We start from the raw sequence: 57,671 nt of genomic DNA on the forward strand, positions 1-57,671 counted from the left end.
TTTTGATTTCTTGTTGAACTTTTGCAGTTGCCAGACCGCAAGATGTTTTAACAAATCAAAAGGGGTTTTAATAACTGGCTTAAAGCTGAAAGCTTTCCGGAACCCCCAGCCTAGCTGGGGTTTTCCATAGACAAAAAAGAGGCCGGATTATCCGGCCTCCTGGGAGAAATGAGGTAAATGATTAGGCGTAACCGTAGCTCATCAAACGCTGGTAACGACGGTTTTTTAAATCATCGGTGCTTAACACATCGAGATCGGCTAAATCTTCCAGCAGCTGCGCTTTTAGCGACGCCGCCATCGCTTCCGGATTACGGTGCGCGCCGCCCAGCGGCTCCGGAATGATGGAATCGATTAGCTTCAGCTCTTTCAGACGCGGCGCGATGATGCCCATCGCTTCAGCAGCCAATGGCGCTTTGTCGGCGCTCTTCCACAAAATAGAGGCGCAACCTTCCGGGGAGATAACGGAATAGGTGCTGTATTGCAGCATATTCACTTTATCACCCACGCCAATCGCCAATGCGCCGCCGGAGCCGCCTTCGCCAATCACGGTGCAGATGACCGGTACGTTCAGACGAGACATCTCACGCAGGTTGCGGGCGATAGCTTCAGACTGACCACGCTCTTCCGCGCCCACGCCAGGGTAAGCGCCCGGGGTGTCGATGAAGGTGATAATCGGCATGTTGAAGCGTTCAGCCATTTCCATCAGGCGCAGCGCTTTGCGGTAGCCTTCCGGCGCTGGCATGCCAAAGTTACGACGAATTTTTTCTTTGGTTTCACGACCTTTCTGATGACCAATGATCATCACCGGTCGCCCTTCCAGACGCGCGATACCGCCGACGATGGCTTTGTCATCAGCATAGGCGCGATCGCCCGCCAGCTCATCAAACTCATCAAACGCCAGACGGACATAATCCAAGGTGTACGGACGCTGCGGATGGCGCGCCAGTTGGGCTACCTGCCATGCGCCGAGATCGGCGAAGATTTTGCGCGTCAGTTCTACGCTTTTTTCGCGCAGGCGATGGACTTCTTCATCGATATTAATATCCAGTTTCTCATCCTGGCGGCTTACCGCAGTCAGAGAATCGATTTTCGCTTCCAGCTCTGCTATCGGCTGTTCAAAATCAAGGAAATTCAGACTCATAGTATTCCTGTATTAGTCAAACTCCAGTTCCACCTGCTCCGAACCAATGAGGCCACGCAGATCGTTAAGTAAACGATCGCTCGGAGAGACACGCCACGTTGCGCCAAAACGCAGCCGCGCACGCGCATCCGCCCTCTGATAGTAGAGATGTACTGGAATGGTCCCCGAGCGGTGGGGTTCCAGAGACTGACGGAGTCGGTTTAAAAGCTGGTCATCAATTTGCCTGTCCGTCAGCGAGATAGCAAGCCCGCGAGCGTATTTTTCGCGAGCTTCGTCAATATCCATCACTTCGCGGGCGGTCATTTTAAGCCCCCCGCTGAAGTCATCAAAGCTGACCTGTCCGCTGACGATAAGTATGCGGTCTTTTTCCAGCAACTGCTGGTATTTATCCAGCGCGTCGGTAAATAACATCACTTCCAGACGCCCGGAACGGTCATCCAGCGTACAGATGCCGATACGATTGCCGCGCTTGGTGACCATAACCCTTGCGGCAATCACGAGCCCCGCAGCCGTGGTGACTTTACCACGTTCTGTCGGATGCATGTCTTTGAGCCTTACCCCGCCGACATAGCGCTCAATTTCTTTTAAATACTGATTGATAGGGTGGCCCGTCAGGTACAGCCCCAACGTTTCACGTTCCCCATCTAACACCACCTGCTCCGGCCACGGCTGGCAGCTGGCATAGGATTGTTCGATTTGCTCCGGCTCTTCCGCCAGTACGCCGAACATATCCGCCTGACCGATAGCTTCCGCTTTGGCGTGCTGGTCGGCGGCTTTCAGCGCATCGCCCAATGAGTTCATCAGCGCGGCGCGGTGCGGCCCCAGGCGGTCGAACGCCCCGGACATGATCAGCTTTTCCAGCACCCGGCGGTTGAGCTTTTTGGTGTCGGTCCGCGCGCACAGATCAAACAGTTCGCGGAAATAGCCGCCCTGATTACGCGCGTCGATGATCGCTTCGATCGGCCCTTCGCCGACGCCTTTGATCGCGCCGATGCCGTAGACGATCTCGCCCTCATCATTAACGTGGAAATGGTACAATCCGGAGTTAATATCCGGCGGCAGAATTTTCAGTCCCATCCGCCAGCACTCGTCTACCAGGCCGACGACCTTCTCGGTGTTGTCCATATCGGCAGTCATCACCGCCGCCATAAATTCAGCCGGATAGTGCGCCTTTAGCCATAGCGTCTGATAAGAAACCAGCGCATAAGCGGCGGAGTGCGATTTGTTAAACCCGTAACCGGCGAATTTCTCCACCAGGTCAAAGATTTTCATCGCCAGTTCGCCGTCGATACCGTTCTTTTTCGCGCCCTCTTCAAAAACGGAACGCTGTTTGGCCATCTCCTCCGGCTTTTTCTTACCCATCGCACGACGCAGCATATCCGCGCCACCGAGAGTATACCCGGAAAGTACCTGGGCAATCTGCATCACCTGTTCCTGATACAGAATGATGCCGTAGGTCGGCTCCAGTACCGGCTTCAGGCTTTCATGCTGCCACTGAACGTCCGGGTAAGAGAGTTCTTCACGACCGTGCTTACGATCGATAAAGTTATCTACCATCCCTGACTGCAACGGGCCGGGACGGAACAGGGCCACCAGCGCGATCATATCTTCAAAGCAGTCAGGTTGCAGACGCTTGATCAGGTCTTTCATACCGCGCGATTCAAGCTGGAAGACCGCCGTGGTTTCCGAGCGTTGCAGCATGTCGAAGCTTTTTTTATCGTCCAGCGGAATGGCGGCGATATCCAGCGGTGGCTCGCCATTCTTCGCCCGCCGCTTGTTGATCATCTCCAGCGCCCAGTTGATGATAGTCAGCGTACGCAAACCGAGGAAGTCGAACTTCACCAGCCCGGCATATTCCACGTCGCTTTTATCAAACTGGGTAACCGGATGCTTGCCCTCTTCATCGCAGTACAGCGGCGCAAAGTCGGTAATTTTGGTCGGCGCGATGACCACGCCGCCAGCGTGCTTACCGGCGTTACGCGTGACGCCTTCGAGCTTACGCGCCATATCGATCAGCGCTCTGACCTCTTCATCCGCCTCGTAAATTTCCGGTAGTTGCGGTTCCGCTTCAAAGGCTTTTGCCAGCGTCATGCCCGGATCGGGCGGCACCAGCTTCGAGATACGATCGACAAAACCGTACGGATGCCCCAGCACGCGGCCCACATCGCGGATAACGGCTTTCGCCGCCATCGTACCGAAGGTGATAATCTGCGATACCGCATCACGCCCGTACATGTCTGCGACGTGCTCAATCACCTGGTCGCGTTTCTCCATACAGAAGTCAACGTCGAAGTCAGGCATCGAGACACGTTCCGGGTTCAGGAAACGTTCGAACAGCAGGTCAAATTCCAGCGGATCAAGGTCGGTAATTTTCAGCGCGTAGGCCACCAGCGAACCGGCCCCGGAACCACGTCCCGGCCCTACCGGCACGCCGTTATCTTTTGACCACTGGATAAACTCCATCACGATGAGGAAGTAGCCAGGGAACCCCATCTGGTTGATAACCTGTAGTTCAATATCCAGACGCTCGTCATATTCCGGGCGACGCTTTTTGCGCTCTTCTTCGTCCGGAAACAGGAAAGCCAGACGCTCTTCCAGCCCCTCTTTCGATTTTTTGACCAGATAATCTTCGGTGGTCATATCGCCGGTCGGGAACTGCGGCAGGAAATATTCACCCAGACGCACCGTTACGTTGCAGCGTTTGGCAATCTCCACCGTATTTTCCAGCGCCTCCGGAATATCGGAGAACAGCTCGCACATTTCTTCTTCACTGCGCATATACTGCTGCGGTGAATAATTGCGTGGACGTTTAGGATCGTCGAGCGTGAAACCGTCGTGAATCGCGACACGAATCTCATGGGCGTCAAAATCATCGCTTTCAAGGAAACGGACATCGTTTGTCGCGACAACCGGCAAACCACGTGCCTCAGCCAGCTCAACCGCAGCATGGAGATAGGTCTCTTCATCCTGTCTGCCGGTACGGATCAGTTCCAGGAAGTAGCGATCGGGAAAATGCGCTTCATAGAAAGCAACGCACTCCTCCACCAGCGCCTGGTTGCCGCGTAGCAGACAGCGGCCTACGTCGCCCATGCGCCCGCCGGAAAGCAGGATCAAACCTTCTTTAAGCTCTACCAGCCAGTCGCGCTCGATAATCGGGCCTGCCGCGCCGTAGCCGCGCTGATACGCTTTCGAGATCAGCAACGTCAGGTTCTGGTATCCCGTATTATTCGCCGCCAGTACCGTCAGATGAGTCAGCTCATCTCCCAGCAGTTCGTTGTGAACGTTAAAGTCCGCCCCGACGATGGGTTTAATGCCCGCGCCATGACCCGCTCCGTAGAACTTCACCAGACCGCAGAGGTTGGTAAAATCGGTGATCGCCAGCGCAGGCATACCTAATGAGGCCGCCTTTTTCACCAGCGGCCCGGTCTTCGCCAGCCCATCGATCATAGAGTAGTCGCTGTGCACCCGCAGGTGAACGAAACGTGGTTCAGACATCTTCAGATTTCTCGATACAAGAATCAGGACACAAGTCCCAGAGCGCGTTTAACAGGCGCAAAACTGCGTCGGTGGTGCGCCGTCGCGCCATACTGGGCCAACTTTTCCAGATGAAAAGCGGTTGGATAGCCTTTGTGCTGCGCAAAGCCATACTGAGGAAAAACGATATCCAGCGCCGCCATTTCTGCGTCGCGGGTGACTTTCGCCAGAATAGACGCCGCGCTAATCTCCGCCACGCGGCTGTCGCCTTTCACCACGGCCATTGACGGCACAGGCAGCTCCGGACAGCGATTGCCGTCGATCAGCACATATTCTGGCGCAATATGCAGACCAGCGACAGCGCGCTGCATGGCGAGCATGGTGGCGTGCAAAATATTCAGCTCATCAATTTCATGCGCTTCCGCGCGTCCCAGACTCCAGCTTAACGCCTTTTCTTTAATCTCGTCATACAATGACAGACGACGCTTTTCAGACAATTTTTTGGAATCATTCAGACCGACGATCGGACGCGCCGGATCGAGGATCACGGCGGCGGTCACTACGGCGCCCACCAGCGGGCCACGGCCCACTTCATCCACACCCGCCACTAAATGGGTGTGTGGATAAACAAATTCGATCATTGTGCTAACTCCAGGACGGCATCTGCCGCCTGCTCATCGGCATTACAGCGGATCTGCTGATGCAATTCACGGAAGGTGTCGTGCATCGCATGGCTGGTTTTACCGTTCGCCAGTAGCGGCAACAGCGCTTCGGCGAGTTTTTGCGGTTCGCACTCTTCCTGCAACAGCTCTTTGACTAATTCTCTTCCCGCCAGCAGGTTAGGCAAAGACACATACTCCGTTTTCACCAGACGTTTCGCCAGCCAGAAAGTGAAGGGCTTCATACGATACCCCACTACCATCGGGCATTTTGCCAGCATACACTCCAGTGCCGCCGTGCCTGAGGCCAGCAACGCCGCGTCGCTGGCGATCATCGCCTCGCGCGCCATGCCGTCCAGCAAATGAACGGCGAGATCCGGCGCAACCTCCGCTTTAATTTTTTCAAACTGCTCGCGGCGTTTCGCGTTCACCAGCGGCACTACCACTTCCAGATCGGGATAGCGCTGTCGCAGCAATTGTGCGGTTTTCAGGAAGTCGGCGCTGAGCATTTCCACTTCCGCGCCACGGCTGCCTGGCAGTAGCGCCAGACAATGGGCGTCATGCGGGATACCCAGCACGTCGCGCGCCGCATTTTTATCCGGGTCCAGCGGCATGGCATCCGCCATGGTGTGACCGATAAAGCGGCACGGGACGTTAAATTTATCGTAAAACGCTTTTTCGAAAGGCAGAAAAGCCAACACCATATGGGTGGATCTGCCTATTTTGAAAACGCGTTTCTGTCGCCAGGCCCAAACGGACGGGCTGACATAATGAATGGTCTTAATCCCTTGTTTTTTCAGATTACCTTCGAGGGTAATATTGAAATCAGGGGCATCAATCCCGACAAAGACATCGGGCTTGAGTTCGGTAAAACGGCGGGTCAGATCGGCGCGGATATGCAACAAACGGCGTAAACGTCCGAGCACTTCAACAATGCCCATGACCGCCAGCTCTTCCATCTCGTACCAGGCTTCACACCCTTCGGCCTGCATACGCGGCCCCGCAACGCCCACAAAACGGGCGTTGGGTACGCGCGCTTTCAGCGCACGAATTAAGCCTGCGCCAAGAATATCGCCGGACGTTTCACCGGCGACCAGGGCAATCGTTAAAGGACGCTGTGCCGCCATTAACGAATCGGACCGCGCGTTGAACGCTCAAAGAACTCGGTAAACGCCTTCACTTCCGGATGCTTTTCAGCAAGTTCAGCGATTTCCAGCTTCGCTTCGTCGAGCGTTTTACCACTGCGGTACAACAGTTTGTAGGCATTACGAATCGCCACCAGCCCTTCACGGCTAAAGCCGCGACGCTTCAGCCCTTCGATATTTACCCCGAACGGCGTCGCATGGTTACCCTGCGCAATCACATACGGAGGGACATCCTGCGCCACGCCGGAGCAGCCGCCGACCATCACATGCGCACCGATAATGCAGAATTGATGAACTGCCGTCATACCGCCGATGATCGCAAAATCATCGACTGATACGTGCCCCGCCAGCGTGGCGTTGTTGGCGAGGATACAGCGATTACCTACCGTACAATCATGTGCGACATGCGCATTGATCATCAGCAGGTTATCGCTACCCACCTTCGTCAACCCACCGCCCTGCACTGTACCACGATGAATGGTGACGCTTTCGCGGATGCGGTTACGATCGCCAATTTCCACACGGGTTGGCTCACCCGCATATTTCAGATCCTGGTTCACTTCACCGATGGAGGCAAACTGATAAATCTCGTTGTCGCGGCCGATTTTGGTTTGACCATTTACGACCACATGAGACTTCAGTACGGTTCCCTCACCAATTTCGACCTGCGGCCCAACAATACAAAAGGGACCAATGTGGGCATTAGCGCCAATTACAGCGCCGTCTTCCACAATGGCGGTAGGATGAATAAAGACGGATTTATCAATCACGAATCAGGCCTCCCGGCTACGAGCACACATCATGGTTGCTTCGCACACAACTTTACCGTCGACCAGCGCAACCCCTTTAAAGCGGGTCAGGCCACGGCGCGTTTTCTCGAAAGTGACTTCCATGATCATCTGATCGCCTGGCACCACCGGACGCTTAAAGCGCGCTTCATCAATACCCGCGAAATAATACAGTTCGCCAGGTTCCAGTTTACCAACGCTTTTAAACGCCAGAATACCGGTTGCCTGCGCCATCGCTTCCAGAATCAGCACGCCTGGCAAAATCGGTTTGCCCGGGAAATGCCCCTGGAAAAACGGCTCGTTGACGGAGACATTTTTCACCGCACGCAGAAAACGACCTTCTTCAAAGTCCAGCACGCGATCGACCAGTAAAAACGGAAAACGGTGCGGCAGAAGCTCTAAAATCTCTTCAATCTGCAGAGTATGAGTGTTAGTAGTCAAAATACTCTTCCTGTCCAAATATACAAAAAGGCAATAATAACACGGCCTGCCGCAATCGTATGAATGTGACAGGCCGGAAAAGAATGGCAACTACAAGGCGGAACGTTAGTCTTGTTGATTAACCTTGCGCTCAATCGCTTTGAGACGCTTGCTCATATCATCAATGTTCATCACCAGTGCAGCAGTTTTACGCCATACTTTGTTGGGTTGCAGCGGAATGCCTGAGGAGTAGACGCCCGGTTCCGTGATGGGACGCATCACCATACCCATGCCAGTTACCGTGACTTTGTCGCATATTTCCATATGCCCATTGATCACGCTGGCGCCGCCAATCATGCAGTAACGGCCAATCTTCAGGCTACCCGCCATAATGACGCCACCGGCAACTGCCGTATTGTCGCCAATCACGACGTTATGTGCAATCTGGCACTGATTATCAATAATCACGCCATTGCCAATAACAGTATCATCCAACGCGCCACGGTCAATGGTGGTACAAGCGCCGATCTCGACACGATCGCCAATAATGACCCGGCCCAGTTGTGGGATCTTCACCCAGTTGCCACGATCGTTAGCGTAGCCAAAACCGTCCGCGCCGATCACCGTACTGGACTGGATCAGGCAATTCTCACCGATCTGAATGTCGTGGTAAATCGTTACGTTCGCCCACAAGCGTGAACCCGCCCCGATTTTGCTATTTTTTCCGACGAAACAGCCTGCGCCGATAACCACGTTATCGCCCAGTTGTACGCCAGATTCAATCACCGCATTCGCGCCGACTGAAACATTGCTACCCAGCGTTGCCGTCGCATCAATCACGGCGCTTGGCGCGATATTCTGCGCGGGTTGCGGCGTAGTATCTAAAATTTGCGCCATGCGCGCGTAGGTCAGGTAGGGATTTTTAACTACCAGCGCCGCGCTCTTGGCAAAAGGAAGATCGTCCTGCGTCATGACAACCGCAGAAGCCTGGCATAAACCTAAGTGTTCACGGTACTTAGGATTTACCATAAACGTAATGTGGCCTGTTGTTGCAGATTGCATGGACGCAACGCCGGTGATGACGATATCGCCATCACCGTGTAATTCTGCATCCAACTGTTCTGCTAAGTCAGCCAGTCGAATTGAAGGCATTACTTATTTAACCTGTTTCAGTACGTCAGCGGTGATGTCTTTCACATCGCTGCTGTTGTAAGCAACGGTGTTTGCGTCTACCACCAGATCGATACTCTGGTCGTTAGCCACTTTTTTCACCGCAGTCTGGATACGAGTCACCAGTTTGTTGCGTTCTTCGTTGGAACGACGAGCGCGATCTTTCTCAAAAGCCTGCGCTTTTTGTGCGAAAGTCTGGCGCTGAGACATCACGTCTTTTTCCAGCTTAGTACGATCGCTACCTGCTTTCATGGATTGCAGACGCTGCATTTTAGATTGCAGATCGGTTTCCATTTTTTGCAGTTCAGCCGCACGGCCTTTAAATTCGTTTTCCAGTGTATTGGATACACCCGTCTTCTGCGCAACCTGTTGGAACAGATTACCCATGTTGACGATTGCAATTTTGTCAGCAGCCTGTGCGGACGTAACCATCGCCAAACCAAGACCTGCAGCTAATAACCACTTTTTCACAATAAACTCCTTACCATCCCATTTGCACCCGAAGGTACAGCTCTTTGCGTGGCCTGGCGATCCCTGGGGGCATCGCCAAAAGTCATCGCTACACTACCAATGCATTCCTTTGCAGTGAACAATTACCAGGTTTTACCAATGTTAAACTGGAACTGCTCGGCTTTGTCTCCATCGTACTTTTTAAACGGCTGGGCGTAGGAGAAGACCAACGGCCCCAATGGGGACATCCATTGTAATGCGATACCCGCGGACATACGGATGTTGCCTGGATCGCTGTAATCCGGTACATCTGACGGCGCAGATGACGGATCCCAGTTCGTATCCCAAACGGTACCCATATCCCAGAAGAAGGAGGTACGAACCGAGTTGGCATACTTTTCGCTGATGAACGGCGTCGGGGTAATAAATTCCAGGCTGGCGACAGCCATGGCATTACCACCTACCGCATCATCTGATTTACAGCCTGATTCCTGAGTACAGTCTTCGTAATCATCATCATCGTCCCAACTAGTGTGGGCGCCATTTTTATAGACCGCTTTCGGGCCGATAGTATTCGACTGGAAACCACGCACGGTACTGGAACCACCGGCATAGAAGTTCTCATAGAACGGCATTTCCTTGCCGCCTAAACCATCGCCGTAACCCCAACGAGTACGCCCCAGAACCACCCACTTGTGGTCGTTATCAATAGGCACATAGGTCGCGGTATCCAGCGACACTTTGTAGTATTCGTTGTCGGAACCTGGAATCGTCACCTTACCCGTCAGGTTGACTCGCGAGCCGTCCGTCGGGAAATAACCACGGTCAAGCTTGTTATAGGTCCAGCCGTAGTTAAAGGTGAAGTCGTCAGCGGCAAAATCGCTGGCATCAGGGTCGCCCATCGATTCAAGATAACGATCCATCGCGATCTGCGGCTGCATGTTGGACAGTTTGTTATGGACATAGCCCAGACCAGCACGCAACGTGTTGTACTCGTTGATGGGGAAGCCAAGCGTCACATCCGTACCGTAACTCTTGTTGGTATAGTCGGACAGGTCGGCATCATCCGCTTCAAAGTCGTTATAGAAGATACGACCACCGAGGCTCACGCCGTCAACGGTAAAGTATGGGTTAGTAACGGACAGTTCGCTGTAGGTCTGGTAGTCATTTTTGGTACCGTTAATCCCCACGGAATAACCGGTACCTAACCAGTTGTCCTGCTGAACGCCGGCCTGGAAGCTCACGCCGCTTTCTGTACCGTAACCGATACCGAAGTTGAAGCTACCGGTGTTACGCTCTTTCACCTTGTACACCACATCAACCTGATCCGGGCTCCCCGGAACGCGCTGCGTGTCGGTGTCGACGGTTTCAAAGAAGCCGAGACGGTTCAGACGCTCTTTCCCCTGGTCAACCAGGTCGCTGCCCAGCCACGCCCCTTCCATCTGGCGCATTTCACGGCGCAGAACGGAATCTTTTGAGGTATCGTTGCCTTCAAAGCGGATCTTACGCACGTAGAAACGGTTGCCCGCATCGACGTTCACGCGCAGTTTTACGGTTTTGTCAGCATCGTTAATTTCAGGCTGTGACTGCACGCGCGGATAGGCGTAACCATAGCGACCCAGAAGCTTTTTGATGTCATCTTCCATTTTGGTCACTTTGGTGCCGTTATAGAGCTCGCCCGGTTCAATTTTCGTCAGTTTCTCAATTTCAGCGGAATGTCCGGCCAGGTTACCGCTCACCTGAACCCCGGAAAGCTTGTACTGATCGCCTTCGGTGATATTGACGGTGATGTAGATCCCTTTCTTATCCGGCGTCAGACTCACTTGCGTGGAGTCAATATTGAAACGCGCGTAGCCGCGATCCAGATAGTAGCTGCGCAAGGTTTCAAGGTCGCCCGCCAGCTTCTGTTTCTGGTATTTACGATCGCCGACGACGTTCCACCACGGCACTTCGTCACGCAACTGGAAATGAGAAATGAGTTCTTCGGTGCTAAAGGCATGGTTACCGACGATGTTGATCTGTTGGATCTTCGCCGATACGCCCTCCTGGAACACCAGTTTAAGATCAACACGGTTGCGCGGTAGCGGCGTGACGACCGCCTTAACGCTGGCGCTGTATTTACCTACGCTATAGTAAAAGTCTTCCAGACCTTTTTCGATATCAGACAGCGTGGTGCGATCCAGAGACTCGCCAACACGTACGCCAGACGCTTCGAGGTTTTGCTTGAGCATGTCATCTTTCACCGACTTGTTCCCGGAGAAAGTGATGCTGGCAATGGTCGGACGTTCTTTTACCTGAACCAGAAGGGTATTACCATCGCGCAGGACGCGGACGTCCTCAAAGTTGCCGGTGGCGAACAGAGCGCGAATGGTGTTACTGATATCTTCATCATTAACCGTGTCGCCTGTGCGCACCGGCATACTGAGGAGAGCCGCACCAACGGCGACTCGCTGCAGGCCTTCGAAATGAATGTCCTTCACTACGAACCCTTCAGCACCGTATACGGTGGCGCTGCTGAACAGCAGCGACGCTATGAGCAACTTTTTCATCGCCATCGTTATTATGCGTTCTTCCTAACTAACTCTCTTACAACCGAGAGAAATCATTGAAAAGTGCAAGCCCCATTAACAACACCAGCAAAATCGAGCCAATGCGATAACTAAAGTCTTGAACCCGCTCGGATACCGGCCCGCCCTTAAGCTTTTCAATCGCCAGGAACAGCAGATGACCCCCGTCAAGAACGGGCAGCGGAAACAGGTTAATTATCCCTAAGTTCACGCTGATTAGCGCAAGGAACATCAGGTAATAAATCACCCCGAACTCCGCTGACATCCCAGCCCCCTGAGCGATAGAAATCGGCCCACTGAGGTTGTTCAGTTTCACATCACCGGTTATCAATTTACCCAGCATATTGACCGTCAGCTTCATCAACTGCCACGTCTTATCCGTGGCTTCGAGGATGGCGCTAAAAGGCCCATACTGGCGTATAGTCTTGTACTCTTCCGGCAGAGGAATAATTTTAGGCACCACGCCTGCAAACCCTTCCGCCTTTCCGTTAACCGATTTCGTATCCGGCGTTAACGTCAACGACAAGGCGCTCCCCTGCCTTTCAATCTCTAACGCTAACGGCTTACCGGGATTATCACGTACAAACGTCACGAATTTCATCCACTGCGTTAACGGCTGACCATCGACTTTAACGATCCTGTCGCCTGCTTGCAAACCCGCTTTACTGGCTGCGGAATTCGCCTGCACTTCTGACAGTACCGGTTCAATCTGTGGCCCGCGGGGCCGAATCCCTAAAGAAGATACAGGATCTTGCTTATCAGGCTCAAATGCCCAGTGACGTAAATCAAGCGTTTTGTCCTGCCGCTGGTCGCTGCCAAACGGCGCGACGCTCACCGTCGTCTGCTGATCGCCAATTTTGGACACCAGTTGTAAACGCACGGCATCCCAATCAGGGGTTTCGATACCATCAACGGCTTTAAGTTCCGTACCAGGCGCAATTTGCGCCTGCGCAGCAATCGAGTTGGGCGTTATTTCGCCAATGACCGGACGAACGCCAGGGACGCCGATGATAAAGACCAGCCAGTAAGCAAAGATAGCAAAAATGAAGTTCGCAACCGGACCTGCGGCAATAATTGCGGCGCGCTGGCCCACCGTTTTGTTATTGAAGGCGTGACGACGCAATTCCGGCGCTACCGGTTCGGCGCGCTCATCCAGCATTTTGACGTAGCCGCCCAGCGGGATCAGGGCGATGACATACTCGGTGCCGTACCGATCGGTACGACGCCAGAGCGCTTTGCCAAAACCGATGGAAAAGCGCTCAACTCGCACACCGCAGCGCCGGGCAACCCAGAAATGACCAAATTCATGCACAGTGATCAGCACGCCCAGTGCGATGATGAATGCAGCCAGATTCCAGAGAATACTCAGCATAAAACCTTCCGTTAGAGCGTCCTGAACACCAGTAACAACAGGCAAGCAAAGACCGGTACGGCAGCCGTCAGACTGTCAATTCGGTCCAGAATGCCGCCATGGCCTGGGATCAAGTGGCCGCTATCCTTAATTCCTGCTTCGCGCTTAAACATACTCTCGGTGAGGTCGCCCAGTACAGAAGCCAGAGCCGCCACCACAGAGCAAATCAGCAAGATAACAGGCGCAACATTCAGATTCGCCCACATACCGTAACCCCATGAGATCACGGCAGCCGTAGCAAGCCCGCCGATAAACCCTTGCCAGGTTTTACCCGGGGAAACCTTCGGCGCCAGCTTATGTTTGCCAAACAATTTACCAAACATATACGCGCCAGAGTCCGCTCCCCAGACCAGGATCATGACATAGAGTAACCATATTGCGCCACTGTAATGATTCTCGTCATAGTGCCAGGCGCGCAGCGCCAGCATGCCCCAGAAAAATGGCACAATAGTTAACAAACCGAAAATGAGACGCAATGTTTTTGAGTTGCGCCAGATTGCCGCCGAACCGGGATAAAATAGCACCAGCAGTAGCGCGACAACCCACCATCCTAACGATGCCCAAAGCGACATCTCAACCAGCGGTTGACGAATGTTGTGATGATACTCAGGCAACAAAAATAACATCAGCGCCAATAACAGACCACACAGCACCGCCAGCCAAACCCGCTGTGAACGCGCGGCGAAACCGCTTAACTGCCCCCATTCCCACGCGGCCAGCATACAGACAACCAGCGTAATAATGGCGAACCCCACCGGCGGCAATAAAAAAAGCGCAGCGATGACCGCGGGTATTAACACAAAAGCAGAAATCAGGCGATACTTCAGCAAAAGCGACCCCCATCAGGCTTTGTCATCACCAGGCTCGGTACCGCCGAAACGACGCTCTCGATTAGCAAAGGCATGCAGCGCACCTTCAAAGTCTTGTTCATCGAAATCGGGCCAGAGAACATCCGTAAAGTAAAGTTCGGCATAGGCAATTTGCCAAAGCAAAAAGTTACTAATGCGATGCTCTCCCCCAGTCCTAATTACTAAATCCACAGGCGCCAGCTCATGCATACAGATTTGCTGGCCTAGTCTCTCTTCATCAATCTGATCGGGGCGCAGCACTCCAGCCTGCACCAGCTCCGCCAGTTGTCGGACTCCCTGGACAATATCCCAACGTCCGCCGTAATTCGCAGCGATATTCAACGTTAGCCCCGTATTATGGGCGGTAAGCGCTTCTGATTTGCGAATACGTTCTTGTAAACGTGAGTTAAATCGGCTGATATCGCCGATAATACGCAGGCGAACGTTATGGCGGTGCAGGCTTTTGACTTCGCTATCCAGCGCCCACACAAACAGCTCCATTAACGCGCTCACTTCCTGCGCTGGTCGGTTCCAGTTTTCACTACTAAAGGCATACAGCGTTAACGCATCAATACCGTTATTGGCAGCAAAAGAGACCGCTCGCCGGACGGACTTCGCCCCGGCTTTATGCCCAAAGGCCCGGATCTTCCCTTGCTTTTTCGCCCAGCGGCCATTGCCATCCATAATTATGGCAACATGACGGCAGCCATGTGCTGGCAAATTTTCGCTTACTGGTTGAGTTGCAGACAACATAACGCGTTTTTTGTCCCTGAAAGGATTTAGCGGTACTCAGGAATACTGAAGCCTTTATACACATTCTCTTCGGTTCGCTTCGCGAATGACTGCGCGTCATCGCCCCTGTCGTGCGCTGTCTGCGCACGCCGGGAACGTATCCGCCTGCCGTCCCGATGCGTCCTGAATGATTTTGTGTATCCACAAAAAAGCCGTGTAAAACCACGGCTAACCTGACCGAAAAAAGCCAAAAACCTGCGATCAGGTGGCGCAGACTATATCACCGAAGCCCAACGCTAACAAATAGCACGATCTTCTGTCGCGGGATAATCGTCAGCGTGAGAGCCGTATCACTTGTTTTCTGGCTACTTCACGCGCGATGGCGTCAACCTGCAATACGTCATCAACGCTTGCCGGTTCGTGTAAATCCATCCTCTCCAGCACCGCTAAATTGAGCCCGGCGATATCGGTAAAACGAATCTGTTGCGCCAGAAACGCGGCAACGGTGATTTCGTTTGCCGCATTGAGCGCCGTCGTTGCCGCCTGACCTTGCTCAAACGCCTCCATCGCCAGCTTCAGGCAAGGATAACGCTGATAATCTGGCGCGCTAAACGTCAGCGCGCTGAGTTTGCAAAAATCGAGCGGCTGCGCGCCGGACGTGACGCGATTCGGCCATGCCATCGTATGCGCAATAGGCGTACGCATGTCAGGTTCTCCAAGCTGCGCCAGGACGCTGCCGTCCTGATAACGCACCATCGAATGAATGACCGATTGCGGATGGATCAACACTTCCATCTGACGTGCGCTGGCATTAAATAACCAACGCGCTTCAATGTATTCCAGACCTTTATTCATCATGGTGGCGGAGTCGACGGAGATTTTTCGCCCCATCGACCAGTTCGGATGACGACATGCCTGATCCGGCGTCATCGCTGCCAGATCGCACATGGGCGTTTCACGAAACGGGCCACCAGACCCGGTAAGCAAAATCGACGTTACGCCATTTTGCTCAAGGTCAGCGTATCCCAGATTATGCTGAATAGATTGCGGCAAACTCTGAAAAATCGCGTTATGTTCGCTATCGACGGGTAAAAGCCGGGCGTTGCTGCGTTTCACTTCGTCCATAAACAGCCGCCCGCAGGTCACCAGCGATTCTTTATTCGCCAGCAGAATCGTCTTCCCTGCGCGGATCGCCGCCAAGGTCGGCAGTAAACCAGCCGCGCCCACAATGGCCGCCATCACATGCCCAACCTCATCAAGCGCCGCCATCTCACAGGCAGCCTGCTGACCGCTCAGAACCTCGGTGCGGCTGCCATGCTGCTGAAGCATTATTTTGAGCTGTTCTGCGCTCGACGTATCGTCCATCACGGCATAACGCGGCGAGAACTCCAGGCACTGCTCCGCCATGCGGGCGACATTTTTACCCGCCACCAGCGCGATAACGCGAAAGCTATCAGGATTATGGTGCACCACGTCCAGTGTGCTGCAACCAATAGAGCCGGTCGAGCCCAGAATGGTTAATTGCTTCATGAAACGTCCAGAAGTGTTGAAACGGAATAAAAAGCAAAACGCCGCACAGGAGACCTGATAATGTCTTCTGCGCGGCGCTTTGTACACCACTCATCCGCCAGGTTTAGCGGTGGAATGAGTTTATATCTGCGTACAGATCAATCAGAACTGCATCAGTTCTGCTTCTTTATCTGCCAACGCCGCATCCACTTTCTTAATTGCCGCGTCGGTCATTTTCTGTACTTCTTCCTGAGAGCGACGATCGTCATCTTCACTGATCGCTTTATCTTTCAGCAGAGCTTTTACTTTATCGTTCGCATCACGGCGGACGTTACGTACGGCGACACGCGCCTGCTCCGCTTCTCCACGGACAATTTTCGTCAGATCTTTACGACGTTCTTCGGTCAGCGGCGGCAGCGGAACGCGAATATCGGTGCCCGCAGAGCTTGGATTCAAACCGAGGTCTGACGCCATGATCGCTTTTTCAACGGCTGGCCCCATAGAACGGTCAAACACGTTAATTTTTAAGGTACGGGAGTCTTCTACCGTTACGCTTGCCAACTGGCGCAGCGGGGTCGGAGTGCCATAGTATTCTACGACAATACCATCCAGCAGGCTGGGAGAAGCACGACCCGTGCGCACTTTGCTGATTTGGGTTTTGAACGCTTCAACGCATTTTTCCATGCGTACTTCAGCATCTTTTCTGATATCGCTAATCACGTTACGAATCCTTGAAAACTAGTCTCAGTCAGACCAGACGGTCACACAATATAAAGATGTGCTAAGTATAGTCTCGTTTAATTTCTGCCAGGTAATAAGACCCGTCAATAGAACAGAATCTTACCCGTATTTGGCGCTCACGGGAATTATTCCGTGATTAACGTCCCTTCTTTTTCGCCCATCACCACACGACGCAGCGCGCCCGGTTTGTTCATGTTGAAAACACGAATCGGCAGTTTGTGGTCACGAGCCAGCGTGAACGCCGCCAGATCCATCACTTTCAGCTCTTTATCCAGCACTTCGCTGTAGGTCAGCTGATCGTACATGGTCGCGGAAGGATCTTTTGCCGGATCGGCAGTGAATACACCATCCACTTTGGTCGCTTTCAGTACGACATCCGCTTCAATTTCGATCCCGCGCAGACAGGCCGCAGAGTCGGTAGTGAAGAACGGGTTACCCGTACCTGCAGACAGAATCACAACACGGTTATTACGCAGCAGGCTAATAGCCTCGGCCCAACTGTAGTTGTCGCACACGCCGTTTAAAGGAATTGCCGACATCAGGCGGGCGTTCACATAGGCGCGGTGAAGCGCATCACGCATTGCCAGGCCGTTCATGACGGTGGCCAACATGCCCATGTGGTCGCCCACAACGCGGTTCATCCCCGCTTTTGCCAGACCCGCGCCACGGAACAGGTTACCACCGCCAATCACCACACCAACCTGAATACCCAGTTCAACCAGTTCTTTGATTTCCTGAGCCATACGATCCAGTATGCTTGCATCAATACCGAAGCCTTCCGTACCCTGCAGAGCTTCGCCGCTTAATTTAAGCAGAATGCGTTTATAGACGGGTTTTGCATTGGTAGCCATGTTTCTTTCCTGAGACTGTCAACGATTGATATGAGTTAATTCCGGCGACATTGTACGTCGCATTTCAGCGCAGACGCCAGGCGTCGGCTGATTTTACAAGAGAGGCGCAAAAAGAAGCCGCCCTCAGGCGGCTCCTCAGGAAAATCAGGACTGCTTAGACATCGCAGCAACTTCTGCTGCAAAGTCAGTCTCGACTTTCTCAATGCCTTCGCCCACTTCAAAGCGGATGAAGCCAGTCACGTCAGCGTTGTGCTCTTTCAGCAGTTGGCCAACAGATTTGCTCGGTTCCATGACGAAAGGCTGACCAGTCAGAGAAACTTCGCCGGTGAATTTCTTCATGCGGCCTTCAACCATTTTCTCTGCGATTTCTTTCGGCTTACCGGACTGCATCGCGATGTCCAGCTGTACCTGGTACTCTTTCTCTACCACGTCAGCAGACACGTCTTCCGGCTTAACGAATTCCGGCTTGCTTGCCGCAACGTGCATCGCCAGCTGCTTAACCAGCTCTTCGTCAGCGCCTTTAGCGGCAACCAGAACGCCGATGCGCGCACCGTGCTGGTAAGAACCCAGCACGTCGCCTTCCAGGGAAGCGACGCGACGAATGTTGATGTTCTCGCCGATTTTCGCAACCAGAGCAACGCGCTCTTCTTCGAACTGCGCTTTCAGGACTTCTACGTCAGTGATTTTGCCAGCAACAGCGGCGTCCAGCACTTTGTCAGCAAATGCTTGGAAGCCAGCATCTTTAGCCACGAAGTCAGTCTGGCAGTTAACTTCCAGAATGAAAGCGACGTTACCGTCGATTTTGGTTTTGATTACGCCGTCAGCAGCCACGTTGCCTGCTTTTTTCGCCGCTTTGATAGCGCCGGACTTACGCATGTTTTCGATTGCCAGCTCAATGTCGCCATTCGCTTCAGTCAGCGCTTTTTTGCAATCCATCATGCCTGCGCCGGTACGCTCACGCAGCTCTTTTACCAGGGATGCGGTAATTTCAGCCATTCTAAAATCCTCGAAAGATTTGATCTGCCCGGCATCAAACCGCACAGATATAAAAGTGAAAAAGGGGGCCATATACAGGCCCCCTAACCAAACGTGATACTACCTGGTCTATAAGGGCTCTCCCCTTCATATTTCGAGCCGCAGGCGCGTTGCCTTCACTCGCTCATCCCGGACACTTACTGATGTAAGCGCCCGGGAATTCTCGAGCTTGCCGCCTTCCTGCAACTCGAACTATTTTAGGGAGTTATCAAGCCTTATTACTCGGCTTCTACGAAGCTTTCTTCCGCCTGGGAAGCCAGATCCTGAGAACGGCCTTCACGAACGGTTGCAGCGACAGCGCCCAGGTACAGGCTAACAGCACGGATTGCGTCATCGTTACCCGGGATAACGAAGTCAACGCCGTCCGGATCAGAGTTGGTATCAACGATAGCAAATACCGGGATACCCAGGTTGTTCGCTTCTTTGATAGCAATGTGCTCGTGGTCAGCATCGATAACGAACAGAGCGTCCGGCAGACCGCCCATGTCTTTGATACCGCCCAGGCTGTTTTCCAGTTTCTCAAGCTCACGAGTACGCATCAGCGCTTCTTTCTTGGTCAGCTTTTCGAAAGTACCGTCCTGAGACTGAGTTTCCAGGTCTTTCAGACGTTTGATGGACTGACGAACTGTTTTCCAGTTAGTCAGCATACCGCCCAGCCAGCGATGGTTCACGAAGAACTGGTCGCAGCTGTTAGCAGCTTCTTTCACCGCTTCGCTTGCAGCGCGTTTAGTACCAACGAAAAGGATTTTACCTTTACGAGCAGAGATCTTGTTCAGTTCAGCCAGAGCTTCGTTGAACATCGGTACAGTTTTCTCAAGGTTGATGATGTGAACTTTGTTACGCGCGCCGAAGATGAAAGGCTTCATTTTCGGGTTCCAGTAACGGGTCTGGTGACCAAAGTGAACACCAGCCTTGAGCATGTCGCGCATGGAAACAGTTGCCATGATTTAAAACCTCTATAGATAAGTTGGGGTTATGCCTCCACGTATCCCATATTACCGACCCCAAAGGGCACCCCGGAATATGTGCCGATACGTGTGTGTTGTTACACAAAGTGAGATTTGTCGCTCCCGTCCATCGTGTGTAGTCTTCGAATGGATCGGAAGTCCGGCACGCTTTATACCACAAATACGCCACCGACACCAATAATTGTTGGCACTCAGTGCTGAATTGAACGATGAATTTCGTGTTACAGGCAGGCGGCAAATTTTTGCATCCCCGGGAGCTTACGGCCAGTAAGTGACTGGGGTGAAAAAATGTCGCCAACGCACCTGTGGCACGAAAGGCGAAGTTCAGAATGATTCTCAATTTGGCAGGGTACACCCCTGACTGATACCATTGTCAGCACTTACACAATTATTGCCGAAATCATCGGCACTGATGGACAGAATTCATGGCTATCTCTATCAAGACATCTGAAGACATCGAAAAAATGCGCGTCGCGGGCCGTCTGGCAGCCGAAGTGCTGGAAATGATCGAACCGTATATCAAACCGGGCGTCACCACCGGCGAACTGGACCGTATCTGTAACGATTACATCGTTAACGAACAACACGCGATCTCCGCCTGCCTCGGCTACCACGGCTATCCGAAATCCGTCTGTATCTCTATTAATGAAGTGGTGTGCCACGGCATTCCGGATGACGCTAAACATCTGAAAGATGGTGATATCGTCAACATCGACGTGACCGTGATTAAAGATGAATTCCACGGCGATACCTCAAAGATGTTTATCGTCGGCAAACCGACTATTCTGGGCGAGCGTCTGTGCCGCGTCACGCAAGAGAGCCTGTATCTGGGCATCAAAATGGTGAAACCGGGCATCCGCCTGCGCACCATTGGCGCCGCCATCCAGAAATATGCCGAAGGCGAAGGTTTCTCCGTGGTACGTGAATACTGCGGACACGGTATTGGTCGCGGCTTCCATGAAGAACCGCAGGTGCTGCATTATGATGCAGACGATGGTGGCGTCGTGTTGCAGCCTGGCATGACCTTTACCATTGAACCGATGCTGAATGCCGGGGATTACCGTATCCGCACCATGAAAGACGGCTGGACGGTAAAAACCAAAGACCGCAGCTTGTCTGCTCAGTACGAGCATACTATTGTGGTAACGGAAAACGGCTGTGAAATTCTGACGCTGCGTAAAGATGACACCATCCCGGCGATCATCACACACGACGAATAATGTTTTGCCTGATGGCGATGCCTTCGCATCTTATCAGGCCTACAAATTGTACTACTTCGTAGGCCGGATAAGGCGTTCACGCCACCATCCGGCTTTTTAATGGGTGGCGCATATGAATACTCTTCCTGAACAGCACGCGAATACCGCACTCCCCACCCTCCCTGACCAGCCGCAAAACCCTGGCGTCTGGCCGCGCGCTGAACTGACCGTCGCCGGTATCAAAGCCCGCATCGACATCTTTCAACACTGGCTGGGAGAGGCATTTGACAGCGGCATTTGTGCTGAACAGCTTATTGAAGCCCGAACCGAATTTATCGACCAGTTGTTGCAACGCCTGTGGATTGAGGCCGGTTTCGGTCAGATTGCCGATCTGGCGCTGGTCGCCGTCGGCGGCTATGGACGCGGCGAACTGCATCCGCTTTCCGATATTGATCTGCTCATTTTAAGCCGCAAAAAGCTGCCCGATGAACAGGCGCAAAAGGTCGGCGAGCTGCTGACTTTACTTTGGGACGTCAAGCTGGATGTCGGGCATAGCGTACGTACGCTGGAAGAGTGTCTGCTGGAAGGTCTGTCTGATTTAACCGTTGCAACAAACCTCATCGAAACGCGCCTGCTGATCGGTGATGTCGCTCTGTTTCTGGCACTACAAAAACATATTTTCAGCGAAGGTTTTTGGCCGTCCGACAAATTTTACGCCGCCAAAGTAGAAGAGCAGAACCAGCGCCACCAGCGCTATCACGGTACCAGCTATAATCTGGAGCCGGATATTAAAAGCAGCCCCGGCGGCCTGCGCGATATCCATACATTGCAGTGGGTCGCCCGACGTCACTTCGGCGCCACCTCGCTCGATGAGATGGTGGGATTCGGCTTTTTAACCCCGGCTGAGTGCGCGGAGCTCAACGAGTGCCTGCATATCCTGTGGCGCATTCGCTTTGCGCTACATCTGGTGGTCAGCCGCTACGATAACCGCCTGCTGTTCGACCGCCAGTTAAGCGTCGCTCAACGCCTTAACTACAGCGGCGAGGGCAATGATCCGGTTGAGCGGATGATGAAAGACTACTTCCGGGTTACGCGTCGGGTGAGCGAACTTAATCAGATGCTGCTTCAGCTATTTGACGAGGCGATTCTGGCGCTGCCTGCGGATGAAAAACCACGTCCTGTTGACGATGAGTTTCAACTGCGCGGCACGCTCATTGATCTGCGTGACGACACGCTGTTTATCCGCGAACCGCAAGCGATCCTGCGGATGTTTTATATGATGGTGCGCAATAGCGCGATCACCGGCATCTACTCTACGACGTTACGCCACTTGCGCCACGCCCGCCGCCACCTGAGCCAACCGCTGTGTTACATCCCGGAGGCGCGCACTCTGTTTCTGAGTATGCTACGCCATCCCGGCGCGGTCAGCCGCGGCCTGCTGCCCATGCATCGCCACAGCGTACTGTGGGCTTATATGCCGCAGTGGTCGCACATCGTCGGACAAATGCAGTTTGACCTGTTCCACGCATACACGGTGGATGAACACACCATCCGCGTAATGCTCAAACTGGAGAGCTTTGCGAAAGAAGAGACACGCCAGCGCCATCCGCTATGCGTCGATCTCTGGCCGCGGCTTCCCCATCCGGAACTGATCCTGATCGCCGCGCTGTTCCACGATATTGCGAAAGGACGCGGCGGCGACCATTCGGTACTGGGCGCGCAGGATGTACTCACCTTCGCCGAACTGCACGGTTTGAACTCACGCGAAACGCAACTGGTCGCCTGGCTGGTGCGCCAACACCTGCTAATGTCAGTCACCGCTCAGCGCCGCGACATCCAGGATCCGGAAGTCATCAAGCAGTTTGCCGAAGAGGTGCAAACCGAAACACGGCTGCGTTTTCTGGTCTGCCTGACCGTCGCGGACATCTGCGCGACCAACGAAACCTTGTGGAATAGCTGGAAACAGAGCCTGCTGCGCGAGCTGTACTTCGCCACTGAAAAACAGCTCAGGCGTGGAATGCAAAATACGCCGGATATGCGTGAGCGCGTGCGTCACCATCAGCTTCAGGCGCTGGCGCTGCTGCGAATGGACAATATTGATGAAGCCGCGCTGCACAAAATCTGGACCCGCTGTCGCGCTAACTATTTTGTTCGTCATAGTCCAAATCAGCTCGCCTGGCACGCACGCCATTTATTGCAGCACGATCTGAGCCAACCGTTAGTGTTGCTCAGTCCGCAAGCCACGCGCGGCGGAACCGAAATTTTTATCTGGAGTCCGGACAGACCCTATCTGTTTGCCGCCGTCTGCGCCGAGCTGGACAGGCGTAATTTAAGCGTCCATGACGCGCAGATCTTTACCACTCGCGACGGCATGGCAATGGATACGTTTATCGTTCTGGAACCAGACGGCAGCCCGCTGGCGGCAGATCGCCATGACGTTATTCGCACCGGTCTTGAACAGACCATTACGCAGCATAGCTGGCAGCCGCCGCAGCCGCGTCGGCAACCGGCAAAGTTACGGCACTTTACGGTCGAAACGGAAGTCAATTTTCTGCCCACCCATACCGACAGAAAATCATTCATGGAATTGATCGCGCTCGATCAACCTGGTCTGCTGGCCAGGGTCGGACAAATTTTTGCCGATCTGGGAATTTCGCTTCATGGTGCCCGAATTACAACCATTGGTGAACGAGTAGAAGATTTATTCATAATCGCCACAGCGGATCGGCGCGCACTTAATAATGTGCTGCAACTTGAGGTGCAACAACGGTTGACAGCGGCCCTCAATCCAAACGATAAAGGGTAGTGTGTTTATTTATATGAAAGAGTTTAACAATGCAGCAGTTACAGAACGTTATTGAGACCGCTTTTGAGCGCCGCGCCGATATTACGCCGGCTAATGTAGATACCGTGACCCGAGAGGCGGTAAAACAGGTCATTTCTCTACTTGATTCCGGCGCGCTGCGTGTCGCAGAAAAAATCGACGGTCAGTGGGTCACTCACCAGTGGTTGAAGAAAGCGGTTCTGCTCTCTTTCCGTATTAACGATAACCAGGTTATCGACGGTGCGGAAAGCCGCTACTTCGATAAAGCCCCGATGAAATTCGCTGATTACGACGAAGCGCGTTTTCAGAAAGAAGGCTTCCGCGTCGTTCCGCCTGCGGCCGTTCGTCAGGGCGCATTTATCGCCCGCAACACCGTGCTGATGCCGTCTTACGTTAACATCGGCGCCTACGTTGACGAAGGCACCATGGTTGACACCTGGGCGACGGTGGGTTCCTGTGCGCAGATTGGTAAAAATGTTCACCTTTCCGGCGGCGTGGGTATCGGCGGCGTACTGGAGCCGCTGCAGGCTAACCCGACCATCATTGAAGACAACTGCTTTATTGGCGCGCGTTCTGAAGTCGTGGAAGGCGTCATTGTCGAAGAAGGTTCCGTCATTTCCATGGGCGTATACCTCGGCCAGAGCACCAAAATCTACGATCGCGAAACCGGTGAAGTTCACTATGGCCGCGTACCGGCGGGCTCCGTGGTCGTTTCCGGCAACCTGCCGTCAAAAGACGGTAAGTACAGTTTGTACTGCGCGGTGATCGTGAAAAAAGTCGACGCCAAAACGCGTGGTAAAGTGGGCATTAACGAATTATTGCGCACGATTGATTAAGCGAGTGAAAAGCGGGGGCGACAGCCCCCCTTTGCATTACGGCGAATGCGGTAACACGGTGTCCGGCGCAATCTTTGCCGCAAACGCCGAAGCCAGCGCAGTCAAAACGACATAACCGGCAACCAAAGTCCAACTGTTATCATAGACTGCGCTTAACGCTTTAGCGATAAACGGCGTGAATCCCCCTGCCACAACCGCCCCCAACTGAGCGCCAATTGATGAACCGCTGTAGCGTACAGGCGGATGAAACAGTCCGGCGAAAAAAGAAGGTTGCACGGCATTCAGTGAATTATGACCAATGTTAATAAGCAGAACGTAGCCCATTGTCATCAGTATGAGCGAACGGCTTTCCAGCAGCCAGAAAAAGGGAAAAGCCATTGCCGCGACAAAAAGCGCGCCGAAAATATACACCTGACGGCAGCCACGCCGATCCGACATGATGCCAAATAGCACGTGCATGGGATACGCCAGCAGACAGGTGAACATTACAATGTACAGAATAGTCAGGCTGGCAATCCCAAGCTGCGTCGTCGCCCAGGAAACCGCGAAGACGGTAGCAAGAAAAAAGGGAACGCTTTCCGCAAAACGCAGAATTATAATCAGCAAAATGCTACGCCATTGTTCTCGTACTACTTTGACCACCGGCCTTTCATCCCTTTGCTGCCTATGATTAATGGCCTGCTGCTTTTTAAACGCACGGAAGACAGGCGTCTCATCCAGACGATGACGCATATATAATCCCGGCAACACCAAAAGCGCACTGAGCAGAAAAGGAATACGCCATCCCCACGATAACAACGCCTCCTGCGGTAATTGGGTCACGACTATAAATACGCCTGTCGCCAATAATTGTCCCGTGAGTCCTCCTGTTTGCGATAGCGCGCTTAACCGCCCCCGGTGCTTTCCAGCAGCATATTCCACGACCATCAACATGGCGCCTCCCCATTCACCTCCAACCATAAATCCCTGTAGAAAACGTAGAATAACCAGTAAAGCAGGTGTCAGCGCGCCGATACTGGCGTAAGAAGGCAGGCAACCGATGAGAAACGTGACCGCGCCCATCCCGCCTAACGTGATTAATAACGTGTTTTTACGCCCAAGCGTATCCCCCCTGTTGCCAAAAAATAGCGCGCCCAGCGGTCGGGAAATAAATCCCACGCCGAAACTGGCAAAAGAAGATAACGTTGCAGTCAATGGGCTGGCGCCAGGGGAAAAAAAGCGGGCCAAATACCAGCGCGCTTGCTAAGCCGTATAATAGAAAATCATAATATTCAATGGAGTTTCCTATCCAGGCGGAAATCACCACCCGGCGAATAGTGGCATTATACGTTCCGGACATAGATTCCGCCTCTCAAGGTTATCGACCACTGCCTCCGGTCAATTTCCCACACTGACCTCAAACGCTTTCTCTATAAACGGAATATCGCGTTGAATTACTTAAGCTATCAATAACCGCCGCCCTTTTGCTCATGACGTTGCCGAGACGTCTTCTGCGATCAACCGCGCTTTTTTTGTATCCATTGGTGGCGAAAAACCAATTTTTCGTTAATTATTCAAAAGTTATAGTGTGATGAAGGATACCGCTATGTATGACAATCTAAAAAGTCTGGGCATTACCAATCCTGAGGAAATCGATCGTTACAGCCTGCGGCAAGAAGCCAATAACGATATCCTGAAAATCTATTTTCAAAAGGATAGAGGTGAATTCTTTGCTAAAAGCGTGAAGTTTAAGTATCCACGCCAGCGTAAAACGGTGGTGGCTGATGGCATCGGTCAGGGTTATAAAGAAGTACAGGAGATTAGCCCTAACCTACGCTATGTGATTGACGAGCTGGACCAAATCTGCCAGCGCGACCGCTCAGAACTCGATCTCAAACGTAAGATCCTCGACGACTTGCGCCATCTGGAAAGCGTCGTCGCGAATAAGATCAGTGAAATCGAAGCCGATCTGGACAAGCTTACCCGTAAGTAAGCTGTGTGTTGCCGGATGGCGACGTGTTACGCCTTATCCGGCCTACAGGTATATCCCCGTAGGCCTGGTAAGCGAAGCGCCGCCGGGCTTAACGCTGTTCATCCAATTGTAGCGCCACATACAGCAACAGCCGATCGTCAAAATTTCCCAAATCCAGCCCGGTCAGTTCCGAAATACGATTTAGCCGATATTCCAGCGTATTACGATGAATAAACAGCGCCTTAGAGGTCGCCAGCGGCTGGACATTATGGCGAAACCACGCCGTCAGTGTCCGACGTAATAACCCGTTGTTATCCATCGCTTTGAGTTTTACCAGCGGGCGCGCCAGCTCATTGGCCTGCCAGCCGCCACGCAGGCTATCTAACAGGACCGGCAGCATCAAATCCTGATAAAAATAGCTGCGGCTTTCTGGCATCCGCTGTTTGCCGACCATCATCGTGGTGCGCGCCGTGCGGTATGAGCGTGCAATACTGCCCGGTCCGGTAAAGTAATTACCCAGCGCCACGCGAAAACGTAGCTGACCATTCTCTTTCATTCGCGAGATAAGCTGCTCTACGCGCTTACGATGATCTTCAGCATCCCAACGACCAAACGAGTTTAAGGCGGGTTTGAGCACCACCATCTCGGTAAGGGAAACAATGGCTATCAGGTTGTTACGCTCCGGCGTGGTAAGCGCATTCTGCAACTGCTGAAGTTCCGCCATTGCGCTATCGACGCCAAGCTGGCCGCTGTCGACTTCCACCACCGCCGCCACACGCGGCTGGTTCAAATCGATCCCTAAACGCTGTGCCCATTCCACCAGCGCCGGCGTATTTTCTTCGGCCTGAATCAGGTTCATCACCAGCTCTTCACGCAAACGGCTATCCTGCGCCAAAAGGTGCATTAACCGCGACTGTTCCAGCATCATTTCGGCAGTCATACACACCAGTTCGCCATATTTACGCAGATGCTCTGGTTCGCCGGTGAGACCGATCACGCCAACAATTTCGCCCTCAAGGCGTAAGGGAAGATTAATCCCCTGACGCACCCCGTGCAGGTGTCGCGCCACGGCGTTGTCGATATCCACAACCCGGCCCTGTGACAGCACTAACAACGCGCCTTCGTGCAATTCACCAATACGTTCCCGATCGCCGCTGCCGATAATACGCCCGCGGGCATCCATTACGTTGATATTGGTATCGATGATGCGCATAGTGCGCGCCACGATATCCTGCGCCATTTTGGTATCAAGATGCCAGCCAGCCATAAATCCCTCCTGTGAGCAGAGCACAAGCATAAGGAAGATGACAGGCCTCGACATTGTGCAAATGCACAAAACGGTGCAAAGAAGTATGGAGTTGTGGGGAGTTTCACAGAAAAGTGTTGCCCCCTTCCGTGGTGGAAGGGGGACAAAGGTGATTACTGCATCAGCAAATAAATAGAACTATCACCACGCTGAATATTCAGCGCCAGCACCGACGGCTTGCTGTCGAGAATCTTACGCAGCTCGGCGATATTTTTCACCGGCTGCTGGTTAGCGCCGATAATCACATCGCCTTTTTTGAGGCCAATTTGCGCGGCGGGTGAGTTCGCTTTCACGCTGCTCACCACAACGCCTTTATCCTGGCCTTTATTACTCATTTCAGCGCCCTCAATCCCGCTGAAGATGGTGCTGGAATCAACCTGACTCTGGCTGCTCTGCTGCAGTTCCAGATTAACCGTAATCGCTTTACCTTCACGCAGCAGACCGAGGCTGATTTTGCTGCCGACCGGCATAGTGCCGACCTGAGCGCGCAGCGCCGCAAAGCTGCTGATCGGTTTACCGTTCAGCGAGGTAATGACATCCCCGGCTTTGATACCCGCTTTCGCTGCGGACGAATTCGGCATCACCTGGCTGACGAACGCGCCACGCTGGGCGTCGACTTTCATCGCTTTCGCCAGCTCAGAGCTCAGCTCAGTCCCCATGATCCCCAGTTCGCCGCGTTTCACCTGGCCGTATTCCACCATCTGCGACGTCAGGTTTTTCACCATGTTACTGGGGATAGCGAAGCCGATACCGATGTTGCCGCCGTCCGGCGCCAGAATCGCGGTGTTAATACCGATCAGCTCACCGTTCAGGTTCACCAGCGCGCCGCCGGAGTTACCGCGGTTAATCGCGGCGTCGGTCTGAATAAAGTTCTCGTAATTTTCTACGTTCAGGCCGCTACGCCCCAGCGCCGAAACGATACCTGACGTCACCGTTTCGCCCAGACCAAACGGGTTACCAATAGCGACGGTATAATCCCCCACGCGCAGCGCGTCGGAGTCCGCCAGCTTAATCGCCGTCAGGTTCTTCGGATTCTGAATTTGAATCAGCGCGATATCAGAACGCGGATCTTTGCCCACCACTTTAGCATCGAATTTACGCCCATCGCTAAGCTGTACTTTAATCACGCTGGCGTTATCAACCACGTGGTTGTTGGTGACGACGTAGCCCTTCGCGGCGTCAATAATTACGCCGGAGCCCAGCGCCATGAATTTCTGTTGTTGACCGCCGTTGCCGCCGTTACCGCCGCCCTGGCAGAACGGAGAATTCTGGAACGGAGAACCGTCCTGGCAGAACGGGGAGTCATCGCCAAAGAATTGCTGGAAATTACGCGGCATACGCGGCGTATTCACCGTGGTGCTACCTTCTACATTAATACTGACCACCGATGGCATCACTTTTTCGAGCATCGGTGCCAGGCTTGGCATCTGCTGGGCAGTCATTGCTGAAGAGGACGTTTCAGCCGCCGTGGCAGACAGAGGCGACAATGCCAAACCTAAACTCAGAGCCAGTGCACTCATTGCTAATGTGGTTTTTTTCATGTGTTTCAATCTCGATTAACAGGTAACGCAAAATTGCTGTGTACGTCAGATTCATTTTATAACGCGAAGTTCCGGAATAAAGTTTCTGGAAAAAGTAAAAATTTATTGTCCATCTTTACAAAAGTCCATTTACTGTTCGACCGCCATCAAACGCCGATATTCATCCCATGCGTAAAGGTCAGTCATCCCGCTGATATAATCCTGAATCAACCGACAGCGATAATAATATTCCAGTACCGGGTACTCCGCCGAATCCGTGGGTAATTTACTGACGACTTCCACGTAGGCCAAACGATGGCGCGTAGAAAGTTTCTGAAATAAGCGCGATTCTATAGGGAAGCGTTTCAACCGTTCTTTTTCCACCAGCTCGCGAAAGTCGTTAAGCGACAAGCTTAATAGCGGCTGATAGATATCTAATAACCCGCTGATCACCCGGTATCCCTGTAGTTCAAGCTGTTCTACATCCGGATGGCTAAACACATGTTCAACCGCCACATTCTTATAGAGTTCAAGCAGGCGGCTAAAACCGCTGGCATCTTCCAGTAACGCCTGATTGAAGGTACCGGCAAAAATCTGCGGCAAATTATCAATAAAACGCTGAGCGGCATAGGGCACCAGTTTATTTAATGTATTTACCCGTAAATACATAAAAAACTGATCTTCGGTACTGCGGCTTAATGTATTGGCGCGTGATTTTTCCCACGCATTTCCTACCACCAGCTCAAACAGCGAATCCTTCTCATGGTGGCCCCACGCGTGATATAAATGGTGATAAAGCTGCTCAACGCTAAAGATTCTTTTCTCTACCGCGTCTTCAAGATCGGCGACACAATAAGAAATATCATCTGCGGCTTCCATAATCCACGTTAATGGAAAGCGACTGTAAGGCGCTAACTGAAGTTCTTTACGTAACCTCGCAATATACTTCTCTTCAGAAAGATAATAGCCCGGTTTCTTCATTAAATAGCGATGGGAATCCGGCACCGGCCCTCGCCACCATGCCGGACGGGTATATTTTAAAATTCCGCCAACCTGCGCCCAGGTAAGATTCATCCGCATGAGCGTATGTACCAGACGAATTCCCTGTGCATTACCTTCAAAATGGCAGATATCCTGACGTACTTTGCGGCGAATATCGTTCAGATTTTCTTCACCTTCCTGTAACCGTAGCGAGGAAACCACACAGCGATCATGCGTGAGCGGCTGGCTTTCCGCATCTTCCGGATGCAGCCGCTGACGAAACCAGTCATTGATCGCCGCCTCGCCAAAATGACCGAACGGCGGATTACCGATGTCGTGCATCAGACAGGCCATTTCCACAATACTTTCAAAGGGACCGGTCAGCGCATCCAGACCGTACTCCTCCAGTCGGTTTTGCTCTTTCAGGCGGCTTAAAATCTCTTTCGCGATATAACGCCCCACCTGCTGCACCTCCATCGAATGCGTCAGACGAGTACGCACCGCGGCATTGCGCTCCAGCGGGAAAACCTGCGTTTTTTGCTGCAAACGGCGTATAGCCGGAGAGTTGATAATCCGCCCGCGATCGCTTTCAAAAATCCGCAGGATCTCATGTTCCGTCTTTACGCCCTGCGGTGAACGATAACGACGATGCCAGTTAATTTTATTTCGGAAATCGATCGATGCCATATCCTCTCCCCGCCTGAGAAATGCGCTTCCCCATAAGCGCATGATAAACTATGCCCCCAAAACTGACTTATCGCGAGTAAATCTATGAAAATCGGCATCATTGGCGCAATGGAAGAAGAAGTTACGCTGCTGCGTGACAAAATTGACAACCGTCAGACGATTACGCTGGGCGGCTGCGAAATTTACACTGGCCAGTTGAACGGCACCGAAGTGGCGTTGCTGAAATCCGGTATCGGTAAAGTCGCGGCGGCGCTGGGCGCAACGTTGCTTCTGGAGCACTGCAAGCCGGACGTGATCATCAATACCGGTTCCGCAGGCGGTCTGGCGTCCACGCTGAAGGTCGGCGATATCGTCGTCTCTGACGAAGCGCGTTACCACGACGCTGATGTGACCGCTTTCGGCTATGAATACGGGCAATTACCGGGCTGTCCGGCCGGATTTAAGGCCGATGATAAGCTGATCGCCGCCGCGGAATCCTGCATCAGGGAGTTGAATCTGAACGCGGTACGCGGCCTTATTGTTAGCGGCGACGCGTTTATTAACGGTTCCGTCGGGCTGGCGAAAATCCGGCATAACTTCCCCGACGCGGTCGCCGTAGAGATGGAAGCCACCGCTATCGCCCACGTCTGCCATAACTTCAACGTGCCGTTCGTGGTGGTACGCGCTATCTCTGACGTGGCCGATCAGCAATCGCACCTCAGCTTTGACGAATTCCTCGCGGTGGCGGCGAAACAGTCGACTCTGATGGTCGAAACGCTGGTACAGAAACTGGCGCATGGCTAAGCAAATGTTCAGGGCGCTGGGCGCCCTGCTGCTTACGCTCCCGGTGTGGCTTTACGCTGCGCCGCGCGTAATTACGCTCTCTCCCGCCAATACGGAGCTTGCTTTTGCCGCCGAGATTACGCCCGTTGGCGTCAGCAGCTATTCCGACTACCCGCCCGAAGCGCAAAAAATAGAACAGGTCTCTACCTGGCAGGGAATGAATCTGGAGCGCATTGTGGCGCTGAAGCCGGATCTGGTCGTCGCCTGGCGCGGCGGTAATGCGGAACGCCAGGTAAACCAACTGACGTCATTAGGTATTAAGGTCATGTGGGTGGACGCGGTAACCATCGAACAGATCGCCGACGCGCTCCGCCAACTGGCCGCCTGGAGCCCGCAGCCGGAAAAGGCTCAGCAGGCAGCGCAGACATTGCTAAAAGAGTACGCCGCGCTCAAAGTCGAGTATGCCGGTAAAGCTAAAAAGCGCGTCTTTCTTCAGTTTGGCATGAATCCTCTGTTTACCAGTGGTAAAGGGTCTATTCAACATCAGGTTTTGACGACCTGCGGCGGAGAAAACGTCTTTGCTGACAGCCGCGTGCCGTGGCCGCAAGTCAGCCGTGAGCAGGTGCTGGCAAGGCATCCCCAGGCCATTATCGTGGCCGGAAAAGCGGGCGAAATTCTCAAAATTGAACAATACTGGGGAAACCTGTTAAAAATTCCGGTTATTCCGCTTAACAGCGACTGGTTTGAACGCGCAAGCCCGCGTATTATCCTCGCCGCAAAACAACTCTGTAATGCGCTTTCACAGGTGAATTAGAGCCTGTCTTACCAGGCTCCTAGTGGGGATTCGACAATGCTCGTCTATTGGCTGGATATTGTAGGCACGGCTGTATTTGCTATCTCTGGCGTGTTGCTGGCCGGGAAATTACGTATGGACCCGTTCGGCGTCCTGGTGCTCGGCGTCGTTACTGCCGTCGGCGGCGGGACAATCCGCGATATGGCGCTGGATAACGGCCCGGTATTCTGGGTTAAAGATCCTACCGACCTGGTCGTCGCCATGGTCACCAGTATGCTGACCATCCTGCTGGTTCGCCAGCCGAGACGTCTGCCGAAATGGATGTTGCCGGTACTGGATGCGGTCGGGCTGGCGGTGTTTGTCGGCATTGGGGTGAATAAAGCCTTCCTCGCTGAAACGGGGCCATTAGTGGCCGTCTGTATGGGCGTGATTACCGGCGTCGGCGGCGGGATTATTCGCGATGTTCTGGCACGCGAGATCCCCATGATCCTACGCACCGAAATCTATGCCACGGCCTGTATTATCGGCGGGATTGTTCACGCCACCGCGTTTTATACGTTTTCAGTACCGCTGGAAAGCGCTAGCATGATGGGCATGGTCGTCACGCTGTTTATTCGGCTGGCGGCCATTCGCTGGCATTTGAAATTGCCGACGTTTGCCCTGGATGAAAACGGACGTTGATATTGTTTTGCCCGATGGCGCTACGCTTATCGGGCCTGGAACATCTTTCCTGTAGGCCGGATAAGACGCTCGCGTCGCCATCCGGCACAACGAACAGCAATCAAATGCTGAAGGAAGAGCCACACCCGCAGGTACTTTTCGCATTCGGGTTGGTTACAATGAAGCGGGAACCTTCCAGACCTTCGGTATAATCTACCGAACCACCCACCAGATACTGCAAACTCATCGGGTCAACCACCAGGCCAACGCCCTGTTTTTCGATGGTCATATCCCCTTCGTTAACCTGATCGTCAAAGGTAAAACCATACTGGAAGCCGCTGCAACCACCGCCGGTGATATACACGCGCAGTTTCAGATTCGGGTTATCTTCGTCAGCGATAAGACTTTTTACTTTATTCGCTGCTGCGTCGGTAAACTGCAGCGGCAGCGCTACGTCATCACTCATATTTTGCTCCAAACGACATCGGTAATTGGATAAATTTTCACCCAATATTGGCAGTCATTATCTAATACCCTGGTAATTCGTTCAAGTATTCTCGCCCGCAGGCGCATTCTGGTTTTTCGCCGCCTGTTCCGCATCCTGCTTCGCCAGAGTGCGCGCCAGGATGGTTGAGTATAACGGTTTCCCGCCCAAAAACTGGGCTAATAGTGTCGCGCCAAGACAGGTGATAATCATTGGCAAAATGAGCTGATAGTTATCGGTCATCTCCAGCACCAGCACAATCCCCGTCAACGGGGCGCGCACCGACGCCGCCATCAGCGCCCCCATCCCGGCAATCGCAAAGGTACCGGCCTCCAGGTGATACTGCGGGAAAAGCACTGCCGCCGCCATACCGAAGGCCGTACCAAGCAGCGTTCCCAGGGCCAGCATCGGGGCGAAAATGCCCCCCGGCGCGCCGGAAGAAAAGCAAAGCAGCGTCGTGACAACCCGGGTAATAAAGATGAACAGCAGTAGCCCGACGCTAAAATTACCTGCCGCGGCGATAGGAATAAGGTTAAATCCGCCGCCTGCCGCTGCCGGCTCAATCAACCCCAGAATACCGCACAGGCCGCCGATCGCGCCGCCCATAAGCACCCATTTTTTAATTTCGCCGCCATGAAAGCGCTGAAACATATCCTGGGTACGCAGCACCAACGAATTAAATACCGGCCCGACGCAGCCAAAAATAATACCGAGGATAAGGTATAACCACAGCGTGTTAACCGGCGCATCAGACAGTTTGCCGACTTCAATAATCGGCGCTTCGCCGTTAAATATGCGGAACACAATGCTCGACATGATGACGCCGGTAAACACCGCTTTAATCGAAATCAGGTTGTAGCGAAACTGCGGGCGCATCTCTTCAATAATAAACAGGATACCCGCCAGCGGCGCGTTAAACGCCGCAGAGAGCCCCGCCGCCGCGCCGGTCGCCAGCAACGTATGCCGCGCTTCGGCGCTGCGCATACGAAAAACATCCAGCACCATGCGCCCCAGGTTGCCCCCGATTTGCACCGTTGGCCCTTCGCGCCCTAATACCATTCCTGCGCCCAACGTTCCCATCCCGCCGATAAACTTCACCGGCAACACGCGCCACCAGCGCACCGGACGTAACTCCTCCAGCGCGCCTTCAATTTCCGGGATACCCGAGCCGCCGGCTTCCGGCGCAAATTTTCGCACCAAAAAATAGCCGACCATCGCCAGTAACGCCGAAAGGATAAAGGCCAGCGGCCAAAGCAAAAACGCATGGTCCGCGACCTGAACCAGCGCGCCAATGCGCATGTTTTGTACCCAGGAAACCGTCTTTTCAAAGGCGACGCCAACCAGTCCGGTAAGCGTGCCGACAACGGCCGCCATGAACAGGATGGCCAGCGGCGTTTTATCCCGCTGCATTAACCGACGAATCTGATCTCTGCGCCGTAAGCGCACAATTTGCTGAGCTAAAAAGGTGGAAGTGTCTGTTTTCATCAGAAGATCATTAATTGGTAATACAAATCTAAAGTCGGCATTCTACTCGCCAACGCCGTGAAAATCCCCTGCAAATCGTATTGTTTCAAATGCGTAAAACTTTCATAACCTTCTCTGAATAACTTAGAATAGCGGGTATTCACTTTTTCTACGAACCAGGAATCTTTCCATGAGTAAGTCTGAAAATCTCTATAGCGCGGCCCGCGAGCTGATCCCCGGCGGCGTGAACTCCCCTGTTCGCGCCTTCACTGGCGTGGGCGGCACCCCGCTGTTTATCGAAAAAGCGGACGGCGCGTATCTGTACGATGTCGATGGCAAAGCATATATCGACTATGTCGGTTCCTGGGGGCCAATGGTACTGGGGCATAACCATCCGGCTATCCGCAATGCGGTGATCGAAGCTGCGGAGCGCGGTTTAAGCTTCGGCGCGCCAACCGAAATGGAAGTAAAAATGGCGGAACTGGTGACCAACCTGGTGCCGACCATGGACATGGTGCGCATGGTGAACTCCGGCACCGAAGCGACGATGAGCGCGATTCGCCTGGCGCGTGGTTTTACTGGCCGCGATAAGATTATCAAATTCGAAGGCTGCTACCACGGCCACGCAGACTGTCTGCTGGTCAAAGCCGGTTCTGGCGCGCTGACGCTCGGTCAGCCGAACTCGCCGGGCGTGCCGGCAGATTTCGCGAAACATACGCTGACCTGCACTTATAACGATCTGACGTCAGTGCGCGCGGCGTTTGAACAATATCCGCAGGAAATCGCCTGTATCATCGTCGAACCCGTGGCGGGCAATATGAACTGCGTCCCGCCGCTGCCGGAATTCCTGCCGGGCCTGCGTGCCTTGTGCGATGAGTTCGGCGCGCTGCTGATTATCGACGAAGTAATGACCGGTTTTCGCGTAGCGCTGGCCGGAGCCCAGGATTACTACGGCGTCGTGCCGGACCTGACCTGTCTGGGTAAAATCATCGGCGGCGGGATGCCGGTAGGCGCGTTTGGCGGTCGTCGCGATGTAATGGATGCGCTGGCGCCGACGGGCCCGGTTTACCAGGCGGGCACCCTTTCCGGCAACCCGATTGCGATGGCGGCCGGTTTCGCCTGCCTGAATGAAGTCGCCCAGCCCGGCATTCATGAAACGCTGGATGAGCTCACCACCCGCCTGGCGGAAGGTTTGCTGGAAGCTGCCGAAGAAGCGAATATTCCGCTGGTGGTTAACCATGTCGGCGGCATGTTCGGGATTTTCTTCACCGACGCTGAGAGCGTAACTTGCTATCAGGACGTGATGGCGTGCGACGTGGAACGCTTTAAGCGTTTCTTCCACCTGATGCTGGAGGAAGGCGTGTATCTGGCGCCATCGGCGTTTGAGGCGGGTTTTATGTCGGTCGCACACAGCATGGACGACATTAATAATACTATTGACGCCGCGCGTCGGGTGTTTGCGAAATTGTAAAGGATGAATTGCCGGGTGACGCTTACGCTTACCCGGCCTACATTCTACACCGCAGGCCGGATAAGGCATTTATGCCGCCATCCGGCAAACTCAGCGGCTCTGTTTACGTAGCAAATAGATAAAGTACGGCGCGCCAATAAAGCTTGAAAGCAGTCCCGCCGGGATCTGATACGGAAATAGCGCCATCCTGCCGCACCAGTCGGCAAAGACCAATAAAACGCCCCCTGCCAGCGCTGAGATGACCATATGCGGCATCGTCCGGCGAAAACCGAGCATCCGCGCAATATGCGGCGCCATCAATCCAACGAAACTCAGCGGCCCAATGGTCATCGTCGCGGTTGCCGTCAAACAAGCCGCCAACGCCAGCAGCGCGATACGCGACGGCGTAAGCGCTATGCCCACCGCGCGCGCGGCATCGCCGCCCAGTGGCAAAATCGTTAACCAGCGGCGACACAACGGCACAACGGCCAGCAAAATCACCATCACGATCGCGGTTCGCGTAACCTGCCCGCCAGTGGCGTTATAGGTAGATCCTGAGATCCAGGTCAACACATCCGCCATCCGCGGATCGCCGCTCGCCTGGAGCATCATTAGCAGCATGGTAAACGCGGTGCTGAGCGCCATCCCCGCCAGCAACATCCGTTGCGGCGAGAAACCGCCGCGCCCGGCGGCTATCATAATAATCAGCAGTGTCGCCGCCGCGCCCAGGCTTCCGGCAGGCAGTAGCCAACCGAAAGCATTCCCCGGCACCAAAAACAGCATCAACACCACGCCAAACGCGGCTCCGGAACTGATCCCCAGCACTTCCGGGCTGGCCATTGGGTTACCGGTCAGACGCTGAATAATGCAGCCCGCCACCGCCAGCATGACGCCCGCCATTAACGCCGCCAGTATCCGCGGCCAGCGCCACGGCATCAGTTCTTCAAGCAGCGTTCCGCTCGCCCACGTCCAGCCGTGCGCGTCGCGACCAAAAGAGAGCGCGACCCATGTTGCCAGCAGCAGGAGCGCGCCACCGGCAACGGCAAAAGTGAGGACATGTCGACGCTCCGCCGCCACACGATCGCTGGCGTTCATATCCGGCGCGCTCATGCTTTTAAGCCGCGGCAGCAGCCATAGGAGCAGCGGCGCGCCGATTAACGCCGTCACTGACCCGGTGGAGACTTCCATCCATACGCGGGTTAGCCAAAGGATAATCTGATCGGATAGCCATAAAATAAGCGCCCCAATGAGCGGCGCCAGCATCAGGCGCGCCAGCAGACGTCTTGCGCCAAGCATTTTCGCCAGCAGCGGCGCAAACAGGCCGATAAAACCGATAATGCCCACCGCGTTGACCAGCAGCGCGCTCAACACAATCGCCAGCGACAACGCCGCCAGACGCGCTAACGACAGCGCCAGCCCCAGATTACGCGCAACGCCGTCATCCAGCCCCATCAGCGTCATCGGACGTAACAACAATAACGTGAGCATCACGCCGCCCAGCAACTGCGGCCACAGACGCTGCACGCCGCTCCAGTCGGTTTGCGTTAGCGTTCCAGTGCTCCATAAAAACATGCTTTGCAACTGATCGTGGTGGAAAATCACCAGTAACTGGTTGATTGCGCCACAATAGAGGCTGACCACCAGCCCGGCGAGGATCAGGGTCACTGGCGACAGACGTTTGCCCCACGCCACGCCGAACACCAGCGCGCCGACGATGCAGGCTCCCGTCAGGGCGGCAAACTGCGTGGTCAGCGCGCCGGGAATCGCCCAAAGCGTAGTCACCGTGATCCCCAATTGCGCGCCGGTCGCCACGCCCAGCGTGGTCGGTTCCGCCAGCGGGTTACGTAATACTTGCTGGAACAGGACGCCTACCAGCCCAAGCCCCGCGCCCACCAGCAGCGAAATCGCCAGTCTTGGCAGCTGGCTGTAATGAAAAATCATCTGCTCAATGATGTCGATATCTGGTGACCAGATAGCCTGTTGCCACTGACTGCGCGGTAGCGCAACGGAGAAGTTAACCCATGTCAGCCAGCAGGCGGCAACCAACAGCGCCAATAACAGCAACGCCGGATGGCGGCTTCGCCTTATCCGGCCTACAAAGCGCCCGAACCGTAGGTCGGTTAAGGCGTTTTTCGCACCGCCATCCGGTATTTCACGTTTTCTGCTCACGCTTTGCCTCCCAACACGTTATTCAGGATGCGGACAAAATGCATCGTGGAGAGGGTCGCGCCATAGAACCAAACGGCGGGCACCCGGTGAAAACGCCCGGCGCGGACAAACGACATGGCCTGCCACAGCGGCGTTGCCATCAGCGCGTTCATATCGGTGCTATTCCCGTGATCGAAGCAGATCACATCCGCTTCTTTATACATCGCCAGCCGATCGATGCTGACCGCCGTACTGCCCCAAAAGTTGGTTTCACCCTGCCAGGCATTGACGATGCCATACTCGTCCAGCACCTCCTGGAACAGGCAATTCGGGCCGAGCACCAGCATATGCCGCGGATCGATAAGCGTCGTCATCAGTAACGGACGTCCCCCGCGGCGGATAAAACGTGGCTTCTGGCTGGCGATGAAGCGATCGTATTGCGCCAGATGTTTTTCTGCCGCAGCTTCCAGATTCAGCGTCTGCGCCAGTTCAACCAGCGAGCGTCGGGCCACCGCCAGCGGCTTTTTGCCGTCGCTAAAATCGAACCCGCGCCCCGGCGCGATCCGCGCCAGTTTCTCCGGCGAGGGTCCGTAACCTGCCGACCACACCATAAACGACGGCTTCATCTCCGTCAGCAGTTCGAGATTGGGTTCAGTGCGAAGACCCACATCAATCACCGAATCCGGCAACGGCGGTTCGCTAACCCACAGCTTATAATTTGGCACGTCCGCCACACCATAAGGCGTAATACCGAGCGCCAGCAGCAGCTCAACCGGCAGCCACTCCAGCGCCACAATCCGGCGGGGATCGATAGCGGCAGCCTGCGCCGTATTCATTTGCCACAGCAGCGGCGAGAGCGCCATCGCCGTTAATAAACGGCGGCGAGTAAGAGGATATAACTCACGCATTAATACACAAAACTCACAGGCGCGGCGCCCGCCGGATGCGGAAGGATACCCATCGGGATACCGTAAATCTGTTCCAGCGTGTCACTGCGCATCAGTTCCGCAGGCGTTCCTTGCGCAATCATTTCACCGCCGCGTAGCGCTACTAAATAATCACAGTAGCGGGCCGCCATGTTGATATCGTGCAGCACCGCAACCACCGTCAGCCCGCGCTGTTGGCTTAAACGATGCACCAGCGCCAGCACGTCAACCTGATGGGCGATATCCAGCGCTGACGTCGGCTCATCCAGCAGCAGACAACGGCTGTCCTGCGCGACCAGCATGGCAATCCACGCGCGCTGGCGTTCACCGCCGGACAGGCTATCGACCAGACGATGCGCCAGCGGTTTTAAGCCGACCAGCGTAATCGCCTCGTCTACTTTTTCCCGGTCCGCGACGCCAAAGCGTCCCAACGCGCCGTGCCACGGATAGCGGCCAATCGCCACCAGTTCGCGCACCGTCATTCCTTCCGCCTGCGGCAATTGTTGAGGCAGATAGGCAACTTTGCGGGCAAACGCCTTGCTGCTCCAGCTCGCCAGCGGCTGATTGTCGAGCAGAATATCCCCTTCGGAAGGCAGCTGATGGCGGCCCAGCATTTTTAACAGCGTGGATTTACCGGAACCATTATGGCCGATAAGTCCGGTGACTCGACCTGCGGGAAACGTTAACGAGAGGGGGTGTAAAAGCGTGCGGCCCGGCACACGAAAAGCGACGCTTCGCAGCGCAAAGGTGGTATCGGAATGAATGTGGTTTTCCTGCATCGCAGCCAACTTGTAAAACGGGCACGGCAAGCCGTGCCCAAAAAGAAATTAGAAACGGAAGGTTGCCGTTGCAACGACCTGACGTTCTGCGCCCCAGAAACAGCCGTAGGTCTGGAAGCAGCTGGCGACGTATTCGCGGTCGAGCAGATTATTAACGTTAACCGCAATGCTGGAGCCCGCCATACCAAAACGCGCCAGATCGTACTTGACGACCGCATCCATCACCGCTGCGCTGCCTACCTTGAAGCTATTGGCCGGATCGCCGTAACTGGAACCAATAAAACGACCGCCTGTTCCCAGCGTTAAACCTGACAACGGACCATCGTTGAAGGTGTAATCGCCCCACAACGACGCCATGTGTTCAGGCACCTGCTCTGGCGTATTCCCTTTCAGGTTAGTGTCTTTCGTGTATTCAGCATCAGTATAAGTGTAAGACGCCGTCATATTGATATTAGCCGTCAATGCTGCTTTGGCTTCCAGCTCTACACCTCGCGCACGAATTTCGCCTGCCGGCACCTGCGCTAATGGGTTGGTTGGATCGGCGGTCAGGTTATTGGTTTTGGTCAGCTGATAAACGGCACCCGTAACAACAACTGGCATGTCTTTCGGTACATATTTCACCCCTGCTTCATATTGCTCGCCTTTTGACGGCTTGTAAGAAACACGTGGGGTGCTCCACAAATCGAAGGCGCTTGGCTCGAAAGATTGGCTATAGCTGAAGTAAGGTGAAATTCCATTATCGAATACGTAGTTTACGCCACCGCGCCAGGTGAACTGGTGGTCATTACGTTCAATATATCCTTCTGTCGGCGTAGTGGAATTCTGACGCACCGTTATCGCTTGTTTAGACCAGTCATAACGGCCGCCGAGAGTAAATACCCACTTATTCCATTCCGCCTGATCCTGAACATATAAGGCTGTTTGTTTACTTTCGTTCATCTGGTACGGCTCAGCGCCGCCGAAAGCAAAGTATTCAGGATGGTAATTGTTATAGAGATCGATTGACGGCGCGCTACCAAACGTCGCGTTAATATCATTACGCATACGCATGAAATCGACACCCGTCAGCAACGTATGATCAATATCGCCGGTCGCGAATTTACTTTCCAGTTGTGTATCTACGCTGAAATTCTGTAAACGCTCGTTGTCAACGATAGTACCGCGGTTAAGCGTATGGCCGTCCGCCGCAATCCCCGTGCCATAGACGCTTTTTTGCGCGGTTTTCATTTCGACAAAACGTAAATTCTGGCGCACGGTAAAAGTGTCGTTGAAGCCATGCTCGAAACTGTATCCCACCATTTTCTCGTTACGAGAATAGGTGTTGTTTGACGCCCCTTCATTGAAATCTGTTGGCAAGCGTTTACCATTCGGTAACGGTTCAACCGTTCCCTCTTTCGGCAGCCAGCCGTAGTAGCCAGTCTCTGGTTCGTTCTGGAAATAAGAAAGGAACGTAAAATTCGTTTTCTCATCAGGACGCCAGGTAAAAGAGGGCGCAATCGCATAGCGCTGCGACTCAGAACTCTTTTGCTGCTCATTTGTCGAGCGCGCCAGCCCCGTCAGACGATATGAGAACTCACCGTTGTCATCCAGGGAATCACTAAAATCAAAACCGGTCTGGAACAAATTGTCCGTCCCCATTTTGAATTGAATTTCTTTCAGCGGCTCAGTAGTCGGCCGCTTGCTAACCATCGAAATGATACCGCCCGGGTTGCTCTTACCATAGAGAACGGACGTTGGGCCACGCATCAACTCAACACGCTCAAGCAGGGATGGATCAATAACCGCATCGTTGTAGAAGTTACCCTGCAATTTCAGGCCATCCAGAGATAGTTATTCTGGCTCAGGCCGACGGAAGAGAAGCCACGGATAATCACGAAGTCATAGGTATTGGAAGCGCCGCGACTGCTTACAGTTACGCCCGGCGTGTAACCCAACGCTTCTTTTACTGACTGGAATTGATGCATCTGCATCTCTTCGTTAGTGACCACCGAAACCGACTGTGGCGTTTTTTCGATAGATGTATCAGTTTTGGTGGTAGTGGCGGAACGCTTCGCGGCGATGGTCGGAGCCGGTCCCCAGGCACTTTCCTGCGGCGCAGGCGCTGCGGTTACGGTAATGGTTTCTTCTTTCGGTTGAACCGCCGCCTGTGCATAGACAGACATGCCGCTAACCGCTGTGGCTACTACAACTGCGATTTTACGCAGTGAGGAGTTTGGCTGAGCAATTTTAAGACGCGCCATTGGTATATCTCTGATGAAAGTGAATGATAACGTAAACGATAATTATTATTATAACCGCAGCATGATAGGCGAAATATCGTCGCAATGGCAAGCGATACGCGGCCCTACGAAAACTAAGGGGTTAAGAAACAACCAGATGAAAAGGAAGGGTTAATAAATTAGACTGAAATGTTATTTATGGAGGATTTGCCGGATGGCGATGTAAGCGTCTTATTCGGCCTACGTCGCACATAATGGGGTCGTAACGGTGTGGACCGAGTAAGCACAGCGCCACCCGGCACTATTACCGTGATTAATTGCCGCCAAACATCTCCTTAATCCAGCCGGCAACGCCGTCGCTCTTCTCTTCTTTCGGCGGCTGTTGCTGCGCAGGCTGCTGCGGCTGAGACGACTGATCGAACGGATTGCCTGACGGCTGCTGTTGCTGCTGCATCATCTCGCCCTGCTGGCACAGCGTATTTGGATCGTCCGTCCAGACCGGCAGAGTGCGCATACCGCCGTTACAGACAAAATTACCGTCGTAATCAACGCCCATATCCACCACATCTTCCGGCGGCGTCAGAACTAAAGGCGTCGGCGTCTGGTTCGCCAGATAGCGCTGGTAAATCGCCATCGCGCCGCTGGCACCGTACAATTTCGTTGGCTGGTTGTTATCACGGCCTACCCAGGTGATAGTCACCTGGCTGCCGTCGATACCGGCAAACCAGGTATCGACATTGTTGTTTGTCGTCCCGGTTTTACCCACCAGATGCAGACCCGGATATTTCGCGCCAAGCTGACGCCCCGTACCACGCTGGACGACCTGCTGCATTGTCCAGAGCGTCAGGTAAGCCGCCTGTGCCGGTACGGCGCGTTCAGCTTGCGGATAACTTTGGTACAGCACTTTACCATCTTCCGCAATAACCGAACGCAGCGCTGATAACGGCGCGCGATTTCCGCCGCTGGCGATAGTCTGGAACGCTTGCGCCACTTCGATCGGCGTCAGGTTCAGCGCCCCTAACAGCATCGCCGGAACCGGATTGAGCTGATCTTTCGGCACGCCGAGCTTCGTCCAGGTATCGGTTACCGCCGGTAAACCTAACGCCATCCCCAGATTGACCGTCGGTACGTTCATTGAACGAGTTAACGCATCCACCAGCATCACTTTCCCGCTTTCGCTGTAGCGACGATCGTCGTTCTCCGGCGACCAGACCTGACCATTCGGCTGGCGCAGAGAAATCGGCGCATCGGCAATCCAGGTGTTCAGACGGTATAAGTTCGGCTGACTTAACGCGGTCAGATAGGTCGCCGGTTTCGCCAGCGACCCGATGGAACGGCGTGCCTGCATGGCACGGTTATAGCCAGCATACTGCGGCTCCGCCCCGCCAACCATCGCGCGTACCTCGCCGCTAAAGCGATCCACTACCACCATCGCAGTTTCCAGATCGCTCAATTTACGCTGCTTCTTCAACGCCGGAATGCCTTCGACAACGGCTTTTTCTGCGGCATCCTGCGCCACGGAGTCAAAGGTGGTGAAGATCTTCACGCCGGAGAGATCTTTAATTTTATCCCCCAGCTTCGCCTGCAGTTCCTGACGAACCATCTGCATAAACGCTGGCTGCGGTGAAATAACGCCGCCGCGCGGCTGTACGCCAAGCGGACGCGCGCTCAGCATGTCATAGAGTTCCTGATCGATGATTTTCTGCTGCTGTAACAGGCGTAACACTAGGTTACGACGCTCCAGCGCCAGTTTCGGGTTACGCCACGGGTTATAAATCGACGCCCCTTTTACCATCCCCACCAGTAACGCCTGCTGATCGAGGCTCAGTTCCTCTACCGGACGACCAAAGTAATACAGGCTCGCCAGCGGAAAACCGCGAATTTCATTATCCCCGCTTTGACCGAGGTAGACCTCGTTCATGTACAGCTCAAGAATACGATCTTTACTGTAACGGGCATCCATGATCAGCGCCATGTAGGCTTCATTCGCTTTACGCCAGTATGATCTTTCGCTGGAGAGGAACAGGTTCTTCACCAGCTGCTGGGTCAGCGTACTGGCCCCCTGCACCGTGCGTCCCGCCGTCAGGTTGGCCAGCACCGCACGCCCGATAGAGTAAAGACTAATGCCATCATGCTCATAGAAACGACGGTCTTCCGTCGCCAACAGCGTATCGACCAGCAGATCCGGGAAACCGCTGCGCGGGACGAATAAACGCTGCTCGCCATTTGGCGAAGAAAGCATGGTGATAAGCCGCGGATCGAGGCGGAAGAAGCCAAACTGGCGGTTGTTATCCAGATTGACGATGGTTTCCAGACGCCCGTCACTGAACGTCAGCCGCGCGCGCACCTGCCCTTCTTTGCTGTCCGGGAAGTCAAACGGACGACGGATCATCTCAATGCTATTGGCCTGCACGGTAAATTCGCCGGGACGGGTCATCTTCGTCACCAGACGATACTGCGTCGCTTCCAGCAATTTCACCATCTCGTTTTTGCTGACAGGCATGTCTGGCTCAAGGTTCACCATCCGGCCATATACCGCCGCCGGAAGCTGCCAGACCTTGCCATCAATACGGCTGCGGATTTTTTGATCCAGATAGACGCCGTAAATGGCGAACAGCACCACAAAAACGATAAACAGTTTTAGCAATAGCCACAGCCAGCCGCGCTTGCCACGAGGCTTACGCCCTTTGCCCTTACCTTTACGCGGCATCGGTTCTTCATCCTCATAGTCATCATCATAATCGTCGTCATGCTGCCGACGACGGCTCACCTTTTGTTTCACAGGACGTGACGGTTTCCCCTTACGTCCAATCGGCTCGCGGTCATTCCCCGCCATGCTTTTTCTCCGCAACATACAGGCGCAAAGGCCCGATTCTCTATTCTTCCGCCAGACGACAGAAGAAGAAATCTCTCAATTTACCTTTTTGCCGGATGGCGATTAACGCCTTATCCGGCCTGGAGGCAACGTATAACACGTCACGAATACTTCTTCGTGCGCCGCGTTGGAGCCGTATTCGCCGGATCGTCCGGCCAGACATGTTTGGGGTAACGCCCCTTCATCTCTTTTTGCACTTCGCGATACGCCCCCTGCCAGAAAGCGCTTAAATCGCGCGTAATCTGTAGCGGTCGCTGCGCTGGCGAAAGCAGTTCCAGCACCAGCGGCACTCGCCCCTGCGCAAGTGTCGGCGTACTTGCCTCGCCGAACATTTCCTGCATTCTGACCGCCAGCGCGGGCGGGTTATCTTCATGATAACGAATCGTTATTCGGCTTCCCGTCGGCACAGTGTAATGCCCAGGCAGTTCACTATCCAGACGTTGCAGCATGGCATAGTCAAGCAGTCCCCGTAACGCCTGAGTCACATTCAGAGATTTCAGACTCCGTAACGACTGTACGCCTGTCATGTGCGGCAGCAACCAATTTTCCAGAGTCGCCAGCAGCGACGCCTCATCCACGGCAGGCCAGTCATATTCCGGCAGCCATTTCGCCGCACAGTGCAGACGCAGACGGAACTGCTCCGCTTCCGGCGTCCAGTTAAGGACGGACAGACCTTTATCGCGGATGCCGTTCAGCATCGCCTGATGAAGCTCCTCTTCAGACGGCTTCGCCAGTGGCTGAACGCTAACCGTCAACTGTCCAATACGCATTCTGCGCCATGCTTTCAACGTTCCCTGCGCCTCGTCCCATTCAACCGTGTCGGACTGGCGCAGTAAATCAGGACACGCCTGAATCAGCGAGGCAATATCCAGCGGCTGCGCCAACAATATTCGGGCGTCCGGCGAGGCGCTACCTTGCAGTAACAGCGGCGCGATCAGCCATTCATGACGTCCCAACGCGTCATCCGCATCTAACATCGCGCCCATACCATTGGCTAACTGATAGCGCCCTTCCTGACCGCGACGCCGCGCGATGCGGTCGCTAAACGCTCTGGCCAACAGCGGCATAATAAGCGCGCTATCCGGCTCGCCATTACGCACCTGCAGCCGTTTTAAAAGCTGCTGGCTACGCTGCTGCCAGCCCGGCTGTCGCCGCGAAAATAGCACGCTTAAATCCGTACCGCCGCCTCGCGGCGGGTCCTCAAGGATGGCCGCGAGCATGGCGGCAGTGGCGGCGCTGTCGCCCTCGTCGGCGTTGACTAACATCGCCGCCAGGCGCGGATCGTTACCTGTTGCCGCCATTTTCCGCCCCCGCGCGCTTAATCGCTCGCCCTCCAGCGCGCCTAACATCAATAATAAACGGCGGGCGGCCTGAAGATTCACCTCCGGCGGCCTGTCCAGCCAGAAAAGCGAGGCCGGATCGTGACATCCCCACTGCAACACCTCCATCAACAAACCGGAGAGGTCGCTGTGTAAGATTTCCGGATCGCTTTGCGCCGCCGCCCGCTCCGCCTGTTCTTTTGCCAGCAGATGTAAACAGATACCCGGCGCCAGTCGTCCGGCGCGCCCCGCGCGCTGCGTCATTGACGCCTGACTGATACGCTGCGTAACCAGCCGCGTCAGTCCCGTTCGCGCGTCGAATCGCGCCACGCGCTCCTGAGCGCTATCGACGACCAGACGAATCCCTTCAATCGTCAAACTGGTTTCGGCAATGTTAGTCGCCAATACCACTTTACGCATCCCGGCGGGTGCGGGAACAATCGCTTTGCGTTGCGCTTCCAGAGACAATGCGCCATACAGCGGACAAAGCAGGACATCGCTCCCTACCCGCGACGCCAGATGTTCATGAACGCGCTGTATTTCGCCTACGCCGGGTAAAAATAGCAGCAGCGAACCGTTTTCATTGCGCAGCAGTTCCGCTGTCGCCATCGCGACGGCTTCATCAAAACGCAAATGCGCCGCAAGCGGCTGATAACGTCGCTCCACGGGAAACGCGCGCCCCTCCGAGACGATCGTCGGCGCATCAGGCAGTCGCTGACAAAGCCTGTCGTTATCCAGCGTCGCAGACATGATTAACAGCCTGAGATCGTCACGGAGCCCTTGCTGGATATCCAGCAACAGCGCCAACGCTAAATCCGCCTGTAAACTGCGCTCATGAAATTCATCCAGTATCACCAGCCCCACGCCGCGTAATTCGGGATCGCGCTGAATCATTCTGGTCAATACGCCTTCGGTCACCACTTCCAGCCGGGTACGCGGCCCCACGCAGCTTTGCGCGCGCATCCGGTAACCTACCGTTTCGCCAGGCTTTTCATTCAACGCTTCCGCCAGACGCTGGGCGACATTACGCGCCGCCAGACGACGCGGTTCAAGCAGGAGAATTTTTCCAGCAACCGGCCCCTGTTGCAGGAGTTGCAACGGCAGCCAGGTGGATTTCCCCGCCCCGGTAGGCGCGGACAACAAAACCTGCGGCGCGGTTTTTAGGGCTGTCAACAATTCAGGCAATACGGCGGCAACGGGCAATGACGTCACAAACGGCTCCACGGGGTTAACTTTCTTTGCGCCGCATTGTAGCATCGTGTTAATCCATAACCGAGTATCCCTATGTCTGAGCCAAAACGGCTGTTTTTTGCTATTGACTTACCCGACGACGCGCGCGCGCAAATTATCGCCTGGCGCGCCGCCCATTTTGCGTCTGAAGACGGACGCCCCGTGGCAGCGGCGAACCTACACCTGACGCTGGCCTTTTTAGGCGACGTCAGTAACGATAAGCAGCGCGCGCTTGCGCAACTGGCCGGACGAATTCGCCAACCGGGCTTTACGCTACATCTAGATGACGCCGGTCAGTGGTTGCGTTCGCGCGTTGTGTGGCTGGGAATGCGCCAGCCGCCGCGCGGGTTGTTGCAGTTGGCTAATATGCTGCGCGCGCAGGCCGCCCGCAGCGGTTGTTACCAAAGCCCGCAGCCTTTTCACCCGCATATTACGCTGCTGCGCGACGCCAGCCATACGGTGGCTATCCCGCCGCCGGGCTTTTGCTGGTCATTTCCGGTCACATCGTTTGCGCTTTACGCCTCTTCGTATGGGCAAGGCCGTACCCGCTATGCCGAGCTGCAGCGCTGGACGCTGGGCGAATAATAATCAAGGAATGTCGATGCTATTCTCACCCCCTTTACAACGCGCTACGTTGATTCAGCGCTATAAACGTTTTTTAGCTGATGTCATCACCCCTGACGGTACGACGCTTACGCTGCACTGTCCTAATACCGGCGCGATGACTGGCTGCGCCACGCCTGGCGATACCGTCTGGTATTCGACATCAGAAAATACTAAACGCAAATATCCGCATACCTGGGAATTGACTGAAACGCAATCCGGCGCATTCATTTGCGTGAATACGCTGCGGGCGAACCAGCTAACGAAAGAAGCGATTCAGGAGAATCGCCTGCCGGCGCTGGCGGGGTACAATATTCTGAATAGTGAAGTCAAATATGGCGCCGAGCGCAGCCGTATAGATTTTATGTTACAGGCAGATTTCCGCCCGGACTGCTATATTGAAGTGAAATCGGTCACGTTAGCGGAAAAAGAAAACGGTTATTTTCCCGACGCCATCACCGAACGAGGGCAAAAACATCTTCGGGAGTTGATGGGCGTTGCGGCGGCAGGTCATCGCGCGGTGGTGGTGTTCGCTGTGCTGCACTCCGCCATTACACGTTTTTCCCCCGCACGTCATATCGATATAAAATACGCGCAGCTATTGAGCGAGGCTCAGAATAAAGGCGTGGAAGTTTTAGCTTATAAAGCAGAACTTTCAGCCACAAAAATGGAACTGAACGAACCAGTGCCCATAACGTTGTAGTGGAATAACAGCCTGATTATTAAGTATTCTGGCCGCGTGCGTAAATACGCTTTTCCTCACAGGGTTGTCAAGTGTTACGTTTAGATAATTGCTATCCGGAAAAGCATCTGCTATTTATAGCGACCTGATTTTCCCCCGAACATGGGGATCGATAGTGCGTGTTAAGGAGAAGCAACATGCAAGAAGGGCAAAACCGTAAAACATCGTCCCTGAGTATTCTCGCCATCGCTGGGGTGGAGCCGTACCAGGAGAAACCGGGCGAAGAGTATATGAACGAAGCCCAGCTATCGCACTTCAAGCGTATTCTTGAAGCATGGCGTAATCAACTCCGGGATGAAGTCGATCGCACTGTGACGCACATGCAGGACGAAGCCGCCAACTTCCCCGATCCGGTCGATCGCGCCGCGCAGGAAGAGGAGTTTAGCCTGGAGTTACGTAATCGTGACCGTGAGCGCAAACTGATCAAAAAGATCGAGAAAACGCTGAAGAAAGTGGAAGATGAAGACTTCGGTTATTGCGAGTCCTGCGGAGTGGAGATTGGTATCCGCCGCCTGGAAGCGCGTCCAACAGCCGATCTGTGCATCGACTGCAAAACGCTGGCTGAAATTCGCGAAAAACAGATGGCGGGTTAATCCCGTTCGTTTCTACCCTATTTATGACAGGCGGGAGTTTTCCCGCCTTATTCTTTATTGCCCGCAGCATGACTGACTCACACTATATTGGCCGTTTCGCGCCGTCGCCATCCGGCGAACTGCATTTCGGCTCGTTAATCGCCGCCCTCGGCAGCTATCTACAAGCCCGTGCGCAACGCGGAGTTTGGCGCGTTCGCATAGAGGATATCGACCCCCCACGTGAAGTTCCCGGTGCCGCAGCGACCATTCTGCGCCAGCTGGAACATTACGGCCTGCACTGGGATGGCGAGGTCTTATGGCAATCACAGCGTCATGAGGCTTATCGCGAGGCGCTGGCCTGGCTTCACGAGCAGGGACTGAGCTACTACTGCACTTGCCCCCGCTCGCGCATTCAACGTCTGGGCGGTATTTACGATGGCCATTGCCGGACGTTATGCCACGGGCCGGAGAATGCCGCCGTCAGAATTAAACAGCAGCATCCAGTGATGCATTTCCATGATGCCTTGCGCGGCGACATCCAGGCTGACCCACAGCTGGCTAGCGAAGATTTTATTATCCACCGCCGCGACGGACTGTTTGCTTATAACCTGGCCGTGGTGGTCGACGATCATTTTCAGGGGGTGACGGAGATCGTCCGCGGCGCAGATTTAATCGAACCTACTGTCCGACAACTTTCGCTGTATAAACAGTTTGGCTGGCGTGCGCCAGGTTACGTGCACCTTCCGCTGGCGCTCAACGAACAAGGCGCTAAACTTTCCAAGCAAAATCATGCCCCTGCGCTTGCGACAGGCGATCCGCGCCCGGTACTGGTCCAGGCATTGCGCTTTTTAGGCCAACGCGACGTCGTAGCGTGGCAGGAGATGTCTGTTGAGGAGTTGCTGCGCTTTGCGGTGGCGCACTGGAGGCTTACAGCCGTACCCACATCGGCTAATGTAAATCCGGCATTCTCAAATGCGTCTCGCTGAGCTATGATTAGCCGCTATTTTTGCTCATCGTCTTTCGCATTGCTGCGGCGTTAATGATGCTTACAGCCCAGGTCGCGTTGCTCTCTTACGCCCGTCTGCCGTAATGCGAAAGACATAGAGTAAGTTGATCTTATTAATGTATGACACTACCGAGGTGCGCTATTTTTACCCGAGTCGCTAATTTTTGCCGTAAGGTGTTAAGCCGCGAGGAGAGCGAGGCAGAACAAGCCGTCGCCCGTCCACATATGACGATTATCCCGCGTGAACAGCACGCTATCTCCCGCAAAGATATCAGTGAAAATGCCCTCAAGGTACTGTACAGGCTGAACAAAGCGGGCTATGAAGCCTACCTGGTCGGCGGCGGCGTCCGCGATCTCCTGCTCGGTAAAAAGCCGAAGGATTTCGATGTGACCACCAACGCAACACCGGATCAGGTACGGAAATTATTCCGCAATTGCCGTCTGGTGGGGCGTCGTTTCCGCCTGGCTCACGTGATGTTTGGCCCGGAAATTATCGAAGTGGCAACGTTTCGTGGTCATAATGAAGGCAGTGAAAGCGACCGTACGACCTCCCAGCGTGGGCAAAACGGTATGCTGCTGCGCGACAACATCTTCGGCTCTATCGAAGAAGATGCCCAGCGCCGCGATTTCACCATCAACAGCCTTTACTACAGCGTGGCGGATTTTACCGTGCGCGATTACGTCGGCGGGATGCAGGATCTGCAAGAAGGCGTGATTCGCCTGATCGGCAATCCGGAAACGCGCTACCGCGAAGATCCGGTTCGAATGCTGCGCGCCGTGCGTTTCGCTGCGAAGCTCAATATGCGTATCAGCCCTGAAACGGCTGAGCCAATCCCGCGTCTGGCAACCTTGCTAAACGACATTCCTCCCGCGCGCCTGTTCGAAGAATCGCTGAAGCTGTTGCAGGCGGGGAACGGTTTTGAAACCTATCAACAACTGCGGGAATACCACCTCTTCCAGCCGTTGTTTCCTACCATTACGCGTTATTTCACCGAAAACGGCGACAGCGCAATGGAACGCATCATTGCGCAGGTGTTGAAGAATACGGATAACCGCATCCGTAACGAGATGCGCGTTAACCCGGCATTTTTGTTTGCCGCCATGTTCTGGTATCCGCTGCTGGAGATGGCGCAAAAAATCGCTCAGGAGAGCGGCCTTGCCTATTACGATGCTTTCGCGCTGGCCATGAATGACGTGCTGGATGAAGCCTGCCGTTCACTGGCGATCCCGAAACGCCTTACCACGCTTACCCGTGATATTTGGCAGCTTCAGTTACGCATGTCGCGACGCCAGGGCAAACGCGCCTGGAAGCTGATGGAACATCCCAAATTCCGCGCCGCGTTTGATTTGCTGGAGCTGCGCGCCCAAGTGGAAAATAATACTGAACTGCAACGTCTGGCGCAGTGGTGGGCCGAGTTTCAGGCTTCCGCGCCGCCGGAACAAAAAGGGATGCTCAACGAGCTGGACGACGATCCTGCTCCACGCCGCCGTCGTTCACGTCCGCGCAAACGCGCGCCGCGCCGCGAGGGCACCGTATGACGATCGCGTATATCGCGCTTGGCAGTAATCTGGCCTCTCCGCTGGAGCAGGTCAATGCCGCCCTGAAGGCTATCGCCGACATTCCCGATAGCCGTATCGTCGCGGTTTCTTCGTTTTACCGCACGCCGCCGCTTGGCCCACAGGATCAGCCCGATTACCTGAACGCTGCGGTGGCGCTGGATACCGCTCTCGCCCCCGAAGAATTGCTTAACCATACCCAGCGCATTGAGCTGCAACAGGGCCGGGTGCGCAAGGCCGAACGCTGGGGGCCGCGCACGCTGGATCTCGACATTATGCTGTTTGGCGATGAAGTCATTAACACCGACCGTCTGACCGTGCCGCACTACGACATGAAAAACCGCGGTTTTATGCTGTGGCCGTTATTCGAAATCGCTCCGGAGCTGGTGTTTCCCGACGATAAAGGTCTGCTGATCGAGCTGATGTCCCAAATGTCTCCCTGTCCCGATCGTTGGTAAGAAATACCCCTATTATCAATTCAACAAATAGTTTCTATGCTGTTATTCCGTATAATTAGATAAATTAAATACTCTTGTTAGAAATAATCATGGAACCAGTCGTATATTATATAACATAGTAACAAACCATATATTTCAGCTATCCGTTTAAAAAACAGCCGCTTAATGCAATTAAACATACACACCATGAATAACACTATTAATAACACAATGAATAAAATGTCAGAATATCCTTAAATATAATCAGAGGTAATTCATCGCAAAAAACAATAAATAATAAATAATAAATATTATACAAAAATTATCCTCAAACGCTAAAATCCAAGCCCTGCTATTTAATATAAATTAATAGATATTTAATTTATTAACATTTCAATCCTGTAAGGATACAGCAATGAAAAAAGCGATTTTAGCTGCCGCAATGGTTATGGCTATGGGTTCTACTTCCGCAATGGCAGTTGAAGGCGGCCAGATCGAATTCCACGGTTTAGTGAGCGCAACAACCTGTTCTAAAGTAGTTTCCTCTTCACGCGGTAATCAAGCGACTGATGGTGACGTATATCTGACTACAGCAGCCCCAGGCGATATCACTGAAGGCGTTGCTGCTAACGCATACGGCGCGCTTCCGGCTCCGTTCTCTATCATCCTGGATTGCTCAGGCGCGGCTGATGTAACTGATGCCACTAAGGCTTCTCTGGTAATGGATTCGTCATTCTCTAACACTACCGGCACTCTTGACAATGACACCACACTGTCCGTGGCTGGTGAAACTGGGGCTGAAAACGTGAATATCGCCATCCATGATGCCGATACCAAAACTCAGGTTAAAATCGATGGCGCTGAAATTCATGAAGCGTCCTTCAAAAACAAAGTTGCAACCTATAACTTTATGGCGTCTTACGTTCGTGCCGATGCTTCTAAAGAAGTGACTACCGGTCATGTAACCACGAACGCAATGTATACCTTTACTTACCAGTAACAGGACATACGGTTATCACTAATAAGTACTCGTACCTTTCCTTGAGTTAGCGTGCTTATCAGTTATTGATCTCATATAACCTTCGGGGTCCAGGAATTATTTCAACGATTCCGGGGGTTCATTCAATTTAATTAAATTCAAAGTTGATTTCATTATCTTCTACAGGCAAGGAACGCTTATGTTGTATGTAAAAAAAAGCCTGACCGCCATCGTATTAGCCAGTGCTGTATTTAGTACCTTTAGCTATGCGGATATTATTATCTCGGGCACCAGAATCGTTTATGACGAAAATAAAAAAGACGTCAGTATACGACTGGAAAATAAGGGTACCCGCCCATTATTAGTCCAAAACTGGATAGACCTGGGTAACGATAACGACGATCCCGGGAGTATTAAAGCGCCTTTCGTTTCTACCCCCCCGGTTTCACGCGTTGAGCCTAAACGTGGGCAATCGGTAAAAATTATGTATACCCAGGCCAGCGCGCTGCCGAAAGACCGGGAAAGCGTCTTCTGGTTTAACGTACTGGAAGTACCGCCAAAAGCGGATACCAGCAAAGAAGAGAATAAAAGCTTACTGCAACTGGCTTTTCGTACCCGTATCAAACTGTTCTATCGCCCAACAGGACTAAAAGGCCAGCCTGCTGAAGCGGCAAAACAACTGAAGTGGCAAATAGCGAGCGAACAAGGCTACGCGGTACTACGTGCTGATAACTCAACTCCGTATTTCGTCTCATTTAATGACGCTACCTACACTGCAGGCGGTAAACGTTATGACGTTGAAGCCACCATGGTTGCGCCTTTCAGTAAATCATCCTTCACCGTGAAAGGCTTGTCAGGCGCTAGCGCCGGAAAACTGGAGTATCACGCCATTAATGATTTTGGCGGTTTGATTGAAGGTTCCGTATCGCTGTAACGGATTAACCAAGAATCAGGATGAAGAAATCGGTGTAAAACTTTCCACATTCCAAGGCCATGCCGAAGAAAACGATGCTCGCAGTTTGCTGTGCGCTATTTTATAGCCAGAGCAGTATTTCCGCTGAAAGCGTTGAATACGACAGTTCCTTTTTAATGGGGAGTAGCGCCTCCACAATCGATATCAGCAAATACTCCGACGGCAACCCAACGCCTGTCGGAACGTATAGCGTGAAAGTTTTTGTCAACGAAAACCCCGTATCAAGCCTGTCCATACCCTTTATCGATATCGGCAAGGTCAGTGCAGAAGCCTGCCTGACACAAAAAAATCTGGCGCAGTTGCATATCAAACAGCCAGAAATCAATGCGACCAATCAAATTCTGAAAAAAGGGGAGGAAGAAGATCAAGATTGTCTGAACCTTCCCGTCGCCATCGCGCATTCAGAGGTCAATTTTGATATGGGCGAACAGCGTCTGGATATTACCGTACCTCAGGCGTGGCTCATTGAAGGTTATGACGGCTATGTTGAGCCTTCGCTGTGGGAAGATGGTATTCCGGCAGCGCTTCTGTCCTACTCGGCTAACGGCTATCACAGCACCAATGGCAGCGCCGATAATGACAGTATGTATGCGGCGTTTAACACCGGTATTAACCTCGGCGCATGGCGTTTTCGCGCCAACGGCAACTATAACTGGACGAAAGACTCAGGAAGCTCCTTTGACTATCAGAATCGCTACTTGCAGCGCGATCTGCCTTCAATGCGCTCTCAACTTGTTGTCGGTGAAACCTATACCACGGGCGAAACATTTGACTCCGTAAGCATTCGCGGGGCTCGTCTGTATAGCGACAACCGAATGCTACCTTCGCAGCTTGCCAACTATGCGCCGATTATTCGCGGCGTAGCAAACAGTAACGCCAAGGTCAGCATAACCCAGGGCGGCTACAAAATTTATGAGTCCACGGTACCGCCAGGCCCCTTTGAAATCAGCGACATCAGTCCTTCCGGCTACGGTAGCGACCTCATCGTCACCGTTGAGGAGGCCGACGGCAGTAAACGCACCTTTAGCCAGCCATTCTCCTCGGTTATGCAGATGCAGCGCCCGGGCGTCGGACGTTGGGATTTCAGCGCCGGTGAAGTGAATGACGATGAGCTTCATGACAAGCCCTATATGGCGCAAGGTTCATATTACTACGGCCTTAATAACTTTTTGACCCTCTATACAGGTGTTCAGGGAACAGATAATAACTATCTTGCCGGGTTGCTGGGTGTCGGCCTCAACACCCCTCTTGGCGCATTTGCACTTGATGTCACTCAGTCTCGTACAGAGATCCCTGAGGATAAAACCTATAAGGGCCAGAGCTACCGACTGACGTGGAACAAGCTGATTGAACCGACGGCAACCTCCTTTAACGTAGCGGCATATCGTTATTCAACGCAGGACTACCTGGGCCTGAATGATGCGCTACAGCTGATTGATGACGCGAAACATAAAGACGCGGACGATCGCAACACCATGCTTAACTATTCGCGCATGAAAAACCAGGTCACGGTCAGCATAAACCAACCGTTGAGGTTTAAGGAAGTCGACTACGGTTCCTTTTTCCTCTCAGGCTCCTGGACCGACTACTGGGCTACCAATGAAAGCCGTACCGACTATAGCCTCGGTTACGGAAGAGGTTTTTCGTGGGGCAGCCTCAGTATCAACCTCCAGAGATCCTGGGATGAAGATGGCGAAAAAGATGATTCGCTCTATATCAACTTCAACGTTCCGCTGGAGAATCTGCTGGGCGGCGGTCGCCGTAAGTCGGGTTTCAGCTCACTGACGGCGCAAATGCGCACTGATTTTGACGGCGGGTACCAGTTGAGCATGAACAGCAACGGCAGCAGTGAAGACCACACGCTGAACTACAGCGTTAACACCGGCTACACCATGCAGAAAAATGAAAAGAACATCACCGATGTCAGCGGCTACGCCAGCTATCAGTCCCCCTGGGGAGATGTTACTGCTTCAGCCTCTGCCAATAATGACAGCAGCCGACAATATTCGCTCGCCACAACCGGAGACTTTGTCCTGCATGGCGGTGGAGTGACGTTCACTAACGATAACTTCGGTAATAGCGATGCCATCGTGCTGGTAAAAGCCCCTGGCGCGAAAGGCGCGCGCATCAATGGCGGCAACAGCACCATCGATCGCTGGGGCTACGGCGCGACGAACTCGCTTTCCGCCTACAGAGAAAACCAGGTCAATATTGATATCGACACGCTGGAAAACGATGTCGAACTAAAGAGCACCAGTACAACCCTGATACCGCGTGATGGCGCGGTAGTCTTAGCCAGTTTCGAAACTGACCAGGGACGCTCGGTCATTCTCAACATGTCCCGTAATGACGGAAAAGCCCTACCATTTGGCGCAGAAGTCTACGAGAACGATGTGCAGATCGACAACATGGGCCAGGGCGGTCAGGCTTTTGTTCGCGGCATCAGCGATGCAGGCGAACTCTCAGTACGCTGGTTTGAA

Annotated in this window: 44 protein-coding genes and 2 pseudogenes (1 of these 46 running past the window's edge); 17 read left to right on the forward strand and 29 right to left on the reverse strand. The window is 53.7% G+C overall.

Annotation, left to right across the window (positions count from 1 at the left end):
* Nucleotides 1-181: 181 nt before the first annotated feature.
* The 17 genes from accA to rpsB form a co-directional block, all read right to left on the reverse strand.
* Nucleotides 182-1,141: an acetyl-CoA carboxylase carboxyl transferase subunit alpha gene (accA, locus tag AAYN39_RS03410; RefSeq protein WP_000055753.1), complete on the reverse strand. Its 960-nt coding sequence runs from the start codon at nucleotides 1,139-1,141 to the stop codon at nucleotides 182-184.
* 12 nt (nucleotides 1,142-1,153) lie between these two features.
* A complete protein-coding gene (gene dnaE, locus AAYN39_RS03415) occupies nucleotides 1,154-4,636 on the reverse strand; it encodes a DNA polymerase III subunit alpha (protein WP_001294828.1) in 3,483 nt (1,160 codons plus the stop codon).
* A 23-nt stretch (nucleotides 4,637-4,659) separates the two neighbouring features.
* Nucleotides 4,660-5,256, reverse strand: a complete 597-nt coding sequence (gene rnhB, locus AAYN39_RS03420; protein WP_000569412.1) for a ribonuclease HII — start codon at nucleotides 5,254-5,256, stop codon at nucleotides 4,660-4,662.
* The gene (gene lpxB, locus AAYN39_RS03425) at nucleotides 5,253-6,401 is read right to left on the reverse strand and encodes a lipid-A-disaccharide synthase (protein WP_000741216.1); all 1,149 of its coding nucleotides are present in this window, start codon (nucleotides 6,399-6,401) and stop codon (nucleotides 5,253-5,255) included. Before lpxB ends, rnhB begins: the two co-directional genes overlap by 4 nt.
* A complete protein-coding gene (gene lpxA / locus AAYN39_RS03430; RefSeq protein ID WP_000566033.1) occupies nucleotides 6,401-7,189 on the reverse strand; it encodes an acyl-ACP--UDP-N-acetylglucosamine O-acyltransferase in 789 nt (262 codons plus the stop codon). The genes lpxB and lpxA overlap by 1 nt, the downstream gene beginning before the upstream one ends.
* A 3-nt stretch (nucleotides 7,190-7,192) precedes the next feature.
* Nucleotides 7,193-7,648 (reverse strand): 3-hydroxyacyl-ACP dehydratase FabZ, encoded by a 456-nt coding sequence (fabZ, locus tag AAYN39_RS03435; protein WP_000210741.1) that lies wholly within the window; start codon nucleotides 7,646-7,648, stop codon nucleotides 7,193-7,195.
* Between the two features lie 105 nt (nucleotides 7,649-7,753).
* Entirely contained in the window at nucleotides 7,754-8,779 is a 1,026-nt protein-coding gene (gene lpxD, locus AAYN39_RS03440; RefSeq protein WP_001139265.1) for a UDP-3-O-(3-hydroxymyristoyl)glucosamine N-acyltransferase, read from the reverse strand.
* 3 nt (nucleotides 8,780-8,782) lie between these two features.
* Nucleotides 8,783-9,268 (reverse strand): molecular chaperone Skp, encoded by a 486-nt coding sequence (skp, locus tag AAYN39_RS03445; RefSeq protein ID WP_000758966.1) that lies wholly within the window; start codon nucleotides 9,266-9,268, stop codon nucleotides 8,783-8,785.
* Between the two features lie 122 nt (nucleotides 9,269-9,390).
* The gene (gene bamA, locus AAYN39_RS03450; RefSeq protein ID WP_001240921.1) at nucleotides 9,391-11,802 is read right to left on the reverse strand and encodes an outer membrane protein assembly factor BamA; all 2,412 of its coding nucleotides are present in this window, start codon (nucleotides 11,800-11,802) and stop codon (nucleotides 9,391-9,393) included.
* A gap of 31 nt (nucleotides 11,803-11,833) precedes the next feature.
* Nucleotides 11,834-13,186: a sigma E protease regulator RseP gene (gene rseP, locus AAYN39_RS03455; protein WP_000949016.1), complete on the reverse strand. Its 1,353-nt coding sequence runs from the start codon at nucleotides 13,184-13,186 to the stop codon at nucleotides 11,834-11,836.
* Nucleotides 13,187-13,197: 11 nt separating this feature from the next.
* The gene (gene cdsA / locus AAYN39_RS03460) at nucleotides 13,198-14,055 is read right to left on the reverse strand and encodes a phosphatidate cytidylyltransferase (RefSeq protein ID WP_000922422.1); all 858 of its coding nucleotides are present in this window, start codon (nucleotides 14,053-14,055) and stop codon (nucleotides 13,198-13,200) included.
* A gap of 12 nt (nucleotides 14,056-14,067) precedes the next feature.
* On the reverse strand, nucleotides 14,068-14,826 hold the full coding sequence (gene ispU / locus AAYN39_RS03465; RefSeq protein WP_000947409.1) for a (2E,6E)-farnesyl-diphosphate-specific ditrans,polycis-undecaprenyl-diphosphate synthase: 759 nt from the start codon (nucleotides 14,824-14,826) through the stop codon (nucleotides 14,068-14,070).
* 312 nt (nucleotides 14,827-15,138) lie between these two features.
* Nucleotides 15,139-16,335, reverse strand: coding sequence for a 1-deoxy-D-xylulose-5-phosphate reductoisomerase (gene ispC / locus AAYN39_RS03470; RefSeq protein WP_000811892.1), 1,197 nt, complete (start codon nucleotides 16,333-16,335; stop codon nucleotides 15,139-15,141).
* A gap of 141 nt (nucleotides 16,336-16,476) precedes the next feature.
* Entirely contained in the window at nucleotides 16,477-17,034 is a 558-nt protein-coding gene (gene frr, locus AAYN39_RS03475; protein WP_000622423.1) for a ribosome recycling factor, read from the reverse strand.
* A gap of 146 nt (nucleotides 17,035-17,180) precedes the next feature.
* On the reverse strand, nucleotides 17,181-17,906 hold the full coding sequence (gene pyrH / locus AAYN39_RS03480; RefSeq protein WP_000224567.1) for a UMP kinase: 726 nt from the start codon (nucleotides 17,904-17,906) through the stop codon (nucleotides 17,181-17,183).
* 144 nt (nucleotides 17,907-18,050) lie between these two features.
* Nucleotides 18,051-18,902 (reverse strand): translation elongation factor Ts, encoded by an 852-nt coding sequence (gene tsf / locus AAYN39_RS03485; RefSeq protein WP_000808106.1) that lies wholly within the window; start codon nucleotides 18,900-18,902, stop codon nucleotides 18,051-18,053.
* Nucleotides 18,903-19,159: 257 nt separating this feature from the next.
* The gene (rpsB, locus tag AAYN39_RS03490; RefSeq protein ID WP_000246886.1) at nucleotides 19,160-19,885 is read right to left on the reverse strand and encodes a 30S ribosomal protein S2; all 726 of its coding nucleotides are present in this window, start codon (nucleotides 19,883-19,885) and stop codon (nucleotides 19,160-19,162) included.
* Between the two features lie 449 nt (nucleotides 19,886-20,334).
* Here rpsB and map point away from each other — a divergent pair, with 449 nt between their 5' ends.
* The 3 genes from map (at nucleotide 20,335) to dapD (ending at nucleotide 24,768) form a co-directional block, all read left to right on the forward strand.
* A complete protein-coding gene (map, locus tag AAYN39_RS03495; protein WP_001018214.1) occupies nucleotides 20,335-21,129 on the forward strand; it encodes a type I methionyl aminopeptidase in 795 nt (264 codons plus the stop codon).
* Between the two features lie 112 nt (nucleotides 21,130-21,241).
* Entirely contained in the window at nucleotides 21,242-23,914 is a 2,673-nt protein-coding gene (gene glnD / locus AAYN39_RS03500; RefSeq protein ID WP_001094518.1) for a bifunctional uridylyltransferase/uridylyl-removing protein GlnD, read from the forward strand.
* Between the two features lie 29 nt (nucleotides 23,915-23,943).
* Nucleotides 23,944-24,768, forward strand: a complete 825-nt coding sequence (gene dapD / locus AAYN39_RS03505) for a 2,3,4,5-tetrahydropyridine-2,6-dicarboxylate N-succinyltransferase (protein ID WP_001186669.1) — start codon at nucleotides 23,944-23,946, stop codon at nucleotides 24,766-24,768.
* Between the two features lie 36 nt (nucleotides 24,769-24,804).
* On the opposite strand, the pseudogene AAYN39_RS03510 reads toward dapD, so the two are convergent.
* A pseudogene (locus AAYN39_RS03510) lies at nucleotides 24,805-26,107 on the reverse strand (MFS transporter).
* Nucleotides 26,108-26,353: 246 nt separating this feature from the next.
* On the opposite strand from AAYN39_RS03510, the gene AAYN39_RS03515 reads away from it, so the two are divergent.
* Nucleotides 26,354-26,740 (forward strand): DUF3461 family protein, encoded by a 387-nt coding sequence (locus tag AAYN39_RS03515; protein WP_000272193.1) that lies wholly within the window; start codon nucleotides 26,354-26,356, stop codon nucleotides 26,738-26,740.
* Between the two features lie 88 nt (nucleotides 26,741-26,828).
* Here the strand turns inward: AAYN39_RS03515 and cdaR are convergent, their stop codons facing one another.
* From cdaR to dgt, 3 genes are all read right to left on the reverse strand, one after another.
* A complete protein-coding gene (cdaR, locus tag AAYN39_RS03520) occupies nucleotides 26,829-27,986 on the reverse strand; it encodes a DNA-binding transcriptional regulator CdaR (RefSeq protein ID WP_000929458.1) in 1,158 nt (385 codons plus the stop codon).
* 152 nt (nucleotides 27,987-28,138) lie between these two features.
* Nucleotides 28,139-29,566 (reverse strand): serine endoprotease DegP, encoded by a 1,428-nt coding sequence (degP, locus tag AAYN39_RS03525; protein ID WP_000753959.1) that lies wholly within the window; start codon nucleotides 29,564-29,566, stop codon nucleotides 28,139-28,141.
* Nucleotides 29,567-29,695: 129 nt separating this feature from the next.
* Entirely contained in the window at nucleotides 29,696-31,213 is a 1,518-nt protein-coding gene (gene dgt, locus AAYN39_RS03530) for a dGTPase (RefSeq protein WP_000146450.1), read from the reverse strand.
* Between the two features lie 84 nt (nucleotides 31,214-31,297).
* Between dgt and mtnN the strand changes: the two genes are divergently transcribed.
* Genes mtnN through AAYN39_RS03545 form a run of 3 tightly spaced genes read left to right on the forward strand, consistent with a single transcriptional unit; the run spans nucleotide 31,298 to nucleotide 33,449 of the window.
* The gene (mtnN, locus tag AAYN39_RS03535; RefSeq protein ID WP_000689821.1) at nucleotides 31,298-31,996 is read left to right on the forward strand and encodes a 5'-methylthioadenosine/S-adenosylhomocysteine nucleosidase; all 699 of its coding nucleotides are present in this window, start codon (nucleotides 31,298-31,300) and stop codon (nucleotides 31,994-31,996) included.
* On the forward strand, nucleotides 31,989-32,789 hold the full coding sequence (btuF, locus tag AAYN39_RS03540; RefSeq protein WP_001118833.1) for a vitamin B12 ABC transporter substrate-binding protein BtuF: 801 nt from the start codon (nucleotides 31,989-31,991) through the stop codon (nucleotides 32,787-32,789). Before mtnN ends, btuF begins: the two co-directional genes overlap by 8 nt.
* A gap of 36 nt (nucleotides 32,790-32,825) precedes the next feature.
* The gene (locus AAYN39_RS03545; protein WP_000964234.1) at nucleotides 32,826-33,449 is read left to right on the forward strand and encodes a TRIC cation channel family protein; all 624 of its coding nucleotides are present in this window, start codon (nucleotides 32,826-32,828) and stop codon (nucleotides 33,447-33,449) included.
* 100 nt (nucleotides 33,450-33,549) lie between these two features.
* On the opposite strand, the gene erpA is transcribed toward AAYN39_RS03545, so the two are convergent.
* Complete coding sequence (gene erpA, locus AAYN39_RS03550; RefSeq protein ID WP_001278668.1) at nucleotides 33,550-33,894, reverse strand: iron-sulfur cluster insertion protein ErpA; 345 nt, start codon at nucleotides 33,892-33,894, stop codon at nucleotides 33,550-33,552.
* 81 nt (nucleotides 33,895-33,975) lie between these two features.
* Nucleotides 33,976-35,397 carry a H(+)/Cl(-) exchange transporter ClcA gene (gene clcA / locus AAYN39_RS03555; protein ID WP_000845433.1) on the reverse strand — a complete coding sequence of 474 codons (1,422 nt, stop codon included), beginning with the start codon at nucleotides 35,395-35,397 and terminating at the stop codon, nucleotides 33,976-33,978.
* Nucleotides 35,398-35,566: 169 nt separating this feature from the next.
* Here clcA and hemL point away from each other — a divergent pair, with 169 nt between their 5' ends.
* A complete protein-coding gene (gene hemL, locus AAYN39_RS03560; protein WP_000045264.1) occupies nucleotides 35,567-36,847 on the forward strand; it encodes a glutamate-1-semialdehyde 2,1-aminomutase in 1,281 nt (426 codons plus the stop codon).
* Nucleotides 36,848-36,937: 90 nt separating this feature from the next.
* On the opposite strand, the gene fhuB is transcribed toward hemL, so the two are convergent.
* The 6 genes and pseudogenes from fhuB to hrpB form a co-directional block, all read right to left on the reverse strand.
* Nucleotides 36,938-38,977 (reverse strand): Fe(3+)-hydroxamate ABC transporter permease FhuB, encoded by a 2,040-nt coding sequence (gene fhuB / locus AAYN39_RS03565; protein WP_094516706.1) that lies wholly within the window; start codon nucleotides 38,975-38,977, stop codon nucleotides 36,938-36,940.
* A gap of 14 nt (nucleotides 38,978-38,991) precedes the next feature.
* The gene (gene fhuD, locus AAYN39_RS03570) at nucleotides 38,992-39,882 is read right to left on the reverse strand and encodes a Fe(3+)-hydroxamate ABC transporter substrate-binding protein FhuD (RefSeq protein ID WP_001208784.1); all 891 of its coding nucleotides are present in this window, start codon (nucleotides 39,880-39,882) and stop codon (nucleotides 38,992-38,994) included.
* Nucleotides 39,882-40,679 carry a Fe3+-hydroxamate ABC transporter ATP-binding protein FhuC gene (gene fhuC, locus AAYN39_RS03575; RefSeq protein WP_001157197.1) on the reverse strand — a complete coding sequence of 266 codons (798 nt, stop codon included), beginning with the start codon at nucleotides 40,677-40,679 and terminating at the stop codon, nucleotides 39,882-39,884. Before fhuC ends, fhuD begins: the two co-directional genes overlap by 1 nt.
* A 48-nt stretch (nucleotides 40,680-40,727) precedes the next feature.
* Nucleotides 40,728-42,919: pseudogene (fhuA, locus tag AAYN39_RS03580) on the reverse strand (ferrichrome porin FhuA).
* A gap of 292 nt (nucleotides 42,920-43,211) precedes the next feature.
* Nucleotides 43,212-45,734 (reverse strand): bifunctional glycosyl transferase/transpeptidase, encoded by a 2,523-nt coding sequence (gene mrcB / locus AAYN39_RS03585; RefSeq protein ID WP_000918132.1) that lies wholly within the window; start codon nucleotides 45,732-45,734, stop codon nucleotides 43,212-43,214.
* Between the two features lie 140 nt (nucleotides 45,735-45,874).
* Nucleotides 45,875-48,304, reverse strand: a complete 2,430-nt coding sequence (gene hrpB / locus AAYN39_RS03590) for an ATP-dependent helicase HrpB (protein ID WP_024131150.1) — start codon at nucleotides 48,302-48,304, stop codon at nucleotides 45,875-45,877.
* A 72-nt stretch (nucleotides 48,305-48,376) separates the two neighbouring features.
* Here hrpB and thpR point away from each other — a divergent pair, with 72 nt between their 5' ends.
* The 9 genes from thpR to AAYN39_RS03635 form a co-directional block, all read left to right on the forward strand.
* On the forward strand, nucleotides 48,377-48,907 hold the full coding sequence (thpR, locus tag AAYN39_RS03595; RefSeq protein WP_001294175.1) for an RNA 2',3'-cyclic phosphodiesterase: 531 nt from the start codon (nucleotides 48,377-48,379) through the stop codon (nucleotides 48,905-48,907).
* 16 nt (nucleotides 48,908-48,923) lie between these two features.
* Complete coding sequence (gene sfsA, locus AAYN39_RS03600) at nucleotides 48,924-49,628, forward strand: DNA/RNA nuclease SfsA (protein WP_000899414.1); 705 nt, start codon at nucleotides 48,924-48,926, stop codon at nucleotides 49,626-49,628.
* A 176-nt stretch (nucleotides 49,629-49,804) separates the two neighbouring features.
* On the forward strand, nucleotides 49,805-50,260 hold the full coding sequence (dksA, locus tag AAYN39_RS03605) for an RNA polymerase-binding protein DksA (RefSeq protein ID WP_001155232.1): 456 nt from the start codon (nucleotides 49,805-49,807) through the stop codon (nucleotides 50,258-50,260).
* Nucleotides 50,261-50,328: 68 nt separating this feature from the next.
* Nucleotides 50,329-51,225, forward strand: a complete 897-nt coding sequence (gene gluQRS / locus AAYN39_RS03610; RefSeq protein ID WP_001763945.1) for a tRNA glutamyl-Q(34) synthetase GluQRS — start codon at nucleotides 50,329-50,331, stop codon at nucleotides 51,223-51,225.
* 161 nt (nucleotides 51,226-51,386) lie between these two features.
* Nucleotides 51,387-52,784 carry a polynucleotide adenylyltransferase PcnB gene (gene pcnB, locus AAYN39_RS03615; protein ID WP_204100700.1) on the forward strand — a complete coding sequence of 466 codons (1,398 nt, stop codon included), beginning with the start codon at nucleotides 51,387-51,389 and terminating at the stop codon, nucleotides 52,782-52,784.
* Nucleotides 52,781-53,260, forward strand: coding sequence for a 2-amino-4-hydroxy-6-hydroxymethyldihydropteridine diphosphokinase (gene folK / locus AAYN39_RS03620; protein ID WP_000150775.1), 480 nt, complete (start codon nucleotides 52,781-52,783; stop codon nucleotides 53,258-53,260). Before pcnB ends, folK begins: the two co-directional genes overlap by 4 nt.
* Nucleotides 53,261-53,654: 394 nt before the next feature.
* Nucleotides 53,655-54,239, forward strand: coding sequence for a fimbrial protein (locus AAYN39_RS03625; protein ID WP_000709193.1), 585 nt, complete (start codon nucleotides 53,655-53,657; stop codon nucleotides 54,237-54,239).
* A gap of 178 nt (nucleotides 54,240-54,417) precedes the next feature.
* On the forward strand, nucleotides 54,418-55,152 hold the full coding sequence (locus AAYN39_RS03630) for a fimbrial chaperone (RefSeq protein ID WP_000967611.1): 735 nt from the start codon (nucleotides 54,418-54,420) through the stop codon (nucleotides 55,150-55,152).
* Nucleotides 55,153-55,211: 59 nt separating this feature from the next.
* Nucleotides 55,212-57,671, forward strand: partial view of an outer membrane usher protein gene (locus AAYN39_RS03635; protein ID WP_001125008.1) — the 5' portion only. It continues 147 nt past the right edge of the window; only the first 2,460 of its 2,607 coding nucleotides appear in the window; the start codon lies at nucleotides 55,212-55,214; its stop codon lies beyond the right edge, outside the window.

The organism is Salmonella sp. K21076, from assembly GCF_039650795.1.
In the GTDB taxonomy this organism is placed as follows: Bacteria; Pseudomonadota; Gammaproteobacteria; order Enterobacterales; family Enterobacteriaceae; genus Salmonella; species Salmonella enterica.

Coding starts and splice junctions, on each gene's coding strand:
- accA (WP_000055753.1), bottom strand. CDS start 1,141: ATGAGTCTGAATTTCCTTGATTTTGAACAGCCGATAGCAGAGCTGGAA.
- dnaE (WP_001294828.1), bottom strand. CDS start 4,636: ATGTCTGAACCACGTTTCGTTCACCTGCGGGTGCACAGCGACTACTCT.
- rnhB (WP_000569412.1), bottom strand. CDS start 5,256: ATGATCGAATTTGTTTATCCACACACCCATTTAGTGGCGGGTGTGGAT.
- lpxB (WP_000741216.1), bottom strand. CDS start 6,401: ATGGCGGCACAGCGTCCTTTAACGATTGCCCTGGTCGCCGGTGAAACG.
- lpxD (WP_001139265.1), bottom strand. CDS start 8,779: ATGCCTTCAATTCGACTGGCTGACTTAGCAGAACAGTTGGATGCAGAA.
- bamA (WP_001240921.1), bottom strand. CDS start 11,802: ATGGCGATGAAAAAGTTGCTCATAGCGTCGCTGCTGTTCAGCAGCGCC.
- rseP (WP_000949016.1), bottom strand. CDS start 13,186: ATGCTGAGTATTCTCTGGAATCTGGCTGCATTCATCATCGCACTGGGC.
- ispU (WP_000947409.1), bottom strand. CDS start 14,826: ATGTTGTCTGCAACTCAACCAGTAAGCGAAAATTTGCCAGCACATGGC.
- ispC (WP_000811892.1), bottom strand. CDS start 16,335: ATGAAGCAATTAACCATTCTGGGCTCGACCGGCTCTATTGGTTGCAGC.
- pyrH (WP_000224567.1), bottom strand. CDS start 17,906: ATGGCTACCAATGCAAAACCCGTCTATAAACGCATTCTGCTTAAATTA.
- tsf (WP_000808106.1), bottom strand. CDS start 18,902: ATGGCTGAAATTACCGCATCCCTGGTAAAAGAGCTGCGTGAGCGTACC.
- rpsB (WP_000246886.1), bottom strand. CDS start 19,885: ATGGCAACTGTTTCCATGCGCGACATGCTCAAGGCTGGTGTTCACTTT.
- map (WP_001018214.1), top strand. CDS start 20,335: ATGGCTATCTCTATCAAGACATCTGAAGACATCGAAAAAATGCGCGTC.
- glnD (WP_001094518.1), top strand. CDS start 21,242: ATGAATACTCTTCCTGAACAGCACGCGAATACCGCACTCCCCACCCTC.
- dapD (WP_001186669.1), top strand. CDS start 23,944: ATGCAGCAGTTACAGAACGTTATTGAGACCGCTTTTGAGCGCCGCGCC.
- AAYN39_RS03515 (WP_000272193.1), top strand. CDS start 26,354: ATGTATGACAATCTAAAAAGTCTGGGCATTACCAATCCTGAGGAAATC.
- cdaR (WP_000929458.1), bottom strand. CDS start 27,986: ATGGCTGGCTGGCATCTTGATACCAAAATGGCGCAGGATATCGTGGCG.
- degP (WP_000753959.1), bottom strand. CDS start 29,566: ATGAAAAAAACCACATTAGCAATGAGTGCACTGGCTCTGAGTTTAGGT.
- dgt (WP_000146450.1), bottom strand. CDS start 31,213: ATGGCATCGATCGATTTCCGAAATAAAATTAACTGGCATCGTCGTTAT.
- mtnN (WP_000689821.1), top strand. CDS start 31,298: ATGAAAATCGGCATCATTGGCGCAATGGAAGAAGAAGTTACGCTGCTG.
- btuF (WP_001118833.1), top strand. CDS start 31,989: ATGGCTAAGCAAATGTTCAGGGCGCTGGGCGCCCTGCTGCTTACGCTC.
- AAYN39_RS03545 (WP_000964234.1), top strand. CDS start 32,826: ATGCTCGTCTATTGGCTGGATATTGTAGGCACGGCTGTATTTGCTATC.
- erpA (WP_001278668.1), bottom strand. CDS start 33,894: ATGAGTGATGACGTAGCGCTGCCGCTGCAGTTTACCGACGCAGCAGCG.
- clcA (WP_000845433.1), bottom strand. CDS start 35,397: ATGAAAACAGACACTTCCACCTTTTTAGCTCAGCAAATTGTGCGCTTA.
- hemL (WP_000045264.1), top strand. CDS start 35,567: ATGAGTAAGTCTGAAAATCTCTATAGCGCGGCCCGCGAGCTGATCCCC.
- fhuD (WP_001208784.1), bottom strand. CDS start 39,882: ATGCGTGAGTTATATCCTCTTACTCGCCGCCGTTTATTAACGGCGATG.
- fhuC (WP_001157197.1), bottom strand. CDS start 40,679: ATGCAGGAAAACCACATTCATTCCGATACCACCTTTGCGCTGCGAAGC.
- mrcB (WP_000918132.1), bottom strand. CDS start 45,734: ATGGCGGGGAATGACCGCGAGCCGATTGGACGTAAGGGGAAACCGTCA.
- thpR (WP_001294175.1), top strand. CDS start 48,377: ATGTCTGAGCCAAAACGGCTGTTTTTTGCTATTGACTTACCCGACGAC.
- sfsA (WP_000899414.1), top strand. CDS start 48,924: ATGCTATTCTCACCCCCTTTACAACGCGCTACGTTGATTCAGCGCTAT.
- dksA (WP_001155232.1), top strand. CDS start 49,805: ATGCAAGAAGGGCAAAACCGTAAAACATCGTCCCTGAGTATTCTCGCC.
- gluQRS (WP_001763945.1), top strand. CDS start 50,329: ATGACTGACTCACACTATATTGGCCGTTTCGCGCCGTCGCCATCCGGC.
- folK (WP_000150775.1), top strand. CDS start 52,781: ATGACGATCGCGTATATCGCGCTTGGCAGTAATCTGGCCTCTCCGCTG.
- AAYN39_RS03625 (WP_000709193.1), top strand. CDS start 53,655: ATGAAAAAAGCGATTTTAGCTGCCGCAATGGTTATGGCTATGGGTTCT.
- AAYN39_RS03630 (WP_000967611.1), top strand. CDS start 54,418: ATGTTGTATGTAAAAAAAAGCCTGACCGCCATCGTATTAGCCAGTGCT.